Origin of the sequence: Microcystis flos-aquae FACHB-1344 (assembly GCF_014698375.1) — a bacterium.
Taxonomy (GTDB): Bacteria; Cyanobacteriota; Cyanobacteriia; order Cyanobacteriales; family Microcystaceae; genus Microcystis; species Microcystis aeruginosa.
The window spans coordinates 1-57671 of sequence record NZ_JACJSW010000178.1; the positions used below are offsets into that span (position 1 = coordinate 1).

Sequence of the window (57671 nt, forward strand, 5' to 3'; positions counted from 1 at the left end):
AATGGCAGAGTTGGAAAAACAGATTAATCGACTTCCCCATTTGCCAAAGTGGTTTGTGGAAATCCCTTATCAAACCACTTGACTATTGGATCATCTTTTTTATGGAGTTCTCTAAAGGTGTAAAGGTTACTGCCGACCGCGCCAATTAAAATAACCCACACAAAAATCAGCGCGTTGGGATGCTAATAAACTTTTCTGTAAAATTGGCAATAAATGGGACTCAATATTATCAATAATACGCGGCATATTTTTAATCCGTAGGGTGCGCTCTTCGATAGCGTAACGCACCGACAATTGTGGTGGGTGATTTTGGTTATGGTGGTGGGTTACGCGTTGCTAACCCACCCTACTGATTTACTTAATCCAAACAGTTTTAACGTTGACAAATTCGCGGATACCTTCGACACTTAATTCCCGTCCAAAACCAGAACGTTTAATACCCCCAAAGGGCAAGCGAGGATCGGATTTAACCATACCGTTAATAAACACACAACCGGCCTCAATTTCGGTAATTAAACGCTCAATTTCTGCGGGGTTATTCGTCCAAGCACTAGAACCTAAACCAAAGGGACTATCATTAGCTAAAGCGATCGCTTCATCGATATTTTTGACTCGAAATAGTAAAGCCACCGGTCCAAAAAATTCCTCTTTTTCCCCCGGAGAACCGACAGGAATATCGGTTAAAATCGTTGGTAGATAAAAGTTACCTTTTCCCTCTAAACGTTGACCCCCCACAAGGACTTTACCACCCATAGCGACGGTTTTTTCGACTTGATGGGCAATTTCCGAGACGATCGATACCGTGGCCAAAGGACCGATATCAACAGTTTCATCGAGGGGATCACCCACTCTTAAAGCTTGGAATTTGGCCACTAATAACTGTTCAAATTGAGCGGCGACAGTTTCCATAACAATAAACCGTTTAGCGGCGATACAAGTCTGACCATTATTTAACAATCGCGCCGTCACTGCCGTAGCCGCTGCCGCCTCGATATCGGCAGTATCTAAAACGATAAAAGGATCACTACCTCCCAACTCCAAAACCACTTTTTTGATCTGTTTTCCCGCGGCGGCTGCTAAACTCATCCCCGCCGGTTCACTACCGGTTAAAGTGGCGGCTTTTACCCGTTCATCGTTAATTAAATCACTAACGCGATCGGCCCCGATCAAAAGAGTTTGAAAAGCACCTTCGGGAAAACCAGCTTCTAATAAAATTCTTTCCACCGCTAAAGCTGATTGGGGGACATTAGAAGCGTGTTTGAGTAGGCCGACATTTCCCGCCATTAAAGCGGGGGCAGCAAAGCGAAATACTTGCCATAAAGGGAAATTCCAGGGCATAACCGCTAAAATTACCCCTAACGGTTGATAACGGACAAAACTGCGACTAGCATCGGTGGCAATCAACACATCTTCCAGATAACCGGCGGCATTATCGGCATAAAAACGACAAACCAAGGCACATTTGAGGACTTCTGCGATCGCTGATTTGATCGGTTTCCCCATTTCTAAAGTCATGGTTTTAGCCAATGCCACCTGATCCCGTTCCAAAATATCCGCCGCTTGCCGTAACCACTGTCCCCGTTCACTGATGGCGGTCCGGCGATACTGCTGAAAAGTGGCCTCAGCTAGGGCCAATTTCGCCGCCAATTCCTCCGAGGTTAGAGGGGTAAAAGTCTTGAGAATTTCTCCAGTGGCAGGGTTAACTGAAGCGATACCCATATCCCAATTGTCTCCTATCGAGCGCTATATCTCTAGTTTAGTTCTCCGGCTGTCCCGCTGCTGACATAATTCGATCGCTAATTGGATCGCCGCTTGCATACTCTGGGGTCTAGCGATGCCAAGACCGGCGATATCAAAAGCCGTCCCGTGGTCTGGAGAGGTGCGAACAAAAGGCAAACCGATGGTAGTATTAACAGCACAGTCAAAAGCCATTAATTTCACGGGAATTAAGCCCTGATCGTGGTATAATGCCAGATATGCGTCGGCGGGTTGCCCTTGACCGCTAAACCAAGCGCGCCCCGGTTCCACCCAAAGCGTATCGGGGGGGACAAGGCCGATTAATTGGGTTTGCGGGTATTTCTGCGCCATTGACTGCAACCAAGGCTGTAACCAGTCTTTTTCCTCCCTTCCCAGTTTTCCCGCTTCGCCACTGTGGGGATTAAGGCCGGATATGGCGATTTTTGGGCGATAGATGCCGAAATCTAGCTTTAAAGACTCGATCAATAGATCTAGTTTTCGGGTCATCAGATCGGGGTTAAGGGCATCGGGAACTTCTCGTAGGGGGATGTGGGTAGTGGCGAGGAGAGTGCGTAAGTTATAGCCGGTGTGAGGGGATTTAGCGACGAATAGCATCCCATAACGGTTAATTCCCGCCATGGTAGCCAAAACCTCCGTTTGACCGGGGAAATCATAACCAGCCAACTGCCAACAGGATTTAGCGATCGGACCGGTGACAATACCATCAAATTCGCCCTTGAGGGTGCGTTTTATGGCTTCTTGCAGGTAAAGAAAGCTGATTTCACCACTGTGGGCATCCCCACGCCCGCAAACGATTTTTTCTTGATTGTAGGGCAAATCGATCAGAGAAAAGCGATCGAGAAGATGGGGATCGTGATAGGCTTTTTCGAGAAGCGTTCTTGTGCCGATTAGAGTAATCTGACAACCGGACGAGATTGGGGAATCGGCGATCGCTTTTAACACCACTTCAGGGCCGATTCCGGCGGGATCACCGACGGGGATAACTAGACGGGGAATAAAAGAGGCGGATTCCATAAATTTTGGCCGTCAATATTGCTAATTCTCCCGATTAATCTCATCGTTGACAATCATCAGGAGGGAATAAATCAGTAAACAATTTTCAGTTTACTGTAATCTCATGGCGATAGATAGTAACTTTAGGCAAATTAAATTTTTTAACTTTTCTGTTTTCTTATTGCCCAAATTAGCCAGATTGTTGTAAGCTTATGACCCAACTACAACCTGATATATTCGTTAACAATCGTCCCGATACCGATGGAGACGAGGAAGAAGACTACTTCGATTATTTTTATGATGAACCGGGTAGTGAACCGGGGACATTAATTATCGAACCGGATGCCAAACCCTCGCGGATTATTTTAATCGACTACGATGAAGATAACGCCATTCGCAAGGTGGATATTACTCCCAATGCTTGCGCCCCCTATATTGGCACAAATACCGTGTCTTGGATGGATATTCAAGGGTTAGGTAGTGAGACGGTTTTAAAACAGGTGGGAGAAATTTTTAATCTGCATCCTTTGTTATTAGAAGATGTGGTTAATGTGCCGCAGCGACCGAAGTTAGAGGACTATAACAATCAATTGTTAGTGATTTCTCAGATGGTGCGACTGAAAGAAGATGAAAGCGGTTTTGATACGGAACAGGTGAGTTTTGTCTTGGGAAAACGCTATCTTTTAAGTTTTCAAGAGGAGGAATTACAGGACTGTTTTGAGATAGTGAGAGATCGAATTCGCACTTCCCAGGGACGAGTACGGAAATCGGGGGCGGATTATTTAACCTATTTATTATTAGATACGATTATCGATGGTTATTTTCCCGTGGTAGAACACTACGAAGATCGGATTGAAGCGTTGGAAGATGCGATTATTAGTCATCCCGATCGAGATACAATGCAGGAAATCTATGATGTCCGTCGGGAATTATTGGCACTGCGTCGCTTAATTTGGCCGATGCGAAATGTCCTACATTTACTGATGCGTGACCATCATGGTATAGTCAGCGATGAGGTACAAATTTATTTTCGGGATTCCTACGACCACGTCATTCAAATTCTGGAAATTATCGAAGCTTATCGAGAATTAGCGGCGAGTTTGATGGATGTTTATATGTCCACTATGGGCAATAAATTAAACGAAATTATGAAGTTTTTAACCGTAATTTCGACGATTTTTATTCCCTTAACTTTTATCGTTGGTGTCTATGGCATGAACTTCGAGAATATGCCAGAATTAAAAGGAGAATGGAGTTATTTCATGGTCTGGTTAGTCATGTTAGCCGTAGCGGGAGGCTTGATTTTCTACTTCTGGCGCAAAGGTTGGTTTAAACCAATTTATTCCCTGAAAGAGGAAGCAAAAAGTTAGTTAACGAAGGCAGGAGAGAGGAGACTCCGAGACAGGAGACTCCGAGACTATTTTATTTATTCTCCCATCTCCCCACACCCCACACCCCACTTCCCCACACCCGACGACCAACTTTTTCAGCCAACCCTAATTATTCCACCACAAATGCGAGGATTTGGCCTTGGTAACTGCCGAAGCGAATCTGTAAACCGGACTCTAGGGGAACTTCTTGGTTATGTACCTGCTTCCAGTGGCCATCTTGGTAGATAAAAGTACCAAAACGGGAGAAATCTTCGAGAAAGTATTGATAGTCTGAATCATCGGGTTTTTTACGGCAAATGATCCGACAATGGTTTTTACTAACCCATTTTTCAGTAATCTGTAGATCATTTTCCATGTCCCGTCCTATATTCATGCCACCACCACGGATTGACCATTTTCTTTCGGGACGATCGAGATAGTATAAGAAAGCGGCGGGCATGGTTCTGGAGACATTGGGCATAACCGTCGGTGATTGAGTCTCATCAAGGGTTTGCAGCAATTGCCCGTCGAATTCTGGGTGCATATAGAGAATCGGCAAAGTCCAAGCGGGTTGATTGTACTTGTAGAGGGTTAATAATTGCTGCCTGGCGATACGAACGGCCTGATCAATAGGGACTCTCGGACCGGGAAACAACGTGGACATCTGCGCTTCTTTGTCTTTGAACCCGAAGAGGGTGCGGGTAAAAACTTCGATAAAACTCAAGGCCTCGCGATCTGCGATCGCATCTCGCATGGCCAAAACTGCGGGAACGCCGTGGTGAATCAAGACTTCCGCCAGACTGCTGCGGGGGATCATCTCCTGACCTGATTTAGCGGGATAAGCACCCCAACAGGCATTAAAAACCGTTAAAATAACTTGATTTCTCACCAAAGCTTGGGCTAACTCCGTCCCGTTTAGCTGTTCCCCTGGCCGCAGAAATAGGGAACCGCCATTGGGGGCGGCCATTCCGTGACCGGCGTAGAAAAAAGCTTGATATTTACCCGTATCCAAGGCCCTGGTCAGTTCTTCGGCCTCGGGTCGAATTAGGGTATCGACTTTGACTTTCACTCCCAAATAGGAAATCTGAGGGGGGGAACTACTGCCCCCAGGGGAGATGGCCCGGATGAGATTGGCGGCCTCGGATTCCAGTGCCTGATCGGAATTAGTTTCTCCACCCGTATTAATGGCGGTGAGATTGCGGGAACTAGCGGCGGTTTTAATCTGTTTTTCGCCGATAACTAAGAGAATATTGAGACTATTACTCGATTTTATCGGTGGTAGTGGTTCCACATCGCTGGTGGTGCGGCTAAAGAGTATATTCGGATGCAGAGATATAGCCTGTTTACCTGCTTGCTGCATAATTTCCCAGGGCAGCAGAATTAAATAGGGATTGCGACATTCCAAGCGAATTCGCAGGGGCTGATTTTTGCCGAGGGCGATTCCCTGACTTTGGGCGAAACTTTGACTAATTGATGCTTGAAATAACCATTGCCAGAGACTAATACCTAGTTTCTGCATTAATTGACCGCCATAACTGCCGCCTTCTCCCGAAAGAGTCAGTTTAGGTCGAGAATTTGCTTCTAATTGCTCTAACATCGGCAAGGTCGGCATTTTTTGCAGACAGAACATTTCCTGCCATGCCATCCATTCCGTGGTTAGACTCTCGGTCCATTCACAGTCATGATGCACATATCCCCCCGGTAGGGGTGCTTTCGTCACCCAACGGGCGAAATTATTACTCGTGGCTAAACTAGCGATGGCTAAATTTAGACTAGGGATGGCATCATCGGTCATTGTGGTTATTTAGAAGTCTGAAGTCCATAGAATCTTATTCTAGAGGATTTCTGAAAGGTAAGGAAGAGTATTAAGTCACCAACAAACAACAAAGTTCGATAATTTTGGTTTGCAAGGTTGCCAAAGGTTCTGCACCCCGCTTGAGACGATATTCTAATTCGAGAAGTATGGGCAAGGTGGCCAGAAGTTGCTTAGAAGAAAAGGATTGTATCTCTTTGCGAATGAAATACAGTCGCTTGGGATTGGCAATTTCGGCGGCGGCGGCGATATTTTTGTCGTCTTTTTCTCCTTCTTCAATTTTTAATTTCACTATTGCCCAAGTGCGAAATTGACCCCCTAGGGTGGCGGTGATAGCCAAGGGGTTCTCGTTACGATTTAATAATTCATTGACTAATTCGAGGGCCTTGCCTGTCTCCCGTTTTAAAATAGCACTGGCTAACTGTAAGCTGCTTTGATTGCTGGCGTTGACTAAGCTTAAAATGTCCTTTTTGTCAATAGTTCCCGCCGAATTATTTTTAAATAAACGCAGTTTTTCTAACTCCATCCACAGCAAGCGGCTATTATTTCCCACCGCTTCCGCTAAGAGTTCGATCGCATCGGGAGTTAATTTTACTCCCACTTCTTTGGCAATTTCCCTAACTCTTTGGGCAATTTCCTCGACTTTCCAAGGCGGAATTAGTTCAAATTCTTTAACTTCCGCCTGATTTTGGATAAACTTGCTCGATTTTAAGCGGGAGTCGGGTTTTTTGGCACTGGTTAATAACAGATAGGAATTTTCGGGTAAATTGGGCAAAGTGCGCTGTAATTCCTGGAAAATATCCTCGGAACATTGTTGACAAATAACCGTATCAGCTAACCAAACTAAACGATTTCCCATGCCGAAAACTGGAGTCATCGCTTGATTGAGGGCCTCGATAATTGCCTCATTGCGATCGCCGTTGATTTTATCATAATTAAACTGTATCCAATTGGGATCAAGAAGTTTTGCTTGCAGATTTTTCACCGCTTGGTTAATAGCAAATTCATCTTCTCCCCAATAAAATATTGTCGGCATAAGTTTCGATTTTGATAATTTAAGACAACGTTGCTCATCAAGAGGAAGTGTGACGGGATTTGGCCTCATCTCTAGACCCCCAGCTACTGTTCTGCTATCAACTAGCTGTCGGGTTTAAGTCAATCATAGCAAAAGTTAAATTCTTAACTTTAAAAACCCTTGAGCGGATTTGTTAAAAATATCTTACAAAAAAAGCTTTTTGAGCCAAAATATGTTAATTTGTGCAGAACACGCTAATTGATCTAGGGTAGAATCCCATCTATTTTATGTTCAATAACCATCTGAAAAAATCTCTGTCTGTTACAGGTTTTGTCATTCTTTCCTTTTGCGTCCCCACCGCAGCGAATGCCTTTAGCCAGGCATTTGTTTTTGGGGATAGTCTCTCCGATGCTGGGCGATTTTTTATTGCCTCTGGAGGAATTGCCCCCCAGCCTCCCTACGACCAAAGATTTTCTAATGGTATAGTTTGGGTAGAATATCTGCAAACATCCCTAGGACTCACCCCCACTCTACAGACAAATTTTGCTATCGCTGGTGCCACTACCGGCAATGCTAACACAGTAGATCCCGGCTTGCCCGGCATTGAACAACAAGTAGGCGGTTTCTTGTTGACAAATCCAGCCGTGGACTCTGATGCTTTGTATATTGTCTTTGGTGGTGCGAATGATTATCTTGGTAATCAGCCAATCAATGTGAGTGATTCCGTTGACAATATCGGCGATTATATTATTGATCTTTACAATGCTGGTGCTAGAAATTTTCTCATTCCCAATTTACCGGATTTAGGGCAATTACCCGCCACCTTATCAACTCCTAACTCCAGCAATCTTAGTCTAATCACCCAATCTCATAACGGCTTACTGGCCTTCACTTTGAGTAGTTTATCGCAAAATATCCCCAGTATTGAAATTACTTCCCTTGACATTTTTTCCCTGTTTGCCGATGCTCGCAATCGTCCCATTGAGTACGAATTTACTAATGTTGATCAAGCTTGTTTAAGTACCATTCAAGACGGAATTCCCGTGCAACCTATCCAAGTTTGTCCTAATCCGAATGAATACCTTTTTTGGGATAATATTCATCCCACCACCCGCAGTCATCAATTAATCGGTCAATTGGCACTGAAAGCCTTAGGAATTCCCGAACCTAGTAGCACTTGGGGATTATTGGGTTTAGGCTTAATTGCTGCGGGATTGAGTTTAATTAAAAAACGTTAGTTAGGATTAAATAAATTAGGCAGAATCCTCGGAACAATTGTCTTAATTTTACTATTTTATCCTACTGCCAGCGTTTCTCGTCAAGGTGAAGTATAAATAAAACTTTGCCGAAGTAAGGATTTCAGTCGCAAAAACGCAGCTCATCTAGGGGAGAAACGCTTTATTCTGCCAGATTTTTATAGTTTTGTCAGCCCTAACAATAATCAAATATTTCTCATCGGCACTAATTACTAAAGATAGCAGTTTGTCTGTGGGTTGATCAAGGGTTCCTAATTCCTCTTTGCTTGTTAAAGACCAAAACTTAATCATTTGATCCGAAAGCTTGTTTAATCTGATCAGCACAAGCAGCAGAGGATAAACCCAGAATTTCCTAATGTTAACGATGGCTATTCATAAACAGAGGTAAAGAAGATCTGACTCGATAATTTTGAAAATTAATCAAAAAATAGACTCGATCGACCCCAAATAACGCACAATAAAAAAGGAAATGTCAAAGGAGAATCGCAAATGTTGCCCTATATCCTAGCGGTCGTTGTGGGATTGAGTAGTCTCTACCTCCTCACCACCGCTTTTATCGCCCCCGATCGCCACCGTCAAGATGATTTTCTCTGGAGTGCGGTAGGATTATTCTATGCCCTTGTCCTCTGGTTGTGCGCGGGAAGGATTACAGGCGCTATCCTCCTGGGACAAGCTGCCGCAGCCATTTTATTTATTGCTTTCGCTTGGCAAACTCTCAAACTCAGACAAGCACTTTTTTATCCCGACAAACCGGTTAAATTATTTACTATTGTCGGTTGGTTAGGCAATCGTCTGGGGAAAGTTACTCCCTCTCAATCCCCTAAAACTAAAGCTAAAGCTGAGAAAGTAGCGGCAAAAGTTAAAGAAACGGTTAAAGAAACGGTGGACCCCGTTATAGAAAAAGCGGCGGCTATCGGGGAAACTATTACAGAATCAGTGACAGAAATTGAGGAAAAAGCTCAAGAAACGGTGGACCCCGTTATAGAAAAAGCGGCGGCTATCGGGGAAACTATTACAGAATCAGTGACAGAAATTGGGGAAAAAGCCGCAGAAATTATTGATGATGATGAAACTTTCGATGATTTCGATGATTTCGATGATTTTGATTTGGCAACGGAAGAGATCAACCCTTCCGAAAATCCCCCAGAAATTCCCCCGACTGAACCTGTCGCCAATGTTGAAGTCGAAACTATTGCTGTTAGCGAAACGGTGATTATTGAAGTTACCGAGGAAGATTTGCCCCCAGAAGAAACTATCGGAGAAGATACTCCCCCAGAAACTCGATCACAAAGGGAAGAAAATTCCCCCCCAGAGGAAGATTTGCCCCCAGAAAAAACTATCGGAGAAGATACTCCCCTAGAAACTCGATCGCCAAGCGCAGAAAATCCCCCCTCATCGGATTAAAAGTTAAGACTATTGAGCGGGTAGGTTAGGCAATAATTACCCAAGAAATGGTTCTTCGTTACTTGGTATGGTTTGATAGGGGGGCATAAATCGACTAAATCCTTATCTGGCAAGAGACTTAATTGATTAGTTCGTTCTAGATCGAAAACAATTGACAAAAATTGCCAAATGTCTTTCTATATAAATAAGGGTTCCATCCCTTATAACCCCCGTCCATTGCATAACACAAACCGAAGAACCTAAAAATAAAAAAATAAAAAGGCTGTGATAAGCTAAACGGCGCTTAACCTGCATGATCCAATAGCTATAACCCTTTTGGAGTCTATATCGGTGATCCGAAGTAAAAGCCGTTTAGCTTATAACAGTAAAATCACAAAATGGGAACCTAAAAATGACAGTCTTTATCTCGTATCGCAGGGCTGATAGCGACGACATTGTCGGACGGATTTATGACCGACTGGCGGACAGGTTTGGCCGGGAAGCAATTTTTAAGGATGTCGATGCAATCCCACTGGGAACAGATTTCCGACAGGTTATTGACACAGCAGTTGGCAATTGTCAGGTACTATTGGCTGTAATAGGTCGAGACTGGTTGACTGTCACGGAAAGCGACGGCAGCCGCCGCCTTGACAGTCCCAGAGATTATGTCAGACTAGAGATAGAGTCCGCTCTTGAGCGTGGTATCCCTGTCATTCCCCTGCTGGTTAGGGGAGCAACGATGCCGCAAGCAGCAGATTTGCCCCTAGCGATTAGGGATTTAGCCCATCGCAACGGAATTAGTGTTCGTTCTGACCCTGATTTTAAGGGGGATATGGAGCGGTTAATCCGGGCGATCGAGCAGTTGATTCCGAATGCTGAAGTTTTCAACCCATCTCGAAGAGGATCGAACACTGTACCTCTACCAAATTTCAAACAGGATGAGAAAAAGCGTATTCTGAAAGACATTGAAATATATCAGAAGGAATATAATGGTTTGACAGAAGATATAGATAGCGTCGTGGCCAATCTAGAAACGGCAGAAACAAATTTAACCAGAAGAAGGCTTAAAGTTCAGATTAGACTGCTAGAAGAAGAGCGACAACCAGTTGAAGATAAACTGAAACAACTTCAAGCGAAACTAGCTGGTCTTGATTAATTCCTTAGATTTAGTTTTTCTTGTTATTTTAGCCATAACTGACTAGTTATTTTAGACAAAAGGTGATAGTCAATGCCAGAAGAACCCAATCAAAATCCAACATCTGAATCTCAGACATCCCAACCAGCTAAGAGTAATTCTGAACCCAATACTTCAGAAGCAGTCCCTCATGCTGAGACAACAACAAGCCAATCAAATACACCTAATAGTCAGGCTACCGAAAATTCCAGTAACTCGAAAAGTTTTTCTGACTCTCAAACAAAGGAAGATAAGGAAGAACCTACAATCCCGAAATCTCCTCCTAATCGGCTCAAGATAGATAAGAAACAGCGAAAAATCTTGATGATAGGTGCTGGAACAGCCAATCAGATACAATCTCCTATAGGGGATATGAAGCCAGAAGATGCTAAAAACAGAAACATAGGCGATGGGGGATCTTCGGAAGAAAACGAGTTTGATTATATTTCTACAGAATGGCTACAAATTAGGCTAGACATAGTTAAAAAAGAGATTGACACCAAAAATGAAGAAGACAACAATTTAACAGACAGCATAGAATATACTGTAAATGAGTTGATGTCAGCATTGGGTCGAGAAAAATTCACCCTCAAAAGGGTCCAACAAAGATATGAAAAAGAGCGCAAAATCTGTAGAGAACTACGCCAGAATCTTGAAAAGCAATTTCAAAAAATTAAAAAAGAGCTAGAAGATCGGGAGCAGAAAAAGCGGAAGGTAAAAGAAGATTCTGAAAGGACACAATCTATTTCAGCTAATTTCTTATTTAAAAGTGATGATAGCATTATCCATACTATACTATATGTTGCTACTTTCTTTCCCGATCTCAGTCCTAATGAATTTCAATCTGTTGTTTCCTCATTTTTGAGTGGACTAACCACCGAAAGGACTAATCAAAAAAAAGTTATTGAGGAAGATAAAACTCGGATAATTGAGACTTCGGAAGAGCAAAGCTTAGTTGATATTTGGGAGAAAAGTTTTTCTCAACCAGATCAATATCTGGAGAAGTGTTATATCAAAGTTCGTCGTCAAGAAAAATCTTCTCTAGTCATTGACTTTTCTTTGCCGTATTTGAGGAGTGAACTAAAAACTTACTTTCGAGAAGAGCAGCCTTTATATGTAGCCGAAAGATTAAAGAAAGTCCCACAGCTACTGTTTGACAATTCTGAAAATGTGGCAGATAGAGCTATAAACTTGTTGGCTGAAGCTGCTGTTGACTATCCTGATGCTTATGAAGCAGAATGGCTTCTGAGAGTCAGAGAAGCAGTTAAAAATATCAATGATGAACGTCTTTTTAAACGGTTGTCAAAATTAATTTATCAGATGCAGACTTGGTTAGATCCATCTAAGTCAGAACAGATGATAACCACATTCTTTGATCGTCTATTATTGGCGGAACGGCGCTATGCTTTTGGCATTGTTCTCCACTTGATTTTTAGGCATCTCTGCTCCTCTTGGCTATTTAACAGAATTGAGTTATCACAACAGTTACTAGATTGGTTGAAACAAGTCCTAGACAAAAGTGACCAATTAGATGATAATAAGAAACGAGAAAATATAGATAATGTCTATGCTGTATTAGAAACGCTTTTATGGCAAGAAGAAAAAACGTCTAGTTATATTTACGATCTTCTAGAAATTCTTAAGGATTGGCTACCTGAAAAAGGAATTTCCTCCGAAGATTATTCCTCATCTAATCAAGTAGCGCTATTTCTCTTGGCTACTTATTGCGAACAAACATTATTTGTTCTAGAACCTAATGACTATGGCAAATGGCCTTCTCCCTATCCATTATTTACAAGTCTTTCCCAGGACATTTCCCAGGACAGTGAGGACAGTAATTCAGCTTGTAGCCTTAAGTTAAACATTTTAGTCAGTTGGCTTTTCCATTCTGATACTGACACTAACTCTAGTAAAAATCGTGAAAGAAATCTTGCTTTTGGGTCTGTACTCACCATTAAAGCTATAGATTGGATTGGTTTTCTTATAGGCGAATGGTTCGCTATTTTATGTGGACAGAGAAACGACAGTAAGAACAGGTCTGCTTCTGCTGATTCTAGTAAAGATACGCCTAAGCCGTCTGAGGCAGCTGCCGATAATTTAATCCGACAGATAATTCTGCTAAGTGAGCCTTCAGAACAAAAAGGACTAAATGAGTATTGGGCAAATCTTGCAAATGCTTATCTAGATGAAGCTGAAAAGTGTGCTAACTCTGGTGAAGAGTCACTCAAACAAGAATTGGTATTCAGGCGAAAGCTAGTGAAAGATCTAAGAAAGCGTTTTCAAGCCTTACAAAAAGAAACTTTAGCTGTAAAATAAGGAGACTACAATGAACCAGTCACATATCCTAGATAAAGTTATTAAGGAAATCGATAAAGCTGAGGCATCCAGCCAAGCTAAGATCAAAGACTCCAGAAAAAAAATTGTAATTGTTGATAAAACGGCAAAGACAATCATCACCAAAATACCCTTGTTTAGTGGAAAAAACATAATCTATTATTTAGTAGCTAACAATAATGATGCTACAAATATTGCTGAATGCCAAAAAATACTTGTTGAGATAACAGATTTTGCTCAAAATCGAAAACTTGGTATTTGTGCAGCTTATCGTGCTAGTTGCCCTGCTGGTAATGAGGAGAAAGTTGCTCAATCTCTCTGTGGTGATCATTCTCCTGGAAGTGAACTTGACAGGAAAATTCAAGCATGGATCGCTAAACTTACTGATGATCGAGCCGCTGAATTTATCGATGATTATCCGAACACAGTCAACCAGCTACAGAATGATTTAAAGAGAACTGCTCAAGAAGAAGTCGGCTTAAAGATTGATTTCAGACTGTTTCTCGATCAAGATGAACAACAACTTGATGAATTTGGACAAGAAATATTTGTCCGCGTTTCCGATTGGGATGAAGAACTAGAACTTCAGTTTAAAACTAAACTCATTGTTGCCAATCGATTGAAGGCAAAAGCTAATTTAGGCGATGGTTGGGAAATATCACTGATCAAATTGACTAAACAAGAAATTAATAAATATTTGCTTAAAAGTACGACGATCAGCCAATTCTACTATGAATTAAAGGATACGGTAAGAAATGGATTAGTTTCTCATTTAGATGAGATTCTAAATGAGAAAGGTTGGAAGGTAGGATATCTATACCTCGACAGCAAGAAAGTTGCTTTAGGTGCACTTCCCAAAGAGCTAGTAGAAATTCACTGTGCGATTAATTGTACCGTTCAAAAATATAGCAAGCCAGTATCTGTTGAAAATACGCTTCAGATGCTCCCTAAAGATGTCAGGCGCTATATATCAGCCCAATCTCCTAATTTACAAGCTTGGGCTAAGAGCAAACTAGAGAAAATTGTTAAAACTGCGTTGCTTGAGAAAAATTATTCGGATATTTTGGAAAGTTTTGAAAAAGAATCTGAAGAAATTAAAAAAGAAATGCTATCTGAAGCGGATGCAATTGGTTATGCGATTAAGCATATTGTTTCTCTTCCCCAAATGGAGCATACTTATCTCAAAGAAAAAATAGAAATAAAGAATGAGAAAGCAGAATTTTCAACTAATCAATCTGGAATAAAAATAAAATTAACTACTACGGTAACAGCAAAATTTGAGAGTTTTACTAAAATTAAGGACGATCTCAATCAAACAGTTAATCAAATCAAAGAATTAATGCGAGAAACAGTTAATAGTACAACTCGAGAGATTTTGCGTACTGTTGATCCAGAGCGATTTTATATGCGTTTCTATGAACCTGCTCCCGGTGAGAAATCGGTTGAGCAAGAACTAAAAAATGCAGTCAAAAAAGCTTTAGAAGAGCGTTTTGGTGCAATAGTTGGCAGTATAGTTCCTATTCCAGAAGAAACAGAAATCGTTGATTATCTACAAAGATTGATGGGGATGATAGGCTTTTTTGAATGTCAAGTACCTTCCTTGACTGGTGGAGATACTGTTAAATTTCAAGGAGATTTCAAAATTATAAGTGTTGAACAAGGAAGTTGGTACACCTTTCAATCTAGATTTCAGTCTAGGCAGAAGTCGCAGTTACAGTTGCGAGAAGAACTTGATGCTTTGAAAAAGCAACATTCAAAATTAATTGGTATGGGGGATCTAGAAGATAATAGAGAAGAAATTGAAGGAATTAATCAAAGAGTTAACGCCATAGAAAATGAGATTTTTGGACTAGATGATATTAAAAAATCTATTGAAAAAAGTATTAATGCTAAATTAGTAACTGTTGATAGCGAACTTCTCATGTATAGAGATATTCAACACTTATCTACTATGGAACGATACATTAACCAGTGGGCAAAAGAAAGCGTTGTTGAGCAACATGGTCTAGATATTAACATACGTCATCTTACCCGTACTCGTACTAAGCAAGAAGAACATTTGTTTAAAACTCAGCAAGAATTAGAAATAGCTAAAATTAATGAAGCTAAGGAACAACTTGAAGCCAGGAACAAGCAGCGTCAGAAGCTACTTGAAATGTCATCAAGAAGGGAGCAAGCTAAATCTGATGAACTTAACAAACTTTATGAGCGCCGGTTAAAAATTATCGCGGATGCAGATCTAGCAGATCCAGATGAACTAAAATCTTTAGACGAACAAATAGAACATTTGGAGGTAGAAATTCTTAATCCTTCTCTAGAAAAAGTTGAAAGTATTCTGGAATTAATGCAACCGAAAAAAGACAAAGAAAGAGGAATTCTACAATTTGAAGAACAGGTGAGATTGACATCTAGTCAAACTCACCTAGATCTCGATTCTAAAAACAAAACAAATCTGCTCAACAATGATGACAAAAAGACAAGTTAATAACATATAAATTAAAACAATGACTGAAATTCAGGTAATTTTTCAAAGTGGAAATACAGAGCGAACCATTGGGGTTTCACCCAATCAAACTATAGGCGACTTTCGTGAAGCCGCACAGATGCTTTTAGGCTTGCCAGAAAAACCTCCTTGTAAAGTTGTCTTAGAAAGGACAGAAGAAACATTGAGAGATAGCTTAACCTTTGGAGATGTAGAAATCAAACAAAATGATAAGATTATACTGATTTCGCCAACGCCGATAATTCCAACAACTTTAATAACTTCACCCCTCAAATCACAAGATACTCCAGAGACAATCTCTAAAGAAATACCTGATTCCCCAATCTCTCCAGACGACAATACACCTATTCCTGAGCCTCCAACTAAAGACGCTAATTCAGGATTAAAAGATTTGCACAAACCGATAATCACTAGCAGCATTATCCTTGGCATATTTGTCTTAGCTGGTTTAGCATTAAGCAAATATCTACCGAGCTTTTCTACTTTGCAGCCACAATCGACACAAACATCATATCCAACACCAGATGTAACACCAAATTTAACTCAGCCTACTCCAGTTCCTACAACTTTTGCCCCTTCAATTCCTCCTATTTCGCCACCTTCTCCAACTTCATTTCCTCCTCCTCGACAACAACCTAGCACCAGCAATAATACTAATGCCACAATTGTAGGACAACCAGGAAAGAAAAATATTCGCAGGGGGCCTGGTTTAGAATATGCACCAAGACATATTGCCTATCCAGGTGATCGCGTTCAAGTTATCGAATCTGCTAGAAATAGCGATAACTTCACTTGGTATCATATTTATTTTCCCCAATCGGGAGCAGATGGATGGATTGCTGGTAATTTACTTGCTGTTGATGGTCAAACTACTTATCCAAGTCAACCGGAAATCCAACCTCAATCTCAACCTCCACCAAAAGTTTCGTCCAGCGGAACCAATGCTACAGTGAGCGGTACTCCAGGAACTAAAAATATACGTTCTGGCGCTGGAACTGTTTATGGGGTGGTAGGAACTGTCCGTACAGGCGATCGCGTAAAAATTTTGGGTAGTAGCTATGATAGAGGGGGTTATCAGTGGTATAAAGTCTATCATCCTCAGTCCGGTACGACAGGCTGGATTGCTGCTCAATTAATTAGTTCTGACTAGCTCTAGTATGACCATAATTAACTGCACACAATTACTACAACTAATATGAAATCTTTTATTTCAGCTTTTCGATATTTTATTATTCCTATAATTGTTGTAATGGGTGTATCGATTTATTTAGGGTTTAAACAGCCTGCTGAACCGCCAACTACTGCTACAATTTCTACCTCGCCTTCAGTTTCTTCTACTTCTCTAAATTCCCCTGCTCCTATCCCTAAAAATACTCTAACGCCTCCCTTACAGCGACCTTATCCTTTGGCAAATACATCCAAAGCTCTGCCAGTTCCTTCGCCCAAACAGATGGTTACTGGTGCTGATGATATCTATTCAGTATCTTCGCCACCTCCCAAGAATTACACTGTACTTTCACTTCCTAACCAAACTGAAATTCCTTTTCATATAAAATACGAAGAAAATGCTAATGATTTAGTGGAAATTGGTATTTTCTACGAACGTAAAGCATATCTAAATCGAGAAGCGGCAGAGATGTTTAAACAGATGCAATTAGCCGCTCAACAAGAGGGAATTGAGATCGTTCCTGTTTCTGGCTTTCGCTCAGTTGCCGATCAAAAAAAGCTGTTTGAGCGACAAATTCAACGCCAAGGAAGCAAGAAAGCAGCCTCTAAACTGAGTGCGCCTCCAGGTTTCAGCGAACATCATACAGGCTATGCTCTCGATGTTGGTGACGGTAAAAGTCCTAATACTGTCCTCAAATTGACATTCGACTCTACTGAAGCCTATCGCTGGCTAGAAGTTCACGCTGCTCAATATGGCTTTGAACTATCATTTCCGAAAAACAATTTCCAAGGTGTTAGTTATGAACCTTGGCACTGGCGTTTTGTCGGTTCAGCAACAGCTCAAGAAATTTTTAGAGTAGCAAAGACACAAAGACAATGATTATAACTGGACTCTCTCGTTGACAAAAGGTCATTAGATAAAATTCTAGCGCTGAAACCAAAAATGTTGGGTTCTTCGTTACTTGGTATGATTCTATATGGAGGCATAAATCGACTAAATCCTGATCTGGCAAGAGATTTAATTGATTAGTGCGCTCCAGATTGCAAACAATTGACAAAAATCGCAGTAATGTCTGTTTCTATAAGGGTTTCATCCCTTATAACCCTGTCCGTTGCATAAGACAAACCGAAGAGATCAAGAAATTAACTAATTAATTTAACCTTCACCCCCCACCCAGTCAAACCAAGTTTAAAATGTGAATGGTTTTATTTTCCTAGTACAGGGGGATAGAGCTTCTCGTTTTTCGGGACGATTCCCGAGATAATCTTCTAACCAAAGACAACCTCGATCGAGCAATTTTTGTAAATAATTATATTCTGTTTCTAAGGGCCATCGATGCTTTTGACCATCCCTAGCAATAATCACAATCTCTTGACTATCAGGACTAAAAGTGATCCCATAGACGATATCTTCTTCTATTTTAAACTCGGAGCGCAAATTTCCGTCCCTGTCCCAGCGTCTAGCTGTACCATCCCTTGAAATAGCGGCGATTTTTTCACCATCGGGACTAAAACTAACTCCATAAACGGGAAAAGAATCAGTTTTAATCTCCTTTAAAAGATTGCCCTGTAAATCCCAAATTTTAATCTTTCCTCGAGCAGCAGTAGCAATTTTTTGATGATCGGGAGAAAACACCAAATCATAGATAATATTATCATCGGCTGTCCAGGAATTAATTAATTGAGGCCGATAATTACTTAAATGCCAGTATTGAACTTTTCCCTCGCTTGTTCCCGTGATTATTGCTGTTCCCTCTCCATTAAAAGCAAGACTATAAATCGGTGCTTGACTAGCAGTAAATTCTTGAAGCATTGTTCCTTTTTTGCTCCAGATTTGTACTTTTCCATTTCTTCCTGTAATCGCTATCTGATTATCATCAGGATGAAAAGCTATACTATAGATTGAACGCATTTTTGTGGCAAATTCTCTAATTTTTTTCCCCTGGGAATCGAGTAAAGTAATCTGACCATCTTTATTAGCAATAGCGATAATACTGCCCTGGGAATTAATGCTAACACTGGTATTATCGGCCCTAGCTTGATTTAAATTGTTCAGTTGCCAAATTTTAGCCGTTTCATCACTCGATCCAGTTACCACCTGTTTTCCATCTTGACTAAATACAGCAGTAAAAACTGATTCTTGATGTCCTCTGAGAGTAGTTATTTCTTCCCCTTGCATTCCCCAAATTTTAGCACTACCGTCACTAGATGCAGTAATTATAAACTTGCCATCAGGACTAAAATTAACACTGTTGACAAAATCTTGATGTCCCTGGAAAGTAGCTATTAAATTTCCCTGTAAATCCCAAATTTTAGCAGTTTTATCGGCCGCTGCTCCAGCAATTTTTTGACCGTCGGGACTAAAATTAACACTATAAAAAGCCTCAATATTTTCTTGACCTAAACTCAAGATAATTTTACCTGATAAATCCCAGATTTTAATCGTACCATCCCGGGAAGCGGTGGCAATTTTTTGACCATCGGGACTAAAACTAGCTGCATCTATCGATCTTTTATGTCCCTTAAATACCTGTAAAGTTTCACCTGATAAATTCCATAATCTAGCGGTTTTATCCCTGGAAGTGGTGACAATTTTTTGACCATCGGGACTAAAACTAACACTATAAACTGATTCTTGATGGTCAGGATAGGTGACTAAATTTTGCCCTTGCAAGTTCCAAATTTTGGCGGTTTTATCTTCGGAAGCAGTGGCGATTTTTTGACCATCGGGACTAAAACTAACACTATAAACTGCTCCTTGATGACCTGTCAAAGTTTGAATATTCTCACCTTTTTGATTCCAAATTTTTACCGTTCCATCTTGAGAAGCAGTGGCGATTTTTTGACGATCAGGACTAATACTAACACTATAAATAGTTCCTCGGTGTCCTTGCAGTTGGTTTTTTTCTTGAATGCGATCTAAAATTTGTTGCAGGGTAATAATTGGACTGGTAGCAGGATATTTACTCAAGGTTTGCCCATCAGTAACGATATTTTTTAAACTATTTACTGCTTGCATGGCCGCCATTAAAGATTCTAGTTGTTCAAATTGAAATTGTTGCCAATAACTATCACCCTGGCGCTGTAATTGAATACCTAGTTGAGCGGTTTCTACTTGCTGCCACGCTTGTTTTACCTGGACAAAAGCTAAGAGAGAACCCAAAAGAGAAGCAATTAAAATTACCGAGCCAATTTGAATTCTTTTGGTAGCTTTTTGGTGAGCAATTGCTAGAATTTTATTAGCTTGCCTCTGGGTTTCTAGGCTAATTTCTGCCTCTCTTTTATCGAGATTTTGACTGGCAGTTAAAAACTGATAATCAAGATTACTTAAGCTTTTTCCCTGAGACCAATCGAGAGCATTATTTAAAGCTTTTCCGCGTAAAAGCCGCGATTCATCGGTATAATTAGACTGTTGCCAAGCGGCGATTGCTTCTGAGTAGGGACGCAATTGCTCTAATTGTTTTTCCAGCCAATTGAGATTAAATATTTCTCGATAAATAGCATTATAAACTACTAATTGATTATCCTTTTTTACCACTAACCCCGATAACCTTAATTCCCCTTGTTCTGGACTATCATCGCACAGGATTGCCCCTTTTTCTAAAATTTGTTGATAGATGCCTAACAAACGACCGGCTTTGTCTTGATTTCTTAACAAGCGATCGGCAATAGTTCGCAGATGAACTGGTTCATCTTGAGATTCCCAATGATTAATAATTCTCTCTTTGATCAGCGTCTCAATATCTAAATTACTTTCCAGCAATAGCTGACAGATTTTCTGGGTTAAAAATGGCTGTCCTCCCGTCCAAAAAATAACTTTTTCTAAGCAGTCGGGTTGATAATTACTTTGACTGGATAATCCCGCAGCTAGAGGAGCAATTTCTGCAAGATTAAATCCCGTTAATTCGATCGCTTGGCCGATATTAAAAGATGTTTGGGTCTTTTCGCGAATTAAATCTGCGGGGGTAGCAACACCGAATAAAGCGAAAGTAATTCTTTCATACTGGGCATTTTCCGCTCTTTGGTTATAACAATAACGAATCAGGGAAAAAAAGTCATCTAGAGAAAACTGTAAACTGAGAATTTTATCGATCTCGTCGATAAAAATATATATTTTCTCTCCCCGACAATAAACTAATAAAATTTCCTCGATAAATTGTCCCAAACGCTGCACGGGAGGTAAATCCTCTCGCTCGCGCAACCAGGATTTAAGATTAATTTTTCCCGTCAGATTAAATCCTAAAAACAAACGGGTAATCACCCCGTTATACCATTGGGATAAATTATCATTACTACCAAGACTGGTTATATCTACGGACGCGCAATCCATGCCCAATTGCTGTAAAATATGAGTCACTCGTACCCTTAAACTGGATTTACCCATCTGACGACAGTTAAAAACGTAGCAAAATTGACCATTTTTCAACGCCGTTAACAGTTCTCGATCGGCATTTCTCTCGATATAGGTAGGATGGTTATAGGCAAGACTACCCCCGACACGATATTGATAATTCATGATTCTTAAACAAAATTATCCCAATGTCACCAACGGAAATAAAATAAACAATGGGAGCATCTCACCTTTGTAACCCCTAAATCAGGTTTTTATGTCAAGCTATTTTGAAAGCCTTGCTAGAAAACAGTTTTAGGGATAAGTATAATTACTCACTTGCATAAATGAGATGCTCCCATAGACAATTGTGATGGAGATATCTATAATGCAAGGATAATCGCTATTGACAACCTATCCCCAAGGCAATTATGAAGAAAACTTTTTTCACCTCCATCGCCGTTAGTGCCACCCTCGTCAGTGGTATTGTTTTAGGTACTCTTGATGCTGGCAGTGCCTCCGCTTGTGCTTTCGCTAAAGCTAAAGGCATTTTTGGCAGCAATACCACCTTCCCTGTGGATGCTAACAAACTTATTTTAGGGGTTGCCGCCGCTACAGGAGCAATCACCGTAGCCGGTGTTTTAAGTTACCGTCGTTTTCACTCCGGGCAGCCTCCTGAAGATGCCGCCGCTAAGCTGCCGTCGGTATTTCCTATCCCCATTCCCTCCGTCGCTTTAAACGCGGCAGTGGAGGCGGAAGAAGCGGCAGAAACCAGCAAAATCTCCTAAAAATCTGCTATATTTCCTCAAAAAAGGTGTTGGCCTCCCCGCAGCTTTCCCGCTAGGCAACACCTTTTTCTGCCTAATTGTGTCCCAGTTATCAGAATTTTCAGCGATTTTTAAGTTATGTTAAAAGGTGCAACCCTACCACCAGAGGTAAAGATGGGCAACTCTACCACATTTTCTGACACCCCACTTCACAAAGATCATCACACTTGGGAGCATTTAAAACAAGCCATCGCCGCTAGTTCCGGTTTTCGGCGTTGGCAGCAAGAACAACTAGAATCAGGTAAAAATAGAGACGATGCTGATGCTCGCATTTGTTCCTATCTACGGGAAACTTTAGAAACTTTAGCCTACTAGATTGATGCTCCCCAGCTATGACGGCATGGGGACCTTTTTGTCCGTTTAAGCTAATTTGCGGGCTTTATTTTCTGCGCGCCTCGTAACCCAACAACCAGACAAAAGCGACAATTAAAGGCAGGAAATAATAAATAGCTCGATAGGCGATTAAAGAGCCTAAAAGCTCGGCATTAGATACATATTCGGGGCGTAATCTCAGCATGATAAACTCAAAAACCCCTATTCCCCCCGGCACATTGCTTAATACCCCTGCCGTCATGGCAAATACATAGAGACCGAAAAATCCTAAAAACGAAGTATTGTAGCTGCCCGGGAGAAGAAGATAGAGAACTCTAGCGGCTAATATCCAATCAATAAAAGTCAACAAAATCAAAGCTAGGGAAAGAGTCCAAGAGGGTAAATAGATGTTTTCTTTGCCGATTTTTATTGGTTTTTTATAGGTGAGAGTCAAGAAAAAATATCCCGTAACCAAGAATAAAAAAATTACTCCTAAAGGTTTAGTAGTTAAAAAAGGTAATTTTAAAAGTTGAGGAATCCGTTGGGGATCGAGGAGGAAACTTATACCACCAATGCCTAACATTCCTAACCAAAAGCTTAAATGGGTAAAAGTGATAACTTTGGCAATATCCACCACCCCCACCCCCGCAGGAGTATAGAAACGATAACGGATTGCTGTCCCAGAAAATAAGGTCAAACCAATGGTATTACCAAGAGCATAACTGATAAAAGCAGTGCGGATAATAGTGCCTAAAGCTAAGGGATGCTTGATATAATAAAAACCTAGGCGATCATAACCCGTCATCGACAAATAACCCAAAGCCATCCAAAAAATAGCTTCTAGCTTACGACTTGTGGTAATATGATCCAAACTAGCCAAGAGTTGGGCAAAAGTGTAGTGTTTAAATTCTTGACTAATTGCCCAGACCGCTAGAATAAATAAACTCAAGGACAGGATAATCGGAGCAAAACGCCGGATTTTTTTATACATCTTACTTTTTACGAATTACTTTTGACTCATTAAAATTTATGAAAAAATCAAAGTTAGATTTAGCTAAACGTTTAAATCGATCCCGAAAAAGGAAATATGATAAATTCCTGACTTCCTCCTTATATTTAACAATTATTCTGGGTTTATTTTATCTACTCTACCTCAATCTTCCTTGGTCTTTTCATCTTTTTGTGCATTGGGTGACTAAAGGGGGTGATTTAGACAAAATTCCTGCCAAATTTTATGCAGAACTTAATCAATTGTGTTTGAGGGCAGATAGTAGGGGGGAAGTAAGAACGAGAAACTATACAGAACATACAGAAATTGCCGAATCTCTTGGTACATTTAGATGTACTTTAGTTAATGGTGGTCAAGAATGGTTAATAGAAGATTATAAATCTTTTAGTTCTGCCGATGAAGCGATTTTAGGCACTCAGTTAGCGGTTTTTATCGCCGAGATTTTGGGAACAGATTATAGTTATAACATTCGCGCTTATATTCCCAATACTAAGTATCAAATAGCTCCCAAAACCAAATCCTAGACTAGGGATGGGTTTCTCACCCATCCTTAGAAAAAAATTAGTTTTCCGATACGGGTTTTGGTCGGGAAGGCCGAGGGATAGGGGATTGTCCGGGGGTAAAAGGTCGTTTTTCTCCTTCCCCCGAGGGATGACGATTTTTATCAAAAGGCTTTTTAAAACCTCCCTTACCCATCGGTTTTTTCTTGCTGGCAAAACCGAGGTCTAAACCTTCCAAAATGGTTAAGGCATCTCCTTTCAGTTGTACCTGAAAATCCCAAAAACGACTGATCGGTTTACCAGGTAAAGTGCCGCGCAATTTTAGTTTAAAAAACTTGGGTTTGTCCGCTTCAGTTTTGGGCATTTGTCGGATTTTGACCACTACCGCTTGATTTTCCCGTTCGGTAAAGATGACTTCGCCTCGAATCGAGAAATAACCCGGGGTAGAAGCGAGGAGAGGCTCTATCTCCTGATCATCCTCCTTTTTCAGGGTTTCTGGTTCCCAAACACCGACAATCTGAACATGAAGGGCATCATTTTCCTGACGGGTGCGCGGATAAACCACCCAAAGATGGGGTTTTTCCAGATCGAGATGATTTTTAACCAAACTGATCACCCGACCGAGAATCACAGAATCGATCAGAGTACCATCGGCAGTTAAAATATTGCCTTTAGTTAATTGTTCCTCCGATCGCTGATAATGGCCATAGACGAGACCGATCGCCCGATACTGCCGCAGATGACTGGGAGGGGGGATCGGTTGTTGACGTTTGACTTCTGCGGGGGTGGCTGACTCTACGGCTAAATCAGCCTCAGTATGGGGGGACTCAAGGGGGACTTCCTGAAGTGGAACTTCAGGAGTCGGGGGGGTTTTCGGTGATTCGGTAAACCGATTCCCAGGACGATTCATATCACACTCCTAGCGGCGGAGACACATAATAAATTAGTAATCAAGCAAGTCAAAAGCGCAATCTGGGGGGTTACAATAACCCTCTAGGGCGACTCTACTGGCATCTAATATATTAAGAACCATGATCTTTTGACTGTCAACCTTGTCAAAACCCTTTTGAGTCTTGACCGTTTGCCCATTGTACTTAATAAAGAGCGGCCAATTCGATCGATCCCCTCATCAAATCTCCAGATTTCCAGAACATTTTCCTCTCTGTCCCCTCGCACCCCAGTCTATGAAAGCCTCTCTCTCTCACCGTCGTTGGCTGTCCATCGGTCTCGTCCTCATGTTATTTGCCTTGTTGTCCTTCTCGATCATGCCGCTATTGACTTCTATTCTCAAAAGTCAGCACTCCTCGGGCCAGAGTCATCTGTCCGCAGTCAAACAAGAGGAATTAGCCAGTCAAGCACTGGGTTATCAGATGGTTTTGGAGCGCGAACCCGATAATCAGACGGCTTTGCGGGGATTATTAGATACTCGCTTACAGCAGGGCGATTTAAGGCAAGCGATCGAACCTTTAGAAAAATTAGCGCAACTTAACCCCCAACAATCCGATTATCTGCTACTTTTGGCGGAAGCGAAACAGCAAATAGAGGACTATGCAGGAGCCACAGCCAGTTATCGCGCTCTTTTAGCCTCCCATCCCCAAGAGCTGCGGGCCTTGACCGGATTAACTAATTTATTTCTTAGCCAAAACCGCCCGATCGAGGCGATTAGTCTGGTCAAAGACACGCTCGATCGCGCTTTAAAAGCTGCTGCCGATCCCAATAATCCTGCTAGTTTAATCGATATCGTTTCCGTTCAGTTACTTTTAGGCAAAATCTATTTCGAGCAGCAAAATTATCCGGAAGCTTTAAACGCCTATAAACAAGCTCAACAGATGGATGTTAACGATTTCCGACCGATTTTGGCAGCGGCGATCGTACTAAAAGAACAGGGCAAAAATCAAGAGGCTCAACCCCTCTTTCAAGATGCTCTCAGTCGCGCTCCTTTTGCTTACAGACAGGAGATTCAGACCCTAGCCGACGAAAATAACAAAATTGAAGCCACAGCCCCTAATCAGTGATCAGCTTTTTCTCCCTTCTCCCCTTGAGACTTGACACTGGGGACAAAAATGAGCCGAGCGCCCACTTAATTTAATTCTGGCAATAGTTGCACCGCAAAGGCGACAATTTTCGCCATTACGACCGTAAACCCAGGCCATCGCCCCATAATTGCCATTAACTCCCGTAACGTGGAGAAAATCGCTAAAACTGGTTCCGCCTTCAGCGATTGCAGTTTCCAATACAGAAATAATGTTTTTTGTCAATAAGTCTATTTGCTCAATTTTCAAGAGATTAGCGGCAGTTTGGGGATGGATGCCACTTTTAAAAAGAACTTCATCTGCGTAGATATTGCCAATTCCTGCGACTACATTTTGATCGAGGAGAAAAGTTTTAATCGGACGACGACTTTTTTGACAGTGACTATAGAGGTAATCGGGGGTAAAATTGCGATCAAAGGGTTCTAGTCCCAGTTTTTTGAGACCGGTAATCACAGTTTCTGGGGTTTTATCGGCGGCAATCCACCAAATTTTCCCGAAAGTGCGGGTATCAACAAAACGCAATTCTTGCTGATTGGCAAAAAAGAAGCGTAAGCGCGTATGAATCGGCAGGGGAGTGGTATCTTCTACCCAGAGCAATTGTCCGGTCATACGCAGATGAACCCCGATACTGCTACCATTATCTAAATTGGCGAGGAGATATTTGCCTCGGCGCTGCCAATTGCTAATCGTGGTCTGAGCAATTCCTTGCAGAAAAGTTGCCTCGCAATTAGGGTAGGCTAGGGTACGCTGTAATAATACTTCCCCACCGATAATTTTTTGGCCCTGGGTAACTTGATTTAACCCGCGACGCACCGTTTCTACTTCTGGCAATTCTGGCATATAAGTAATTGGGGTTTACTGAAAAAGTTTGTTGGTGGAGTTAGGAGTCAGGAGTCAGGAGTCAGTAGATAAACAGAACTTTTGATCGAGAAACGACACTAAATTAACGTCGATTCTAAGCTAAGAGGTATTTTAACCGCCTATCCTTAGATTAGCTGAATCTCCCCCCCCCTTGCCCCCCCCGACGTCGGGGGGGGTTGCCTATTGCAAGAGTGCCTCTTGCCTGATCTTAACCAGCAATTTAAATGTGCGGAGCGGACAGCTTACTTTAACTTTAGCCTTTCAATGGTATCAATTATTTCCCGTTCAAAACTGACTTGAGCGCGATTAGTTTTACCACCAATATAAAAGCGATCACCCGATTGTAAAGCCCAAATTTGGGAATGGGAAAAGTAACTCATTACCACTCCCATCATCAATAAACCAAAACCTAAATAGACGATCGGGACTCCCGGATCTGCCTTAATTTGTAAACCTGTACTTCCCACTAATTCGACTATTTTTAGATTAACTCCATTGATAGGAATCGTCATTCCTTCTCGTACAGCAGAGGTTAAATCTCCCTTAGCATCGTAGACAACTACCGTACCTTGTAAATCTCTGGTTAAAAGAGAAACTCCCTCACTAAGATCGGTTGTAGTCGGAATCCAAGTTCCCCAGATTTGTCCATTACCTTTGGTGTCTAAACTAGCCATCGGTAGCTGTAGGATCGGACTATTATTCACCTGTACTTTTACCCCAGCAATCCCCCAACTGGTTTGATAAAAAGTCACCCCTTTATGGTGCAAAGGTTGGTTAACTTGAATAGTTTTGCGATCGATCTCCTGTCCTTGATTATCGATCACCGACAAATCAGAATAAAATTGTTCTATATCACCTTTAGGACTATAATCAATCCAAAAACGATTAACTTTAATCCCCCAATCCTTAGGGAGAGAATTTTTAGATAAGGGTCCAGCTTCAATAATATTTTTAACCTGAAAACTATCGCCACTAGCTACCATTTCTTGAGCGAAAAACCCAGTTAACGCTCCCCAGATCGCTCCTGCTAAAATAATTAACATGGCTGCATGAACGATAATCGGACCGATTTTACCAATCAGACCTTTACGAGCATAAAGACTGTTATTTTCTAGAAAAACTTTGTAGCCTTTTTTTTCTAACAAGGGGGTGAGGGATTCTAGGGAACCAGTTTCTAATTCAGCACTTAAAGCCAGTTTTTGAAATTGGCGAGATTGTTGATAAAATTGCCATTTTCTGGCCGCTTTTAAAGCGGGAAATTGTCGTCGGAAGGTGCAAGCGGTTAAACTGGAACCGAAGAGAATTAATAATGATAGATACCACCAGGTACTATAAACATGATTTAATCCCATTATTAATAAAACTTTCCAAGTCAGAAACCCAAATAAAGCGGGTTTTTCAGGATAATTAGCTTGGTAGAAAGATAGAGATTGACCCTGTTCGATTACTGTCCCAGAAATGCTAAAAATAGCGATTAAAAGTAAGAGGATAATTGCCAATCGTAGATCGGCAATAGTCTGGATAAATTTCCGTCCCCATTGAGGCGGTCTATTCTTTAAATTTGAGGAAGTTTCCGATATAGTCATAGTTAAAAGTTTTGCAATTCTAGCCAATTATCTATCATAACTCTCCACCATCACAGCAGACGGGATAATAAAGAAAAAACTCCAAAACCGATTAATAAAACCCCACTGACAGGATTAATCCACCCGGACCATTGACGCAGGGAAAGAAAGCTTTTCAGCGAGGCAGTAAAAGAACCGACGATAATTAAGGGTAAAACATAGCCGGCAGTGTAGGATAACAATAATCCCCCTCCTAAGCTTAAATCTCCCGTATTTGCCACCCATGCCAATAGAGTCGCTAGAACAGGTGTACTGCAAGGAGAGGCGATTAAACCAAATGTTAAACCGAGAAGATAGGACCGCAAAATCGGGGGAAAATCGCCGGTAATCCAATCGGTAGCGCCAAGGGAGGGGAAGCGCAGGGGTAATAATTCCAAGAGGTTTAACCCCATCAAAATAGCGATCGCACTGACGATAATTGGTAAACCGATCCCCACCTGTCCATAGACTTTTCCTAAAGTAGCGGCAATTAGTCCCAATCCCGCTAAGGTGGTGGCTAATCCCAGGGAAAACCATGTGGACTGCCAAAAAGCCGCTAAACGACCTTTATTTTCGTAACCCCCGATATAAGCGACGGTAATCGGCAACATCGACAGCATACAGGGGGTAAGACTGGTGAGTAAACCGGCTAGAAAAATCACAGCAATACTGACAAAACTAAGGTGAGTTAGTTGGGAAGTCACTAAGCGATCAGCGTATTGTTCAAGGTGATAGAGTTGAGTCTGTAATTGGTCTAACATATTGGGGAATTTTTCAGGCTAAATTTGGCTCATTTCTAGGATATTACCATCGGGATCACTGACAAATAAGGCCTTTCTACCCGAGGCACTCATTTGAATTGTATAACCTTGACTTTCTAGATAGTTACCCATGGCCGCCACGTCATCAATAGCGAAGGCAATATGAGGATTGCGTCCCCATTTTTCGGGATTGGGACGGTAGTTTTGGTAATTGCTATCGACAATTAAATGAATTTGATAATCTCCCACTTGATACCAAACCCCATCGTATTGAAAAGGGCGATCGATTCTAGTTAATCCTAGGACATTTTCGTAAAAGTTAACGGCTTTTTCTAGATCGGTGACTAAAATCCCCGTGTGTAAGGATCGCATGATGTTCATAGTTAATATCTGACTCGCGGATCGAGCCAACTATAGGTTAAATCGGCAATTAAGTTAAAGATAACAATTAAAATCCCATAGATAAAGGTAATCGCCATCACTACGGGGGTATCACTGCGGGAAATAGAATCGATTAATAAAGCACCGATACCCGGCACACGAAACACTTGTTCTGTGACTAAAGCTCCAGTAAAAATTGAGGGAATATCAAGAGCAATCAGGGTGACAACGGGAATTAAAGCATTGCGAACTATATGCTTAGTGAGGACAGAAAAATTAGTTAGTCCCTTGGCTAAGGCAGTTTTAACGTACTCTTGGTGAATTTCTTCGGTTACGGAAGAACGCACAAAACGCATCAACATCGCCCCTTGATATAAGCTTAATACAGTTACGGGCATAATTGACTGTTTAACCTGCTCGATCAAACTATTAAAATCGCTAATTTCTAGGGTACTGTTATAAAAAGATGGTAGCCAGTTTAACTGCACACTAAAGATAATAATTAATAATAATCCCGTCACAAAGGTGGGTAAAGAAAAGCCAAGCATCGAAAAAGTAGAGATGATTTTGTCTAACCAAGAATAGCGCTTGACTGCTGAAATTACGCCCAAAGGAAAAGCGATTAAAACCCCGAAAATATAGGCAATACCGACAATCCAGAGAGTTGTGGGTAAACGCTGCCAAATGAGGGTAAAAACCGGGCTGCGACTGGTGAAAGAATAGCCCATATCTCCTTGAAGAAATGCTAACAACCACTTGACGTAACGCACGGGAAGGGGTTGATCTAATCCGAGACTTTTGCGAATATTTTCTCGCACCGCTTCCGTAATAGCTGGATTAGCTGCAAATTCCCCCATAGGATCCCCCGGCGCTAGGGCCAAAATGCCAAAAACCACCATACTAATAGCTAAAAGAGTGGGAATCGAAAATAATAATCTTCTCAGAAAATATTTGAGCATTTATTTACTACGCTTCCAGTCCTTGATGTTCCAAGTATTTCTATCCCAGGGAGTTAATTCAAACCCCGACAAACTATTGCTAATTGCCACCACATCGGCACGATGAACTAGGGGAATAATCACAAAATCATTAATTAACATATCATTCATTTTAATCGCTATTTCTCGCCGTTTTTCTGGGTTTAATTCTTGACTAAAAGCTTGCCATAATTTATCGTATTCAGGATTGCAATAACGAGCATAATTATCCCCAGACCAACCATCAGCTTTTTGGGGAATTTCGCTACAGGTAAAGGTTTTAAAATAGGCTTTCGGATCGGGACTATTATTACCTGTAGTGTACATTTGTAGGTCAGCATAAAACTTTTCTACCGTGTCATCGTTAGCAGGATCGCTAGAAAAGAAAATACTGGCATCAACAGTTTTTAATTCTACTCCTACCCCGATCGCTTGTAAACTTTGTTTGATAATTTCTTGGGTTTTCTGACGGAGAGGATTGACAGTAGTTTGAAAAACTAATTTCATTTCTACCCCATTTTTATCCCTAGTGCCATCACCATTACTATCTTTCCATCCCGCATCATCTAGTAATTTCTTAGCCTTTTCTAGATTAAATTCATAGCGAGTATTGGGAGAATTATATTCCGATGGCATCACAATAAAATTAGGAGTTGTTTTCCCAGTAATACCATAAAGCTGCGTGGCAATAGTATCTCTATCAACGGCTAAAGATAAAGCTTCTCTTACTTTTACATCACTCAAAAAAGGATGGGGAAACTTAATACTAGACCTCTCACCTTCGGCAGTAACTTGATTAGGATCGCTCAGATTAAATAAAACTCGTTCAATCAAAGAACCGAAACTAGATATTAACTGACCCCGACCCGCTTTTTCTAAATCACTTAAAACCTTGGCCTCTACTTGCAAATTATAGGCATAATCCGCCTCCTGTGTCTGTAAAACCGCTCTTGCCGCCGAAGTTGCATCACCGCCGCCTTTTAATTCTATTCTTTGAAAACCCAATTTATCCGCTTCTCGAAAGAAAGAATTTCGTTCATAAACCGCCGTATCTCCCGGTTTAAATTCTACCACTTTATAGGGGCCAGTTCCCACCGGTAATAAATTAGCAGGGGCTTGACGTGCCGTTTCATTGCTATATTTTTCATAGAGATGAGCAGGTAAAATCATCCCTTCTGTTCCCACAAAAACTAATGACCAAGCGGGATTAACTTGCTTAAAAGTTATTTTAACCGTATGGGTATCGATCGCTTCCACACTTTTAACTATTTCATAATTGCCAGCGCTAGTAGAACCAGTTTTCGGATTGGTAATAAAATTATAGGTAGCGATGACATCTTTGGCAGTAAAAGGAGTACCATCTGACCATTTAATATCTTTTTTTAGCTTCCATGTCACGGATTTACCATCCCGGGCAACTCCCCCATTTTCAATAGTAGGAATTTCTGCCGCTAAAAAAGGAACTAATTCCCCTTTTTCATCGAAACTAGCCAAAGGTTCTAAGGTAATGCGACTCGCTTCTGAGTCTTTAAATCCCGTGGAGAGATGGGGATTTAAAATCGTCGGTGCTTGCCAATATAAAAGTTTTAAAGTTTCTGAATTATTATTGGTCGTTGCTGGGGGATTATTAGCTGTTTGTTGACGACAAGCACTAAAAAGCAGCGTACAACTAAGGGATAAAATTAACAGGGGCAAGAAAAGCGATCGCTTAAACATTTTTAGTGACAATCAATAATTCAACAGGGTGACTTAGGTGATTTCCTACCCCACCAATAACAAGTTATCAGACATTGAGTCTTGATCTCGATCGATTAATTGATTATTTGCCTTTATCCATTCCTAGTCAAGTTAAATCGATCATGCTATGGTAGCGATGCTGTACTAGACAATAAAATTCTAGGCACGGCGACGAAAATGCTTATGACCTTATTTCATCAGGGCGCGACAGCAGAGGAAATCGTTAATCGTTACCCATCACTAAATCTAGCTGACGTTTACGCCACGATCGCTTTTTACCTCAATCACCAATCGGAAGTAGAATCCTACTTGCAACAGCGACAACAGCAAGCACAGAAGATTCCGGTAATCAATCAAGGGAGATTTGACCCCCAGGGATTGCGAGATCGCCTTCTTGCCCGTAAAGCAGCGCAGCAAGAATGATTAAGCTTCTGGTTGATGAGAACTTTGATAATACTTAACTGGCGCGTTACGGCGGATTACTAATTTTGTTTTTTCATTCCAAGCTTATCACCGCCTAACGCACCCTACAAAATTGCTGACCATTTCCGTTAGCTTGCTAGATTTTCTGCACGGACAGAGCTTCGAGGTCGTCCATAAATTTGTTCAAAGATTATACTGTGAGCATAATTTATTAATATTGAGCCAATCCGTTAATTATAAAAATGATGATTCTCGCAAATGTCATTTGGCCGTCTTTGTATCTGGTTGAACGTATAAACACATGGTGGATAGTTGGAATTAGTCTCCTGATTGAGTTCCTCTGCTTAATATGGCTGACCCAAGAAAAAATATGGAAAGTAGGATTGATGACTCTTGTGATGAACCTCGTTTCTACAGTTGTAGGTATTGTCGGCATCCCTTTGTCTGGTATTGTCTGGGAGTTAATTGCAACTATCACAATCCATCCCCTGTTTCACTGGGGTACATTCAATCCAGTTACTTGGATAGTGAGTTGTATTCTGGCTGCGCTGTTGAATGCAGTTGTTGAGGTTATGAGTCTAATTTGGATTTTTAAGTTTAGGTGGACAGCAAAAATTTTTTGGTGTCTAGTAATTGCTAATGGAATTACTGTTTCAATTGCTTACTGGACTATACTACTTACTCCACCAGGTCTAATGTGAATAAGATAATACAAAACTTTTCTCAGGATTTATTGGCACTTAATGTTAGCGATCTCAAGCTAACACTCCACGGCAGCGGACGGATAGAAGCCGCTTGTGGGGATGCCGAGGTTATCTGCCGCCGCTGCGTTTTGCCGTTAGCCGTAGAGTGCGTTCCCTAAGGGACTTGCGTAAAAATAAGATGCCAGCTAGTCCAGTAGGGTGCGTTAGACGGCGACAATCTCTGCTCTTACTTAGGACTAGCAATCCGTCGTAACGCACCACCCACGAGATATATTAAAAATAGCCTCGTAGGTTGGGTTGAGCGAAACAATACTGAGGCGAAAATAGCTTAATTCGCTTGAAAAAGCGAAACCCAACCACCCCAAAGGTTACTCTTTGTTGGGTTTCCTTGCGTCAACCCAACCTACAATAATTGCTTACCCGGATTGGTACTTCATGAACTGGCAGGGCAACGTAAAGGAACCTGGACGGTGAGAGTATCTGGAAACTGGCGGATCACTTTCACCTTTGACGGTGTTGATGCTTGTGATGTCGATCTTGAGGACTACCACTGTTGACATCCTCGCCGCCCTAAAAGTGCGGCGATTCCTAAACCTCACGATTTAAGTTTCTGCTTCCACCACCGTCGCATACCACAGTTAAAAAACCATGTACTGTCTTACACAGAGTCCACAGACTTTCGCCCCATTTCAGAAGCCCGATTCCGTGTGTCCCACGGTACGTTGACCGCCTATAGCTTCTTGTACTTGTTGCGCGCGACTTTTTACCCGGCCAAGCTTTTCTGGTCGGAACCCCCTAAGCCGAGTTTTCAAGGTGCTGCGCCGTCCACTTGGTTTTCGAGACTGGCCTTTTAATTCTAACGTAAAGCCAACCTAGAACGGCGGGGTTTCAGACCCAAAATTTCCGATGAAAATGCATAATCCACCACATCCTGGCGAAGTTCTTAAAGAACTTTGTCTCGAACCTTTGAATCTGACTGTGACTGAGGCTGCTGAAGCATTGGGTGTAAGTCGAAAAACCCTATCTGCCATCTTAAATGGTAGGGCAGGTATTAGCCCCGAAATGGCAATTCGCTTAGGGAAAGCTTTCGATACATCTCCTGAAAGTTGGCTCAATCAGCAAATGCAATACGATCTATGGCAAGCAGAGCAGACAATTGGCAATATCAAAGTCAAACGGCTATCAGTGCGATCGGCGATTGCGTAGGGTGCGTTAATTAAATGTAACGCACCACCCACGAGATATATTAAAAATAGTTAGCCGTAGGGTGCGTTCCCTAATGTGGCTCCTACTGCCCCACCAATAGATTTTTGGGGAACGCACCATGCTAGAGGATTATAAAAATATTTGCCGTCGCACTCCAGCCCATCGTGGCTGAGTTCAACCGTTATCGAGAAAAATAATTAAATCCCGTCAAATTCCCCTAAAACTTTCACCTCTGGTTCTAACCAGAGGGACCAGCGATCGAACACTTGTTCCTGCACATGACGAATTAAACGCAGAATATCCGAGGCTTTTGCTGAACCAATATTCAGGATAAAATTAGCGTGTAATTCTGATACTTGCGCTCCACCAATTTGATAACCTTTTAATCCCATTTCCTCAATTAAAGCCCCGGCAAATTGTGGTTTAGGATTGCGGAAAACACTACCACAACTAGGACGATCATAGGGTTGGGTACTTTTGCGATGGAGTAAATTATGGGTAGTAATTGCCATGATTTCCTCGCGATTATCGGTAGCTTCTAACTGAAATGTAGCTTCGATAACTAAACGTTGATCCCCTTGCAGAGAAGAACTGCGATAACTATAATTTAAATCTTCTTTGCTTAAAGTTTCTAACTGACCATCGGGATTTAATACCAGCGCCCGCACTAATCGATCCGCCACACAGGAGGTATGTGCGCCCGCATTCATCACCACAGCACCCCCCACCGTACCGGGGATACCCACCGCCCATTCTAGGCCCTTCCAGCCCCGTTTTGCCGCTCTCCAAGCTATTTTTGGCAGGGGTTCCCCCGCCGCTGCTGTAATCGTAGCAGTTTCGGCATCAAAACAACTCGATCGCAGATGGCGAGTATTGAGGACAAGTCCGGGTAAACCTCGATCGCTGATTAGTAAATTTGAACCAGCCCCCAAAACAGTCAAGGGTAAATCTTGTGATTGCCACCAAGCGAACACTTCTCTTAATTCCTCTAGATTAACTGGTTCGGCATACCATTGCGCTCTTCCCCCCACCCGATAGGAAGTGAAATCAGCTAGAGAAACAGAGGTTTTAATCATAGGGTTTTAGGGGGTTGGAAGTTATAAATTATGAATTATAAATTATGAATTGGGGGTTGGGGAGCAGAACGTAGGTTGGGCTTCGGCTGTGAGCTTTTGCCGAACGGTTGAAGCATGAAACCCAACGATCATGTTACTTATTTAGGGTCTGCTGAAAAAGTACGGGCGAAGCATTCGGATAGAAAATCTGCGGTTTCACCGATAGGTTATTGCCCGAATGCTTCGCCCCTACAGGACGCGGGCCGATGAAGACGCAAGGTTTTGAACGACGATTCTCTCAAAATCTTACACCTGTTTCGCTCATAAAGCCACAAAACCCCTACCTTGCCTACATTTCACATTTATTCAGCAAACCCTATTTAATACTGCTCACTTAAAAACTCAAATCTGATAACTGATAACTGATAACTGATAACTGATAACTGACTCCTATACTCTAACTGCTAATTGTTCGCGGTAAAGAGAGAGCATTTCGGGGATAACTTGATTGAGATTGCCAGCGCCGAGGAACATGGCTAGATCCCCTGGTTGGAGAATTTCTAGCAGGAATTGACCTAAAGAACTCAATTCAGGGTGATAGTAGGCATTTTTATGGTGTTTTCTCACCTGTTCGACCACTTGCTGCCCCGTGACGTGATTGATATTCACTTCCCCGGCACTATAAATATCCGTTAAGACTACCACATCGGCGGAACTAAAAGCGGCTCCAAATTCCTCTAAAAAGGTAGTGGTGCGACTGTAGCGATGGGGTTGGAAAATAGCGATCGAACGTTGGTACTGTTTGCCTTCTACCTTCAATTTTGCCGCCGCTAAAGTGGCTAACAATTCGCTAGGATGGTGGGCATAATCATCGATAAAAGTAATGCCGTTTGCTTCTCCCTTGTGTTCAAAACGGCGTTTTGCCCCGGCAAAAGTAGCGATCGCATCGGCAATAACAGCAAATTCTAAACCGAGATAACGTCCGATGGCCACCACTGCCAAAGCATTACTAATATTATGTTGCCCGGGGATTTTCACTTCCATTTGTCCCAGATAACTGCCTTTTTCCCAGACGGAAGCTTTCATCATTCCCTGTTCATAGATAATCTCGCTGACGGTGTAATCCGCACCTTTTTCGGGATCGAGACTATAACTAATCGTCGGACGGAAATGCTCGGCGATCGTGTCACAATCTAAACAAGCGACTAAAATCTGGCACTGATGGGCGAATTCATGGAAAGTATCGATAACTTCGCTTAAATTATGGTAATGATCCGGGTGATCTAGCTCAATATTAGTGATTACGCCGATTTTCGGTGCGTGCTTGGTTAGGGAACCATCGGACTCATCGGCCTCTGCCACTAAAAAACGACCTTGACCGAGACGAGCGTTACCCTCCCAAGAGTCCACCTCACCACCGACAATGATCGTGGGGTCTAATCCCGCTTCTAACAAAACGTAACCGATTAGGCTGCTAGTGGTGGTTTTTCCGTGGGTGCCGGCGACGGCGATACTGTCGTAATCAGCGATTAAAGCCGCTAAAACGTCGCTACGGTGAAAAATTGGGTATCCTAAGTCTCTGGCCGCTTGATATTCCTTGTTATGGTCATTAATCGCCGTGGAGCAGATTACTTGCGGAACTGTTTGGCTAATGTTTTGAGGGCCCGGAGAATGAAATAAAGCTAAATTATTTGCCTCTTGACGGTGGAAAATGTGCGCTCCCGCTCCCTGTAGCCGTTGGGTGATATGAGTAGGACGTAAATCCGAGCCAGACACAGGTAAATTGCGCTTGGCTAAGATATAAGCGAGGGCTGACATCCCAATACCGCCAATACCGATAAAATGGAAAGGTTGGCCGTTAAAATTAACTTTTTTCACTGTTTTCACTCCTCAGACCCACGATTATATAAGTTTTAAACTCGATCGGTAGTAAAGTCAACTTCATGATAGGGGCATTTGAGCAGAATTCCCAAATGTTGCCCAGTTGCCTTGCAAAATCCTTGACGCAGAATTAAAATTTTTGCTCCCAATTCCTTTTTTTTAGGCTGTGGGAAGTGGGGTGTGGGTGTGGGTGTGGGGTGTGGGGTGTGGGGAGAATCAATAAAAATAATCTCGGAGTCTCGGAGTCTCGGAGTCTCGGAGTCTCCTATCTCCTGTCTCCTGTCTCCTGAATGGTGAGCTAATAAATTATTTCCGATCGGGATCGCAAAGTTCAACCTTTAAGGTATGATTGGGAACATTAATTATTTTTTTATGTATTGCACTAAAACGTAGAGGGCAAGCAGCAGTGATTAGAGTAGCGATCAATGGTTTCGGACGGATTGGACGTAATTTCCTAAGATGTTGGTTAGGACGGACTGATAGTGGCTTGGAGGTAGTGGGGATCAATGATACATCCGATCCCCGAAGTAACGCTCACCTGCTCAAATATGACTCGATGTTAGGCAAACTTAACGCTAATATCGATGCCGATGATAATTCTTTAATTGTTAACGGTAAAACCATTAAATGTTATTCCGATCGCAATCCCCTCAATCTGCCCTGGGCAGAATGGGGTGTAGATCTAGTGATCGAAGCTACTGGTGTTTTCGTCGATGAAGAGGGCGCTTCTAAGCATATTGTCGCAGGAGCTAAAAAAGTCCTCATTACCGCACCGGGTAAAGGTTCGGGTGTGGGAACCTATGTCGTCGGTGTCAACGCTCACGAATACGAACACGATAAATACAATGTCATCAGCAATGCCAGTTGTACCACCAACTGTCTTGCTCCTGTCGTCAAAGTGATTCACGAAAACTTCGGCATCATCAAAGGGACGATGACCACCACCCACAGTTACACTGGTGATCAACGCATTCTTGATGCTAGTCACCGGGATCTCCGTCGCGCTCGCGCCGCTGCCGTTAACATCGTTCCCACCTCCACCGGTGCTGCCAAAGCTGTAGCCTTAGTTATCCCCGAAATGAAAGGGAAACTTAACGGTATCGCCCTGCGTGTACCCACTCCTAACGTTTCTGTAGTGGATTTAGTCGCACAAGTGGAAAAAAGCACGATCGCGGAACAGGTAAACGAAGTCCTCAAAGAAGCTGCGGAAAATTCTTTGAAAGGAATTCTCGAATATAATGATTTACCCCTCGTTTCCTCTGATTATCGCGGTGTTGATGCCTCCTCGATCATTGATGCTAGTCTCACCATGGTGATGGGTGGCGATATGGTAAAAGTTATCGCTTGGTACGATAACGAATGGGGTTACTCCCAACGGGTGGTTGATCTCGCTGAAGTCGTCGCCAGCAAGTGGAAAGGCTAAATCAGTGATCAGTAAACAGTAATCAGTGAACAGTGGGCGTTAATTAGGAGTCAGGAGTGGTTAGTGATAACTGATAACTGACTAACTGATAACTGTTAACTGTTAACTGATAAGTGACAAATTCTCACTGAAAAAGCGCCGATAGATTCCCTCTGTCACCAATTGAGCGGTGATTAGGTTAGCTAGGGCAATCATAAACAGGATCAGTATCTGGTAGGAAGCGGCGTTTAAAGGTTCACTTCCTGCCAATACCTGTCCGGTGAACATTCCGGGTAAACTGACTAAACCCACCACCATCATCTGATTGAGGGTGGGGATTAAACTAGCTCGAATCGCCGCTTTTTGATAATCTGCGATCGCCTGTTGAGGGGTTGCCCCCAAACAAAGATGGGTTTCGATTTCTAAACGGTGACTTTTAATCGCACTGCTTAATCTTTCCCCGGCTAAAGAGGCACTATTCATGGCATTGCCTAACACCATCCCCGTCAAGGGAATTAAGTATTGGGGTGAGTACCATTGTTCTGGTTGAATAATTAAAGCGATCGCATAACCTAAAGTTAGACAGCTACTAATCAATAAAGAGCCGAAAACTAGCGGTAATAAGCCTTTATCCCGGCTATCGATGCGATTTTTAGCAACAATAGTCGCAATAGTCATCATCACTGCCAAAATCCCCAGCACTGCTAGAGGATTATCAAGGGAAAAAATAACGGCGATAACGTAGCCTACCACTAATAATTGCAGGATCGATCGACCGGTCGCTAATAATAATTGTCCCTCTAGAGCTAAATTTGACCAACGGGAGAGGAGTAAACAAATACCCATCATCCCCAAAGCCCAACCCAAATCCACCAGATTTAGTTCTACTAATCCATCCATAAAAATAAAAGAAACAAATTACAACGATAGTTCATCTATAAATAGCAAGTTTATAATTATTTTTGACTAATTATCAAAAAAATCGGCTCTAAAACCTCGCCTTAAGGCGAAAAGTTTTTGTAAAGGGAATTTATGCCCCGTTACAAAAACTGCCTCCTGCCTCCTGCCTTCGTTATTCCTTCTTTTCGCCGACAAATCCCGATTAGTCTCTAATTTGAGTGAAAGCGCGTGAGTACAATTCCCCCCGTCGATTTATCCCGTCAATACCAAGTCATCAGCGAAGAAGCTAACCATGCCGTTTTAGAAATCCTCCGTTCTGGGCGCTATATTGGTGGTGAAGCTGTGAGCGAATTAGAACGACAATTTGCTCTCTATCATGGTGTTAGCGATTGTGTCGCCTGTAATTCGGGAACCGATGCCCTTTATCTGGCACTGCGCTCCCTCGGTATTCAAGCGGGGGATGAAGTAATTACTTCTACTTTTTCGTTTATTGCCACCGCCGAAGCGATTAATTTAGTCGGGGCAGTGCCGGTTTTTGTCGATATCGATATCAATACTTTTAACCTCGATGTGGCACTGTTGGAAAAAGCGCTTACTCCCCAGACTAAAGCGATTATCCCAGTACACCTTTTTGGGCAATCTGTCAATATGTCTGAGGTGGTAAATTTCGCTCGTTCTCATAATTTATTGGTGATTGAGGATTGCGCTCAAGCAACGGGAGCAGAATGGCATGGGCAGAAAGTGGGGAGTATCGGCGATATTGGCTGTTTTAGCTTCTTTCCCACCAAAAATTTAGGCGGTTGTGGCGATGGTGGCGCAATTACCACCAATAACCCCGAGTTAGCGGCACAAATTCGCATGATTAAAGAACACGGCAGCAAGGTGCGTTATCTCCATGAGGTAATTGGGGTGAATAGCCGCTTAGATGCCATTCAAGCGGTTATTTTGCAAATTAAGCTGAAATATCTCGATTTTTGGAATAATCAACGGATCGAGATTGCCCAACGTTATCGGGAATTACTGCAACCTTTGCCTAATATCACTTTACCTGCCGCTTTAGCCGGAGGTAAGCACGTTTGGAATCAGTACACAATCCTAACGGAAAATCGTGACCAAATTCGGGCGGCTTTGCAGGAAAAAGATGTCCTATCCATGGTTTATTATCCGATTCCCCTACATTTACAGCCGGTTTATCAGTATTTGGGCTATAAAAAAGGCGATTTACCCGTGGCTGAATTGGCCAGTGAAAAAGTGTTATCTTTACCTATGTTCCCCGATTTAAGCTGCGAGGAACAACAACAGGTAGCCTATGCGCTGAAAGATTGTTTGCATAGTTCCTAAGTTATCAGTGGGAATTAGGAATTAGGAATTATAAATTATGAAGTGGGGAGAAAAAAGCTGCCCCCTGCCGACCGCCTCCTCTCCTAATTCCTGACTCCTGACTCCTAACCCCACCAACAGACTTATTCAGCCAACCCTAATTAAGCGGTTAAATCGATTAACTTTTGTTTTAAAGTTTCCAATCCTAGCCGACGAATAGCCGAGATAAAAACAGCTTGGGGATATTTTTCCTTAGCTATTTCCAAATCGTCGCTTTTTACCTGATCCAACTTATTAAACACCATTAACATTGGACCAGTTTGAATCGGCATCTCCGAGAGGATTTTTAATACCGAGGCAATCTGACTTTCCCAAGCTGGATGGGACAGATCCACCAGATGGAGTAAGGCGTCTGCTTCCGTTACTTCCTCTAAAGTTGCCCGAAAAGCATCCACCAGCGAGGGGGGTAATTCGTGGATAAAACCCACCGTATCGGTTAGTAAAAGGGTGTGAGAGACTTGGGTGAGGGGATCGGTAATAGTTAAGCGTCGGGTGGTGGGATCGAGGGTAGCAAACAGTTGATCGGCGGTATAAACTTCGGCAGCGGTGAGCGCATTAATTAAAGTAGATTTTCCCGCATTGGTGTAACCGACGATCGCCACACTGGCTACATCTTGTTTTTGCCGTTGTTTGCGTAAACGGGAACGATGAGCTTGCAGTTGATCCACCTCATCCTGGAGACGGGATAAACGACGTTGAATAGTTCGGCGTTCTGTTTCTAATTTTGTCTCCCCCGGTCCGCGAGTGCCAATTCCTCCCCCTAATCTCGACATAGCTAATCCGCGCCCAGTGAGACGGGGTAAAGTGTATTCTAATTGGGCTAATTCTACCTGTAGTTTACCCGCTTGGGATTGGGCCCGTTGGGCGAAAATATCCAAGATCACCTCGGTGCGATCGACCACTCTCACCCCGATTTGATTCTCTAGATTGCGAATTTGGGCGGGAGAAAGGTCGCGATTGAATACAACTAAATTAGCCCCCGAAGTTTGCACCTGTAGGGCGATTTCTGCCACTTTTCCCGAACCGATCACTGTTTGAGGATGGGGATGATCCCGTTTTTGTCGGGTGACTTGCAAAACTTTGCCCCCGGCGGTATCAACTAAACGTTCTAATTCGCTTAAACCGTCCTCAAACTGGCGATCGCTCATACCGTCGGTGATTAAACCAACCAATAGCACCCGATCTTCGGCTGTATCAACGGTTATAGCGGTAAATTCTCGCTGAAACTCCGCCTCTAGTCCTTCCACTAACTCTAAAAAGTCCTGTTTGCTTAAATCCTCTAGATTTAAGGGAGGGGAGACAGACCAGTATATATTACTATTGACATTTGTTTGACTTTGTGGTATAAGATGCGCCAGATAGACTTGCTCCACATAACCGGTCGCCCCACCACCGCGACGGATCATGCCTGTACCGGTTAGGGTTAAGATCACCAGTGCGTCTAATCTTTGCACAGCCATGGCGGTTAAACTGGATTCTTTTGGCGGTTCCTGCTTGAGTTCCGTGGCGATACAACGAATTCCGCAAAGACGTTCGGAACCGTAGCGGGGTAGTTCCAAGAGAGAAAATTGGGTTTGTCGGGGGGTTCCCACTCCCACACGAATTACCTGGCCGCGACGGTTGATATAGGTGCAGAGGGGTTGATGGATATCGGTACTGATAGCCGCCAGTCTTTGGGCGAATTCTGGGGTGGTGAGAGTATCAATAGGCAAGCTTTCATGGTACAGCCTTTGTAGCTGTTTCATCTGACTGGCTTTCAGTCCCTGGGTATTGCCGAAGATGGTATCGATAGGCTTTCCTCGCAATTAGGATTTTATCTATTATTGTAGCGATTATGAGACTCGCTGCTCCTTGAGGGCGTTTCTCATCAAGATGAAGTGTAACCTAATTTGCTGCTGATTCAGAAGTAGCGATGATGGCTTAACGCTTTACTTTCTTGGCCATTGTAGTCATGGATAAAATACCAAAGGGACACCCAAGGGGATTCTCCATTTTTTTAGAGAACGATAGACTCTCTCTCACTAACCGGAAAACCCGTTGTCGAAAAGTATTATTTAGGGTCTGCTGAAAAAGTTTGTTGGTGGGGGCAGGGTGTGGCCCCCACCAACCCCGCCCCCCCTGCCCCCCCGACCCCCCCGATGTCGGGGGGGCAGGGGGGGTGTAGGGTTTTACCGATTTTGAGGTAGTCAGTTACCTAATTTTCAGGGAAAAAGTCCCGGAATTTTACCTCTGATCACTCCCAGTCCGGTACTTTTTGATTGACAAAAAGTCTAAAAGTCTTACCCAACAAGGTTTTTAGATTTATTCAGCACACCCTAGATAAAAACCAATAACTTCTCCAGTGTTTGTATCAATAGCCAATCAAATATATACCTTGACTTTTTGAGAGAATACGAAGGTTCATATCCCATCACCTTCCACCCTTATCTGACGGGGAACAGCCGCCAATTTATTATTGTTGACATAATTTTGTAACCATAGAAAACCCTACTTGACTATCTTGAGACGGATGATTCATTAGTGGGACTTAGGCGTTTTCGGTCATCAAAAAAGGCTCAAACCATTACGGGACAAAGGGTTAACCTCGATTTATGATTTTCCTTGATCTATCTGGGTTTCAGCGATTTTGGGCTTCTCGAAGTAAATCCCAAGCGGGGATTGGAGTTGAGGCTTTTCTCGATTTGTTTTTTGTCTAAGTCCCATTAGGGGTATTTCTAGACCATTTCTCTACTGTGAGAAGATACCTGGCGATCGCCGCTCTGGAATTAGCCAAGCAAATGCTGATCCTAAATCTGGTTATTAAAAACTGATTATTTATTCTCCCCTACCCCCCCCTTGCCCTAGGGCTGTTTCATTCTCCGAATCTAATTCTTTTTTTGCTACCTTTAATCCCTTATAAGGTAAGCAAAGCACGACGTTTTTAAAAATTTTCAGCTATGTATTTCCGAGAAATCGACTAAAAACGTTGCCAGATAAGGATTTGAGAGAATGACATTTCAGAGAATGAAACGACCCTACTCCAACGGGGGGTTTGGGTAGGGTTGATTCATGAATCAACCCTACCTAGCGGGGGGGTTGCCTTTTGCATGAGTGCATGAGTGCCTGTCCTTATAAGTAGCCTATGCTCAACGGATTTAGTATGACAGCCTTTTTCTGATCAAGACGAAGTGTAACCTAATTTGCTATGGACGACCGACACCTCGCACCCCACACCCTGCCCCCAGAAAAAATTTTTTCGGCAAACCCTATTTATCCGGTATTGACCTTGAATAGCCATCGTTGCCCCTTGTTTCCTGTCGAGCGGCGAATGATTAATAATTTCTTTGTAAATTGCAAAACAGATAAAAAATTTCTATGAAAAAACTGGCAAAAATTGGCAAGACCAAAAATGCTGATCAGCTTGGAACAACTGAGATAGAGCATCGTCAATCTGGACATTCAAAATGTCACCAACTTGCCGTGATCCCGATGCTAATAGTCAGAGGGAGACTTGCATAATTTCAAAATCTAAGTTAATCTCTCCTAAAAGTCACCTTTAGGTATTTTGACTAAAAAGAAAGTTGCCTAACTTCTACTCTAGCCTCAAGGCTAATGCTGAAAGCTAGAATCATCGGCTTAATCGACTGGCTCTAGCTAACTCTTTACACCACAGGAGGTCTGTTTGAAAGAGACTTTTATCCCCAACCCCATGACATCCGCTACCCCAGAACAGAATTGCACTGCTGAGTCTAACCGAGTCCGTTACTCAGTTGCTCTACTGGGATTAGCACTCTCTCTGGGAGTACCTAGCATTCTCAACTCCACCTCAGAATCAGCCCAGGCCGCCAATTCTGTACCCTTAGAATGGGAAGTGATCGACCTGTCCCAAAAAGCCAAGGATGCGGGTAAAAAACTAAAAGAACCGCAAATAATCCAATCCCAAGCACTTGCTACCGTCAAATTCATCGCCACATCAGTGGTTGAGCATCAGGTAAAACCGGGAGAATCCCTGTGGAGTTTAGCCGACACCTATCAAACCACCCCTACAGCGATCGCTAACCGCAATCATCTCCCCCCCCAATCCGATCTGATTATCGGACAAACCTTAAAAATTCCCACTCCTGAGCAGTTGCCCCCGGCAGCCCCGGCAGCAACTCCTGAGCAGTTGGATAGTTCCTCTGCTAGTCTGCGTCAAACCCGTCAACGTCTCCAAGAAAGTTTGGCCGCCCTACGGACCGAGGAAATCCCCCATCAGTCCGATTCCGGGGAAACAGTAATCGTCACCGAAACTACCGCTCTCGTTCCCGATAATTCGCCAACCACTGTCGAGATTCCCGTTATTGCTCCCCAAGAATCGCCCCGACCAACCAGCCAGGTGATCCCGATTCCCGTTCCCACCCCTGAAAGCGATCGCCCGATAGCCACAATTCCCGTTAATCCTCCCTTAACCAGCAGACCGGAAATTCCCAGCGTTGCCCTACGAAATCCGGCTCCTGTGACTGAAATTCCCGCCGTTCCCAATCCTCGGGTCATAGTTCCCCCAGAAAACCAAGTTTATCGGGTTCGGCCAGGGGATACCTTAAACACGATTGCTCGCGCTCTCGGCATCACCCCCGCCGAATTAGCCAGGGAAAACGGCATTGACAACCCCAACCGGATTAAAGTTAATCAAACCCTAGTGATTCCCGACCGCTCTGCCAACGCTAGAGTTAATCAAAATCTTACTTCCTTGGTCGGCGATCGCCAGAGATTGTCCTTTAACCCCAGCAATCGACAAAATTTGCCCGCCGCAACCGCCACCACGGAGACGGAAGAATTCCCCGAAAATATCACCGGCAGCTATCGGGAAAGATTGCGCCAAGAGGTGGCTAATCTGCGGGAAACTAACCTTTCGGAAACCCAGAAAAGTATCGCTATTCCCGTCGATAATCCCGCAGAAACTGTCGATGCTCGGCAAATAACCCCTAATCCCCAATGGGATGCCCTTCGTTCTCGTTCTAACCAAAGCACCCCCCCACAGATTATCGGTTCGGCTCCTACCAATGTGGAAGAATATAATGATCGCCTACGAATTCCCGTCGGCGAAACCGTAGAACCTTCCCTTCCTCCCCTCGCTAATCCCGATGAGTATTTACCTAATCCCACCCCCATTTTTACCGGCTTTATCTGGCCCACTAGAGGTGTGTTAACCTCCGGTTTCGGTTGGCGCTGGGGCAGACCTCATCGCGGCATCGATATCGCCGGCCCAGTGGGTACACCCGTTGTGGCGGCGGCTGCCGGTGAAGTAATCGCCTCCGGTTGGAATTCTGGCGGTTATGGCAATCTGGTGAAACTGCGTCACCCCGATGGTAGCACCACTCTCTATGCCCATAACAGCCGTCTGCTGGTGCGTCGCGGCCAAACTGTTCAGCAAGGCGAGCCAATCGCCCAGATGGGTAGCACCGGTTTTAGCACCGGCCCCCACCTACATTTCGAGGTTCACCCCTCCGGCCAGGGCGCAGTCAATCCCATGGCTTTCCTGCCAGGCAGACGTTAAAGATGCCCAGAGAGGGAAGATTTTTTCTTCCCTTTTTCGCTCTTGTGCAATTGGGTGATTGTGTGTTATGATTGATAACTGTGTAAACAACGGCTTAGTAGCTCAGTTGGTCAGAGCAGGGGACTCATAAGCCCAAGGTCGGCAGTTCAAATCTGCCCTGAGCCATTTTCGGAAAACCTAAGTGTAGAATTTTAGAAATACAAAATTTTGCTTTTTATCTCGTTCCTAGGTAGAACCTGGGAACGCTCCCTTCGGGTTCTACCTGATCACTGTTCCCCACCAAAGCCCTTTTTTGATTCCTGAAAATTCGCACCCATAAGTATGGGAAAGGACTTGACTTTGGCGGCGGTTTGCGTTATGCTTTTCTTATAATGGGAATCTGTGCAAATTTTGAGGACTGCATATATTACCATTATGAATAAAATCTTTTAAAAATATTATCTCAAAATCTCCCCACAAAAGCAAGCAAAATTTTGCCAATAATTGTTAAGTTTTGTTAAAAAGAAAGGGAGAGAGCGGCCTTTATTTTTTCCCTTGCAGTAAGCCAAAACGAATTAAACCCGACTCGTAACCGCGCCGCATTAACCCTAAAGATAAAGCTCCTTGGATAGTAGTGTAACCGCTTGCTAACAAACCAGCGATCGCATCTGTGCTGAGGGCCGAGTCAATCACCACATCCCAAAAAGCGGCCACCGATAGAGACCAATCATCGGTTTTTAGGTCTCGAAAGCCAATGTCACGGGCAATATCGGCGTATTCTGGCAAAGAAATCACATAGGGGAGACAATAAACCCGATAAATCTCGTTTAATAGTTTAATCTCCCCTTCCGTTAAATTACCGGCGAGGGAAGTGGTGGGACGATGACACCAAGTGGCCATCAAAAAAGTGCCCCCGGGCTGCAAAACCCGATAACATTCCCGCAGAAATTGCCTTTTATCGGGCATATGTTCGCCACTTTCCAATGACCAGACCAGATCAAAATTATCGTCAGGAAAAGGGGTTTTTAGGGCATCAGCCACACAAAAACTGACTTGTCCTTCTAAATTGAACTCTTGCGCTCTTTGGCTGGCTCTAGCGGCTTGTACTGGGGATAGGGTAATCCCCACCGCTTGGCTGTGAAATTTTTCGGACAGATAAAGACTACTGCCACCAATGCCACAACCTAGATCGAGAATCTGATTAGCACTGGTGACATCACCCCAAGTTAATAATTCTTCTATTAAATCAATTTGTGCCTGACGGCGATCGAGTTTAATCTTGCCGCCCCGACCGTAGTAACCATGGTGCATATGTTCGCCCCAAATCCTTTCCCATAGTCCACTAGAGGAGTCGTAAAAATCGGCTATTCGTTGCTCAAGTTCCATGGTGATTTCCTAGTTAAGAGAGGCACTCTTGCCAGAGATTAGCCAGATATGTTATACCAAATCCTGTTTAAAAAGTACAGCAAAGTGGGAAGTGGCAAGTGGGTTTTCAAAGTTCGATGTGTTTTACTTTATCTTAATATCATTCGATCTTGTTCGACTTTATCTTAATATCATAGGTTCCGATTTTTGCAAGAGGTCTTATGATTAAGGCAGGATTAAAACTACTGGCTGTTTTGATGTTTAGTATTTTTAGCTTCAATGGGGTGGTCTTGGCCGAGGAAGCACCCAAGCTATCTGGTTATCAGGCAGATTTAAGCCAAACATCTGTTTCTGGCCTTTCATCAGGGGCTTTCATGACGGCTCAATTCCATGTGGCCTACTCAGATAGGCTGGTGGGAGCAGGTATAATTGCTGGCGGTCCTTTTTTTTGTGTAGGTTCTTACGAGACGGATCCAGAGCAATTTTTCGAGCAAGCGACATCAACTTGCATGAATCCTCTGACTGAGTCAGTAGGACCGGATGGGAAAAGATTATTTAAAAAAGCGCAAGAACTGGCCAGTGCCAACAAAATTGCCGATCTCAACAACTTAAAAGATGATCGGGTCTATCTATTCAGTGGTTCAAGTGATCGCGTAGTTAAAACTGTCGTCGTTGACAAGGTAAAAGATTTTTATCAAGCTGCCGGCTTGCCCTCAGAGAATATTAAATACGACAAGAATATTAATGCCGGTCATGGCATAATTGTCGAGGAGTCTAGGGTGTCATGTTCAGATACTAAGTCACCCTTTATAAACGACTGCGATTTCATGCAATCCCATCGGATTTTAGAGCATATTTATGGCAAGTTGAATCCACCAGTTGAATCTAATAGATTAAGTGGCCAGATTATTCGGTTTGACCAGAGCGAGTTTATTGACGGTAAAAAGACGAGTATGAGTCGGGAGGCTTATGTTTATGTACCTGAAGCCTGTAAAAAAGAAAGCTGCAAAGTTCATGTAGCTATTCATGGTTGCAAACAGGGGGCAACGGAAATTGATGATACTTACTACACTAAAACCGGTTACAATGAAATAGCTGATACCAACAGGATAATTGTCTTATATCCCCAGGTTGAACCGTCAGCATTAATCCCTTACAATCCCCAGGGATGCTGGGATTTTTGGGGATATTCTAGTGCAGATGCAGATAATCCTGTCTTTTATACTAGAGAGTCTCCCCAGATGAGGGCAATTGTCGCTATGTTAGAACGGTTGGCCGAACCGCGCCCTCAATAATTCAATCTTTTTGCTGGCACAGACAGAGAAATACATTAAGCAGTTTACGAGGAAACTACCATGCAAAACGAGCTAGTTAAACAGTGGATTGACTCGAACAAATTGGCAATAGAGTCCTTCAAGAATATTACGGCCACTAATGTGAACGCGATGGATGCCATGTTAACAAGTTTTGTTAACCCCAGCGCCTTCGCCGAACTAAGCAAGGGTTATCTAAGCTTGACCAAAGAATTGGGGGAAGTTTATACTGATAGTATTAATGAACTATTTCAAAGCCAACTGAAGCTGGTGAATTTACAGGCAACCTCTGAGTCTTTTAAGGACTTGGGTGAAATTTATGTCAGTTCGATGACCAATATCGGACTAAAGCAAGCAGAATTGATGAGCCTGTATCTAGAAACTACAGCCAAGTATCTAGAGATATTAAAGGGTGCTCAAAAAGTAGATGATCTATTCAATGTCCAAACCAGTATTTTTAGCGAACTTCAAGAAAAGTTGAAGGGGAATATGCTCGAAACAATGGGAGTTCTTAACTCTATCAATACTGCTCTGGATAATTGGACTCAAAAAAGCCTTGACGCATTCGCATCTGATGAGACTATCAATGGCTAGGTGGGGTGAAGACAATCAAACCCGACAGCAACCCCGAAGATCGTGTCAGAATAGATCAGTGTAGTCACTGATGATCTTTGAGAAAAATATTTATATGTTAGGACGGGACAGCTACGATTTAATCATTGTCGGGGGCGGTATAGTCGGGACCACCCTAGCGGTGGCCTTAAAAAATACAGGATTAAATATCGCTATGATCGAGGAACGTCCCCTAGAGGTGGCCGCCTGCCGTCGTCAAGCTTATGCCCTCTCGCTGATGTCCAGCAGGATTTTTACAGGCTTGGGTATCTGGGATAAAATCTCGCCCAGTATCGGTAAATTTCGTCATATTCGCCTTTCCGATGCCGATTTTCCGATTTTTGTCCCCTTTGTGGTCGATGAGCTAAAAACCGATTATTTGGGCTATGTGGGCGAACATCAAGTAATTTTAACCGCCCTGCACAAGGCCAGCCAAGATTGCGATCGCATTGACTGGTTATCCCCTGCTAAAGTGTTAGAAGTGGAGTACGGAGCAGAAACAGCCACTGTCACCCTGGCAGAAGCCGGTCAAACCCGAAAAATCACCACAAAATTAGTTATCGGGGCCGATGGGGCCAAATCCGCTATCCGGCAAGGGGCGCAAATTAAAACCAAAGGTTGGAAATATTGGCAATCCTGTGTCGCTTTCACCATTAAACATCAACTCGATCGCAACGATACCGCCTTTGAAAGATTTTGGCCCACCGGTCCGATGGGCATTTTACCGCTCCAGGGTAATCGCTGTCAGATCGTTTGGACAAATCCCCATGAAGAAGCGAAAAAACTGCAAGAAATGCCCGAAGCGGAATTTATCAAGAAATTAGAAGCATATACGGGGGGATTACTGGGAAAAATAGCATTAGTTAGCCCCCGCGCTCTCTTTCCCGTACAGTTAATGCAGAGTGATACTTATGTGAAACCCCGACTGGCTTTAATTGGTGATGCCGCTCACTGTTGTCATCCCGTCGGTGGTCAAGGTTTAAATTTAGGCATTCGCGACGCTGCCGCTTTAGCGCAGGTATTAAAGGAAGCAGCGGAAAAGCAAGAGGATATAGGAGCGCTTTCTACCCTAAAATCCTACGAAAAATGGCGTAGATCGGAGAATTTAGCGATTTTAGGCTTCACAGATTTTCTTGATCGTCTGTTCTCCAATAACTGGCCGCCCATCGTTCTCATCCGTCGTCTCGGATTGGCAATGATGCGCGGTTTTCCCCCGTTAAAATTGTTTGCCCTGCAATTAATGACGGGATTAAAAGGACGTATTCCCCAATTAGCTAGATAGCTGGCCACTAATTCCGGGGATGGGGGAGAAAGGAAGAAAAAAAAAGCTTGCAAAATGCTGCGATTATCGCTATGATGGTTAAGGTTCAATATCGGGGCGTAGCGCAGCTTGGTAGCGCACTACTTTGGGGTAGTAGGGGTCGTGGGTTCGAATCCCGCCGCTCCGATTGCAGAAAAACAGAGAGTTAGGTAGGGATGCAACCAATCCCTACCTTGTCCTGTTTACTGGGAATTCTCTTAATTTATCAGCGTTCCTGATCAAGTTAGTTCACCATTAAGATCACTGCTCTAGTCGAAAATGTCTCATCAAATATCAGCTTACGGTTCCTGGAAATCGCCGATTACCTCCGATCTAATTGTGGCAGCATCGATTAGTCTTGGCGGTGTAACTCTAGATGGAGAAGATATTTATTGGTTAGAAGGCAGACCACAGGAAAAGGGGCGAAATGTTTTAGTTAAATTAAACCCCGACGGCACAACTACAGACATCACTCCAGGGCCTTTTAATGTGCGAACTCGTGTCCATGAATACGGGGGAGGTTCCTATCTAATTGTTGCGGGAATTATCTATTTTTGTAATTTTGCTGATCAAAGAATTTATCGCCAAACTGCTGGTAGTTTACCCCAACCTCTGACCCCAGAAAATTCCTGTCGTTATGCGGATTTAATTCTCGATAAATTTGGCAATCGTTTAATCTGTGTTTGTGAAGATCATAGCAAAAAAGATCGAGAACCAGTTAATAGTATTGTTAGCATCGATGTGGATACGGGAAAAATAAAAACTTTAGTATCTGGCGATGATTTTTATACCTCTCCTAGCTTAAGTGCCGATGGTTCTCGATTAGCTTGGATTAGTTGGAATCATCCTAATATGCCCTGGGATAGTTCTTTTCTTTGGGTGGCCGATATTAATAATCTTTATTTGAGTAATATTCGGGTCATTGCTGGTGGTGAAAATGAGTCGGTGTGTGAACCGCGCTGGTCCGCCGATCAACATTTATATTTTACCAGTGATCGCAATAATTTCTGGAACTTTTATTGCTTTAACCACGATGAACAAATCGAACCAGTTCTCGAACCGATAGAGGCTGAATTTGCCTATCCTCATTGGGTTTTTGGTTTATCTAACTACGGTTTCGCCGGGGAATCAAAGATTATTTGTAGCTATACAAAAGATGGTCGTTGGTATTTAGGAAGTATCGATACTGTTAATCGAGAATTCCCAGAAATTATCACTGCTGATACTAACATTTCTTCCCTACAAGTTAGCGATAACAAAATAGTTTTTATTGGCGGTTCTTTCAAGGAAGTAACGGCGGTTGTCTCAATGGATTTAGCCACAGGAACGAGAGAAATTCTCAAATCTTCCAGTAATTTAACTATTTCTAGCGATTATTTCTCGATTCCGGAAATGCTCGCTTTTCCCACCAGTCAGGGACTAACGGCCTATGCTTGGTATTATCCCCCTAAAAATCCCGATTATACCGCCCCCAATGGCGAATTACCGCCCCTTTTAGTCAAAAGTCACGGTGGACCGACGGCCGCGGCGACCTCTAGTTTAAGTCTGCGGGTGCAATACTGGACCAGTCGCGGCTTTGGCTATCTAGATGTCAATTATGGCGGTAGTACGGGTTATGGTCGTCAATATCGTCAGCGTTTGCTGGGAAATTGGGGAATTGTCGATGTGGAAGACTGCATCAACGGGGCAAAATATTTGGTTAATCAGGGATTAGTCGATGGGGAAAGATTGGCAATTTCCGGAGGCAGCGCCGGTGGTTATACAACTTTAGCGGCCTTAACTTTTCATGATACTTTTAAAGCAGGAGCTAGTTATTACGGAGTTAGTGATTTAGAGGTTTTAGCCAACGATACCCATAAATTCGAGTCGAGATATTTAGATAAATTGGTGGGACTTTATCCTCAAGAAAAGGAAATTTACTATCAGCGATCGCCTATTCATTTTACCGCTCAGTTATCCTGTCCGGTGATCTTTTTCCAAGGTTTAGAAGACCGAGTGGTTCCACCCAATCAAGCGGAAATGATGGTAGAAGCTTTAAAAGCGAAAGGTTTACCCGTTGCTTACGTTCCCTTTGCGGGAGAACAACACGGATTTCGTCAAGCTGAATCGATAAAACGAGCATTAGATGCAGAATTTTATTTCTATTCCCGTCTCTTTGGTTTTACTCCTGCTGATAATTTAGAACCCGTAGAAATTAAGTAGTCGTGCCAAATTAATTTCCTAGGTTCGAGAGGCGCTGAGGCCAATTCAAGTCTGAATTGCATCACTGTCTGAGGCAAGAAGCTGCTATACCTATCCCTAACTCATAGTTATAAACAGCCGCCAAAAGGTTAACTCTTAAACTATATCTTCGACGACGATTCCGATATTTACAGGATAAGATTTTCAAGATTTTGAGTTTCCTATTTAGGGCTTGCTGAATAATGGTAAAACCCTAAATAAACTAAAATCATGGCCTCTGCCTTTCCCACAACAGAAACAGATAATTTTCTCTGTATTTTTATCAGCTACTAATTGGGATTTTAAAGTATGATAACCTCTTTTACCCCCCAAAAAATCTTTCTGTTTCTTTTGAGGGCGTTCACATAGTAAGTAACTAAATTAATTTTTGCAACCAAAGTTAACCAAAGTTGACCACTTAAGAAAAAAATCCATAAAATTCCCCAAATCATTATCCAGTCTAACTTCCAGACCATCCACACTCTCGCAAAAATCCTTAATCCTTAACTTGGGAAAAATCCCCAACTTTACTATCTTAAGCCCAAACTTTGTCAAAATATCCTGACAATCTCCCCCCACTCCGACCCCCAAACTTGGTGTTGCTAATTTGAGATATGAATCTTCTCTTGTGGGATTTTTAAAACCTAGACCCAAACTAAATTTTGGATACGATGCACAGTTGGCATTCATACCTTGATTCAGCAACGTCTCTGTGGGCAAAAATTGCTATTAACTACCCGGAGGGGGAATTACAGGAATTTCGATCCCGTCCGGTGCTAAGGGGGGAGGTGTGGGGGTTAGTTCTGGCTGGTCAGCAGGTTCAGGTGTACTAACTAAGGGAATATTTTCCACCACGGGAAGACGGGGAGTGATTGGTTGGGAAAACATCGCTTGAATTGCCGCTTTTCTGGTTTCTTGAGGTTCCAAAGCTTGCTGCCAGAGACTTTCATAAAAGAAGAAAATCACCCCTAAACCCCGTTGACGAGCAGCCAATACCTTTTCTTCAATCAAGGGTAGGGCAATCGGTCGATTGCGTAAACCGGTTAAAACCCCCACACCGGTGGGTATCGTTTGCTGGGTTTCCTGAATTTCGGGACGCTCTATTTGTTTGAGAAAACTGGGCAGATCGGGACGATAAACCTGTACGATCAACTCATCGACTAATCCTTGCCGCACCCAACCGAGCCAATCCTGTAAATGACCATTATAGGCGAATTCGTAGGGATTAGGGGCGATCGAAAGCAGTATATTCGGTTTAACTGCCTCAATTGATTCTTTGAGATTAGCCAGAAAAGCAGTGATTTGATCGGCCCGCCATTTTGTCCATTCGGGATCCCGGGGGTTAGCTGGGGGCGTTTTTTCGGTTTCCTGTTGATAAAGGGCGATAGTATAGGGATCATAGCCGAATTCGTTGGGTAAACTCAGATGATCGTCGAATTGGATGCCGTTAATATCGTATTGTCCCACCACTTCCAAGACTAATTCCCGCAGAAAATTCTGCACCTCGGGACGGAAAGGATTCAACCACACCACCTCACCGGCTGCCCCCACCCAAGTGGTCCCTCCGTCGCGTTTTTGGGTTAACCAGTCCTGATGTTTTAAGGCTAATTCCGAAGTGGGAGGGGCCATAAATCCGAATTCAAACCAAGGAATGACCAATAATCCCCTTCCACGGGTTTGTTCCACCAATTCTGCCAAGATATCTTGTCCCTGCGCTCCCGTAGGCACAAAAGGCTGTATTCCTTCCCGTTTGGCGATCGCACTAGGATAGAGAGCATAACCGGAATTCCAGACCACGGGATAGATAGCATTAAAATTAAGATTAACTAATTGCTCGATCGCCTGTTGTCGTTTATCCCTGTCCATCAGCATGGCTGTGTCGTTGGTGGTGATCCAAACACCGCGGATATCAGGATCTCGACTTTGAGAGAAAGCAGCGGAAAAATAGCCTAATAGTAGGACTATGAGAAAAGATGCTAAGAATAGTAGTATAGGGAGCTTTTTAAGAATTTGCCGCCAAGCGCTGGTCGGAATTAGAAAAGTCATTTCTTTAAGGTGAAGATTAACGGTTTTAACTGGTTATAATACCAGCTTTGCTCAAATATTTCAGGCTAGATTGACCCAAAATATATATTTACCTATTTCTTCCTTCGCCACAATTGACCTTGAGGATAGAAATAATCAAGACGAATATCGAATTGATCTAGGGCCAGTAATAACCGATTGGAAGGACGAAAAAGAAATAAGTTGACCCGGGGAATTTCTAGGACTTCTTTTAACTTATCGGTATCGGGGTTAGTGGTAGTCAGGAAGTATTGTACATCAGCATTAAGACGATAATTAAGGGAAAGCAAATCACCTAAGTTAGTCCAGTCATTACCTTCGTCGCTGATAACAATGGCCTTAGGTACAGCATTGATTTTTCTGGCAACTTCGCCATTCCAATAACTAGGAACTTTTGCCCAACTGGTTTCGGAAAGAGCATTATTGAAGTTCGATATTATACTAGCAGTTAACAAAAAAGTCAAGATAATTTTACCGAAAATTTTGTCTTGATTAAGCAATTGTGACAAGAAAAAAGCCACAGTTATATAGATAGTAGGAAAAGTCGCAATTAGATAGCGGGTAACAGTTGATCTAGTGGTGGTCAAAATTAGATCGGGAATGACTAAAGCTAGGAAAGGTACTAGGGTTGAGGTAATCAGAAAAGTAAAAGCTATGGGGTTATTGTAGCGATAAACTCGCTCAAAAGCATAGATAGTTAAGATTAAAAAAAACAGTCTATATATATAGGTGAAGATGTTATTAAAACCAAAATCGCTATCGCTAAATGGAGAAGTAAAAGTTAAGAGCCATAATTTACCGAACAATCCCCAATCGAGATAGTTAACGGCAGCCCAACTGGTGGAGTTAAAGGCCCTTTGAGAGTTAGTTAAAAAAACCTGTAACCAGGGTATATAGAAAATTATCATTGTTAACCCAGATAACAGGAAAAATATCAAGTTATTTTTTCGCTCTGGTTTGATAACAAGATACCAAAGTATAAAGGATGCTTGAGCAAATAAGTTAAGAATAAAAAAGAGATGGGTGTAGAGTCCGAGAGTATTAGCGACGGTGTATAAAGACCAATTAACAAGAGTTCTTTTTTTGAGGCATTTTAACAGCAGCAATTGACTAATTATCGTTAACAAAACTAAAAGACTATACTGACGAGACATTTGAGCAAATATTATATCAACTGGAGAGAGTGCCAATAAAATTACTGCTAAAATTCCCGTTAACTTTGCTGTAAATAATTCTAGAGATAGATAGTAAATAAATGGCAGAGAGAGCAGACTAAAAACAATTGCTAAACTGCGGGAAGAAGCGGGAGAAAAACCGAATATTTTTTCCCAATAGCGAGAGATAATAAAGTATAAAGGTGGGTGCTGAGGGTCTTCTTTAGCGAGAGATTTAATCGTATTAAAAACATGACTTTCGGGTTTCAGTTGTTGAAATTTTCCTAATTCTGTGGTAGATAAAAGACGGTTTTGAAAGATAGTATCAGCGATTTCCTTTGCTTGATAACCAGTGGTTCTAATGGTGGTGTAGGATTCATCATGCCAATAGATTTTTTTATCGATATTCGCAAAACGAAAAACCACACCGAGAGTTAGGATAATTGCCAAAAGTATTAAGAGCCAATTGGGAGTTTTATAATTAATAGTTGCTTTCATTTTAATAATTAGAGCGACTTTGTTTAAGATTAAGAAACTTGGTAAATTCTGGTTGAAAAAGTAGCTTAATTGTGCCAGTAGGACCATTACGATGCTTAGTAATAATTACTTCAGCCACACCTCGATCGGGACTATCGGGGTTATAATATTCATCTCGGTATAACATCATAATTAAATCCGCATCCTGTTCGATACTATTATGAACGATGATATTATTGGCAATAAAATTATGCAATTTATCTACTGTTAAATCATACACTTCTGTCTCTCCATCCGCTTGAATTGCCATAACTTCATCCCAATTAAACCTTAGGTCTGAATTACTCAGAGAGCGAGGTAAAGCGATATAATTACCGATATTTAATTCATCTAATCTTTGCCAACCGTGGACAGTCAAAAATTTATGATTGGCTGTAGCTCTAATCGTGCGACCTAAACGAGTTGTTAATCGAAAAACTGGCTTAAATCCTGTGGAAAATACCTTAGTTACCAGTGCTTTTTCTAATTTCATTGTTTCCTCATTAAGAGCAAAAACCGTAAAATTAGAGCAATTCACTAACTGACAAATTGGCACTTTAGCACGAGGATCGGCTAACTCAACT

Annotated in this window: 48 protein-coding genes, 2 tRNA genes and 1 pseudogene (1 of these 51 running past the window's edge); 26 read left to right on the forward strand and 25 right to left on the reverse strand. The window is 42.6% G+C overall.

Translation table 11 applies throughout. The annotated features are described in order from the left end of the window. Positions 1 to 126: 126 nt before the first annotated feature. From H6G48_RS25840 to pdxA, 3 genes are all read right to left on the reverse strand, one after another. The gene (locus H6G48_RS25840) at positions 127 to 288 is read right to left on the reverse strand and encodes a phospholipase D-like domain-containing protein (protein WP_206755676.1); all 162 of its coding nucleotides are present in this window, start codon (positions 286 to 288) and stop codon (positions 127 to 129) included. A gap of 66 nt (positions 289 to 354) precedes the next feature. Beyond that, positions 355 to 1719, reverse strand: a complete 1365-nt coding sequence (locus H6G48_RS16960) for an NAD-dependent succinate-semialdehyde dehydrogenase (protein ID WP_079208020.1) — start codon at positions 1717 to 1719, stop codon at positions 355 to 357. A 24-nt stretch (positions 1720 to 1743) separates the two neighbouring features. Continuing rightward, positions 1744 to 2772, reverse strand: coding sequence for a 4-hydroxythreonine-4-phosphate dehydrogenase PdxA (pdxA, locus tag H6G48_RS16965; protein ID WP_190722605.1), 1029 nt, complete (start codon positions 2770 to 2772; stop codon positions 1744 to 1746). 191 nt (positions 2773 to 2963) lie between these two features. Here pdxA and corA point away from each other — a divergent pair, with 191 nt between their 5' ends. Beyond that, complete coding sequence (corA, locus tag H6G48_RS16970; RefSeq protein ID WP_079208025.1) at positions 2964 to 4121, forward strand: magnesium/cobalt transporter CorA; 1158 nt, start codon at positions 2964 to 2966, stop codon at positions 4119 to 4121. A 130-nt stretch (positions 4122 to 4251) separates the two neighbouring features. Here the strand turns inward: corA and H6G48_RS16975 are convergent, their stop codons facing one another. Beyond that, a complete protein-coding gene (locus tag H6G48_RS16975) occupies positions 4252 to 5916 on the reverse strand; it encodes a CHAT domain-containing protein (RefSeq protein ID WP_190722606.1) in 1665 nt (554 codons plus the stop codon). Positions 5917 to 5986: 70 nt separating this feature from the next. Further along, complete coding sequence (gene holA / locus H6G48_RS16980) at positions 5987 to 6970, reverse strand: DNA polymerase III subunit delta (protein WP_190722607.1); 984 nt, start codon at positions 6968 to 6970, stop codon at positions 5987 to 5989. Between the two features lie 266 nt (positions 6971 to 7236). Here holA and H6G48_RS16985 point away from each other — a divergent pair, with 266 nt between their 5' ends. Further along, a complete protein-coding gene (locus H6G48_RS16985) occupies positions 7237 to 8187 on the forward strand; it encodes an SGNH/GDSL hydrolase family protein (RefSeq protein WP_190722644.1) in 951 nt (316 codons plus the stop codon). A 144-nt stretch (positions 8188 to 8331) separates the two neighbouring features. Here the strand turns inward: H6G48_RS16985 and H6G48_RS16990 are convergent, their stop codons facing one another. Then, entirely contained in the window at positions 8332 to 8496 is a 165-nt protein-coding gene (locus H6G48_RS16990; RefSeq protein WP_199328835.1) for a hypothetical protein, read from the reverse strand. Positions 8497 to 8694: 198 nt separating this feature from the next. On the opposite strand from H6G48_RS16990, the gene H6G48_RS16995 reads away from it, so the two are divergent. The 6 genes from H6G48_RS16995 (at position 8695) to H6G48_RS17020 (ending at position 17646) form a co-directional block, all read left to right on the forward strand. Continuing rightward, complete coding sequence (locus tag H6G48_RS16995) at positions 8695 to 9609, forward strand: Ycf66 family protein (RefSeq protein ID WP_190722609.1); 915 nt, start codon at positions 8695 to 8697, stop codon at positions 9607 to 9609. 391 nt (positions 9610 to 10000) lie between these two features. After that, complete coding sequence (locus tag H6G48_RS17000; protein WP_190722610.1) at positions 10001 to 10744, forward strand: toll/interleukin-1 receptor domain-containing protein; 744 nt, start codon at positions 10001 to 10003, stop codon at positions 10742 to 10744. Between the two features lie 72 nt (positions 10745 to 10816). Then, complete coding sequence (locus H6G48_RS17005; RefSeq protein WP_190722611.1) at positions 10817 to 13078, forward strand: hypothetical protein; 2262 nt, start codon at positions 10817 to 10819, stop codon at positions 13076 to 13078. Positions 13079 to 13088: 10 nt separating this feature from the next. Continuing rightward, positions 13089 to 15581 carry a coiled-coil domain-containing protein gene (locus tag H6G48_RS17010; RefSeq protein WP_190722612.1) on the forward strand — a complete coding sequence of 831 codons (2493 nt, stop codon included), beginning with the start codon at positions 13089 to 13091 and terminating at the stop codon, positions 15579 to 15581. 19 nt (positions 15582 to 15600) lie between these two features. Beyond that, the gene (locus tag H6G48_RS17015; protein ID WP_190722613.1) at positions 15601 to 16749 is read left to right on the forward strand and encodes an SH3 domain-containing protein; all 1149 of its coding nucleotides are present in this window, start codon (positions 15601 to 15603) and stop codon (positions 16747 to 16749) included. 45 nt (positions 16750 to 16794) lie between these two features. Then, the gene (locus H6G48_RS17020) at positions 16795 to 17646 is read left to right on the forward strand and encodes a M15 family metallopeptidase (protein ID WP_190722614.1); all 852 of its coding nucleotides are present in this window, start codon (positions 16795 to 16797) and stop codon (positions 17644 to 17646) included. A gap of 309 nt (positions 17647 to 17955) precedes the next feature. On the opposite strand, the gene H6G48_RS17025 is transcribed toward H6G48_RS17020, so the two are convergent. Then, positions 17956 to 21282 carry an AAA-like domain-containing protein gene (locus tag H6G48_RS17025; RefSeq protein ID WP_190722615.1) on the reverse strand — a complete coding sequence of 1109 codons (3327 nt, stop codon included), beginning with the start codon at positions 21280 to 21282 and terminating at the stop codon, positions 17956 to 17958. A 245-nt stretch (positions 21283 to 21527) separates the two neighbouring features. On the opposite strand from H6G48_RS17025, the gene H6G48_RS17030 reads away from it, so the two are divergent. Together H6G48_RS17030 and H6G48_RS17035 are read left to right on the forward strand one after the other, a co-directional pair. Beyond that, positions 21528 to 21884 carry a hypothetical protein gene (locus H6G48_RS17030; RefSeq protein WP_190722616.1) on the forward strand — a complete coding sequence of 119 codons (357 nt, stop codon included), beginning with the start codon at positions 21528 to 21530 and terminating at the stop codon, positions 21882 to 21884. 117 nt (positions 21885 to 22001) lie between these two features. Beyond that, complete coding sequence (locus tag H6G48_RS17035; protein ID WP_002738997.1) at positions 22002 to 22238, forward strand: hypothetical protein; 237 nt, start codon at positions 22002 to 22004, stop codon at positions 22236 to 22238. A gap of 64 nt (positions 22239 to 22302) precedes the next feature. On the opposite strand, the gene H6G48_RS17040 is transcribed toward H6G48_RS17035, so the two are convergent. After that, complete coding sequence (locus H6G48_RS17040) at positions 22303 to 23226, reverse strand: lysylphosphatidylglycerol synthase domain-containing protein (RefSeq protein ID WP_190722617.1); 924 nt, start codon at positions 23224 to 23226, stop codon at positions 22303 to 22305. A 38-nt stretch (positions 23227 to 23264) separates the two neighbouring features. Here H6G48_RS17040 and H6G48_RS17045 point away from each other — a divergent pair, with 38 nt between their 5' ends. After that, positions 23265 to 23768, forward strand: coding sequence for a hypothetical protein (locus H6G48_RS17045; RefSeq protein ID WP_190722618.1), 504 nt, complete (start codon positions 23265 to 23267; stop codon positions 23766 to 23768). A gap of 37 nt (positions 23769 to 23805) precedes the next feature. Here H6G48_RS17045 and H6G48_RS17050 read toward each other — a convergent pair whose 3' ends face one another. Continuing rightward, a complete protein-coding gene (locus H6G48_RS17050; RefSeq protein WP_190722619.1) occupies positions 23806 to 24654 on the reverse strand; it encodes a hypothetical protein in 849 nt (282 codons plus the stop codon). A 274-nt stretch (positions 24655 to 24928) separates the two neighbouring features. Here H6G48_RS17050 and H6G48_RS17055 point away from each other — a divergent pair, with 274 nt between their 5' ends. Then, positions 24929 to 25759 (forward strand): tetratricopeptide repeat protein, encoded by an 831-nt coding sequence (locus tag H6G48_RS17055; protein ID WP_190722620.1) that lies wholly within the window; start codon positions 24929 to 24931, stop codon positions 25757 to 25759. Here H6G48_RS17055 and H6G48_RS17060 read toward each other — a convergent pair whose 3' ends face one another. The 6 genes from H6G48_RS17060 to H6G48_RS17085 all read right to left on the reverse strand — a co-directional run bounded on the left by H6G48_RS17060 (position 25760) and on the right by H6G48_RS17085 (position 32077). Further along, positions 25760 to 26617 (reverse strand): DNA-formamidopyrimidine glycosylase, encoded by an 858-nt coding sequence (locus H6G48_RS17060; protein WP_190722621.1) that lies wholly within the window; start codon positions 26615 to 26617, stop codon positions 25760 to 25762. Positions 26618 to 26880: 263 nt separating this feature from the next. Then, positions 26881 to 28224, reverse strand: coding sequence for a cytochrome c biogenesis protein (locus tag H6G48_RS17065; RefSeq protein WP_190722622.1), 1344 nt, complete (start codon positions 28222 to 28224; stop codon positions 26881 to 26883). Between the two features lie 50 nt (positions 28225 to 28274). Beyond that, complete coding sequence (locus H6G48_RS17070; RefSeq protein ID WP_002757062.1) at positions 28275 to 29003, reverse strand: cytochrome c biogenesis protein CcdA; 729 nt, start codon at positions 29001 to 29003, stop codon at positions 28275 to 28277. Between the two features lie 18 nt (positions 29004 to 29021). Beyond that, positions 29022 to 29384, reverse strand: coding sequence for a VOC family protein (locus H6G48_RS17075; RefSeq protein WP_190722623.1), 363 nt, complete (start codon positions 29382 to 29384; stop codon positions 29022 to 29024). 2 nt (positions 29385 to 29386) lie between these two features. Next, entirely contained in the window at positions 29387 to 30343 is a 957-nt protein-coding gene (locus tag H6G48_RS17080) for an ABC transporter permease (protein ID WP_110579854.1), read from the reverse strand. Further along, positions 30344 to 32077, reverse strand: coding sequence for a peptide ABC transporter substrate-binding protein (locus H6G48_RS17085; RefSeq protein WP_190722624.1), 1734 nt, complete (start codon positions 32075 to 32077; stop codon positions 30344 to 30346). A gap of 204 nt (positions 32078 to 32281) precedes the next feature. Here H6G48_RS17085 and H6G48_RS17090 point away from each other — a divergent pair, with 204 nt between their 5' ends. The 4 genes from H6G48_RS17090 to H6G48_RS17110 all read left to right on the forward strand — a co-directional run bounded on the left by H6G48_RS17090 (position 32282) and on the right by H6G48_RS17110 (position 34431). Beyond that, complete coding sequence (locus H6G48_RS17090) at positions 32282 to 32521, forward strand: DUF433 domain-containing protein (RefSeq protein ID WP_242034675.1); 240 nt, start codon at positions 32282 to 32284, stop codon at positions 32519 to 32521. 242 nt (positions 32522 to 32763) lie between these two features. After that, on the forward strand, positions 32764 to 33222 hold the full coding sequence (locus H6G48_RS17095; RefSeq protein WP_190722626.1) for a hypothetical protein: 459 nt from the start codon (positions 32764 to 32766) through the stop codon (positions 33220 to 33222). After that, positions 33219 to 33383, forward strand: a complete 165-nt coding sequence (locus H6G48_RS17100) for a hypothetical protein (RefSeq protein ID WP_190722627.1) — start codon at positions 33219 to 33221, stop codon at positions 33381 to 33383. The genes H6G48_RS17095 and H6G48_RS17100 overlap by 4 nt, the downstream gene beginning before the upstream one ends. Before the next feature lie 748 nt (positions 33384 to 34131). Beyond that, a complete protein-coding gene (locus H6G48_RS17110) occupies positions 34132 to 34431 on the forward strand; it encodes a HigA family addiction module antitoxin (RefSeq protein ID WP_046662171.1) in 300 nt (99 codons plus the stop codon). A gap of 197 nt (positions 34432 to 34628) precedes the next feature. Here the strand turns inward: H6G48_RS17110 and murB are convergent, their stop codons facing one another. Together murB and murC are read right to left on the reverse strand one after the other, a co-directional pair. After that, complete coding sequence (murB, locus tag H6G48_RS17115; RefSeq protein WP_190722629.1) at positions 34629 to 35507, reverse strand: UDP-N-acetylmuramate dehydrogenase; 879 nt, start codon at positions 35505 to 35507, stop codon at positions 34629 to 34631. Positions 35508 to 35936: 429 nt separating this feature from the next. Then, positions 35937 to 37364 (reverse strand): UDP-N-acetylmuramate--L-alanine ligase, encoded by a 1428-nt coding sequence (gene murC, locus H6G48_RS17120; RefSeq protein WP_190722630.1) that lies wholly within the window; start codon positions 37362 to 37364, stop codon positions 35937 to 35939. A 409-nt stretch (positions 37365 to 37773) separates the two neighbouring features. On the opposite strand from murC, the gene H6G48_RS17125 reads away from it, so the two are divergent. Beyond that, on the forward strand, positions 37774 to 38790 hold the full coding sequence (locus H6G48_RS17125; RefSeq protein ID WP_158202112.1) for a type I glyceraldehyde-3-phosphate dehydrogenase: 1017 nt from the start codon (positions 37774 to 37776) through the stop codon (positions 38788 to 38790). A gap of 102 nt (positions 38791 to 38892) precedes the next feature. Here H6G48_RS17125 and H6G48_RS17130 read toward each other — a convergent pair whose 3' ends face one another. After that, complete coding sequence (locus H6G48_RS17130) at positions 38893 to 39669, reverse strand: ABC transporter permease (protein WP_190722631.1); 777 nt, start codon at positions 39667 to 39669, stop codon at positions 38893 to 38895. A gap of 228 nt (positions 39670 to 39897) precedes the next feature. Here H6G48_RS17130 and H6G48_RS17135 point away from each other — a divergent pair, with 228 nt between their 5' ends. After that, on the forward strand, positions 39898 to 41010 hold the full coding sequence (locus tag H6G48_RS17135) for an aminotransferase class I/II-fold pyridoxal phosphate-dependent enzyme (protein ID WP_190722632.1): 1113 nt from the start codon (positions 39898 to 39900) through the stop codon (positions 41008 to 41010). A gap of 140 nt (positions 41011 to 41150) precedes the next feature. On the opposite strand, the gene hflX is transcribed toward H6G48_RS17135, so the two are convergent. Beyond that, entirely contained in the window at positions 41151 to 42854 is a 1704-nt protein-coding gene (gene hflX, locus H6G48_RS17140; protein ID WP_190722633.1) for a GTPase HflX, read from the reverse strand. A 1549-nt stretch (positions 42855 to 44403) separates the two neighbouring features. Here hflX and H6G48_RS17145 point away from each other — a divergent pair. The 3 genes from H6G48_RS17145 (at position 44404) to H6G48_RS17155 (ending at position 46729) form a co-directional block, all read left to right on the forward strand. Continuing rightward, positions 44404 to 44547, forward strand: a complete 144-nt coding sequence (locus H6G48_RS17145; RefSeq protein WP_155119813.1) for a hypothetical protein — start codon at positions 44404 to 44406, stop codon at positions 44545 to 44547. Between the two features lie 190 nt (positions 44548 to 44737). Continuing rightward, positions 44738 to 46564: a peptidoglycan DD-metalloendopeptidase family protein gene (locus H6G48_RS17150; protein ID WP_190722634.1), complete on the forward strand. Its 1827-nt coding sequence runs from the start codon at positions 44738 to 44740 to the stop codon at positions 46562 to 46564. 91 nt (positions 46565 to 46655) lie between these two features. After that, positions 46656 to 46729: transfer RNA gene (locus tag H6G48_RS17155), tRNA-Met, on the forward strand. Positions 46730 to 47086: 357 nt separating this feature from the next. Here H6G48_RS17155 and H6G48_RS17160 read toward each other — a convergent pair. Then, entirely contained in the window at positions 47087 to 47929 is an 843-nt protein-coding gene (locus H6G48_RS17160; RefSeq protein WP_190722635.1) for a methyltransferase domain-containing protein, read from the reverse strand. Positions 47930 to 48129: 200 nt separating this feature from the next. Between H6G48_RS17160 and H6G48_RS17165 the strand changes: the two genes are divergently transcribed. The 5 genes from H6G48_RS17165 to H6G48_RS17185 all read left to right on the forward strand — a co-directional run bounded on the left by H6G48_RS17165 (position 48130) and on the right by H6G48_RS17185 (position 53335). Beyond that, complete coding sequence (locus tag H6G48_RS17165; RefSeq protein WP_190722636.1) at positions 48130 to 49203, forward strand: extracellular catalytic domain type 2 short-chain-length polyhydroxyalkanoate depolymerase; 1074 nt, start codon at positions 48130 to 48132, stop codon at positions 49201 to 49203. Between the two features lie 60 nt (positions 49204 to 49263). Continuing rightward, positions 49264 to 49815, forward strand: a complete 552-nt coding sequence (locus H6G48_RS17170; RefSeq protein ID WP_190359639.1) for a phasin family protein — start codon at positions 49264 to 49266, stop codon at positions 49813 to 49815. Between the two features lie 94 nt (positions 49816 to 49909). Then, positions 49910 to 51115, forward strand: coding sequence for an FAD-dependent hydroxylase (locus H6G48_RS17175; RefSeq protein ID WP_190722645.1), 1206 nt, complete (start codon positions 49910 to 49912; stop codon positions 51113 to 51115). Between the two features lie 92 nt (positions 51116 to 51207). Further along, positions 51208 to 51281: transfer RNA gene (locus H6G48_RS17180), tRNA-Pro, on the forward strand. A gap of 131 nt (positions 51282 to 51412) precedes the next feature. Then, positions 51413 to 53335 carry a S9 family peptidase gene (locus tag H6G48_RS17185; protein WP_190722637.1) on the forward strand — a complete coding sequence of 641 codons (1923 nt, stop codon included), beginning with the start codon at positions 51413 to 51415 and terminating at the stop codon, positions 53333 to 53335. A 61-nt stretch (positions 53336 to 53396) separates the two neighbouring features. Here H6G48_RS17185 and H6G48_RS17190 read toward each other — a convergent pair. From H6G48_RS17190 to dnaB, 5 genes and pseudogenes are all read right to left on the reverse strand, one after another. Continuing rightward, positions 53397 to 53716: pseudogene (locus tag H6G48_RS17190) on the reverse strand (IS5/IS1182 family transposase); the annotation flags it as partial. A gap of 18 nt (positions 53717 to 53734) precedes the next feature. Next, entirely contained in the window at positions 53735 to 54043 is a 309-nt protein-coding gene (locus H6G48_RS17195; RefSeq protein WP_190722646.1) for a hypothetical protein, read from the reverse strand. Between the two features lie 39 nt (positions 54044 to 54082). After that, positions 54083 to 55399 carry a family 10 glycosylhydrolase gene (locus H6G48_RS17200; protein ID WP_190722638.1) on the reverse strand — a complete coding sequence of 439 codons (1317 nt, stop codon included), beginning with the start codon at positions 55397 to 55399 and terminating at the stop codon, positions 54083 to 54085. 92 nt (positions 55400 to 55491) lie between these two features. Beyond that, the gene (locus tag H6G48_RS17205) at positions 55492 to 57069 is read right to left on the reverse strand and encodes a glycosyltransferase family 39 protein (RefSeq protein ID WP_190722639.1); all 1578 of its coding nucleotides are present in this window, start codon (positions 57067 to 57069) and stop codon (positions 55492 to 55494) included. A gap of 1 nt (position 57070) precedes the next feature. Continuing rightward, positions 57071 to 57671, reverse strand: the final stretch of a protein-coding gene (gene dnaB, locus H6G48_RS17210; RefSeq protein ID WP_190722640.1) for a replicative DNA helicase. Its footprint extends 1157 nt past the window's final position; 601 of the gene's 1758 nt are visible here — the last part of the coding sequence; the start codon falls outside the window, past its right edge; it ends in the stop codon at positions 57071 to 57073.

What these genes read in the sequence shown, in the direction of transcription:
- H6G48_RS16960 (WP_079208020.1), bottom strand. Translation starts at nt 1,719, where the DNA reads ATGGGTATCGCTTCAGTTAACCCTGCCACTGGAGAAATTCTCAAGACT.
- pdxA (WP_190722605.1), bottom strand. Translation starts at nt 2,772, where the DNA reads ATGGAATCCGCCTCTTTTATTCCCCGTCTAGTTATCCCCGTCGGTGAT.
- corA (WP_079208025.1), top strand. Translation starts at nt 2,964, where the DNA reads ATGACCCAACTACAACCTGATATATTCGTTAACAATCGTCCCGATACC.
- H6G48_RS16975 (WP_190722606.1), bottom strand. Translation starts at nt 5,916, where the DNA reads ATGACCGATGATGCCATCCCTAGTCTAAATTTAGCCATCGCTAGTTTA.
- holA (WP_190722607.1), bottom strand. Translation starts at nt 6,970, where the DNA reads ATGCCGACAATATTTTATTGGGGAGAAGATGAATTTGCTATTAACCAA.
- H6G48_RS16985 (WP_190722644.1), top strand. Translation starts at nt 7,237, where the DNA reads ATGTTCAATAACCATCTGAAAAAATCTCTGTCTGTTACAGGTTTTGTC.
- H6G48_RS16990 (WP_199328835.1), bottom strand. Translation starts at nt 8,496, where the DNA reads ATGATTAAGTTTTGGTCTTTAACAAGCAAAGAGGAATTAGGAACCCTT.
- H6G48_RS16995 (WP_190722609.1), top strand. Translation starts at nt 8,695, where the DNA reads ATGTTGCCCTATATCCTAGCGGTCGTTGTGGGATTGAGTAGTCTCTAC.
- H6G48_RS17000 (WP_190722610.1), top strand. Translation starts at nt 10,001, where the DNA reads ATGACAGTCTTTATCTCGTATCGCAGGGCTGATAGCGACGACATTGTC.
- H6G48_RS17005 (WP_190722611.1), top strand. Translation starts at nt 10,817, where the DNA reads ATGCCAGAAGAACCCAATCAAAATCCAACATCTGAATCTCAGACATCC.
- H6G48_RS17010 (WP_190722612.1), top strand. Translation starts at nt 13,089, where the DNA reads ATGAACCAGTCACATATCCTAGATAAAGTTATTAAGGAAATCGATAAA.
- H6G48_RS17015 (WP_190722613.1), top strand. Translation starts at nt 15,601, where the DNA reads ATGACTGAAATTCAGGTAATTTTTCAAAGTGGAAATACAGAGCGAACC.
- H6G48_RS17020 (WP_190722614.1), top strand. Translation starts at nt 16,795, where the DNA reads ATGAAATCTTTTATTTCAGCTTTTCGATATTTTATTATTCCTATAATT.
- H6G48_RS17025 (WP_190722615.1), bottom strand. Translation starts at nt 21,282, where the DNA reads ATGAATTATCAATATCGTGTCGGGGGTAGTCTTGCCTATAACCATCCT.
- H6G48_RS17030 (WP_190722616.1), top strand. Translation starts at nt 21,528, where the DNA reads ATGAAGAAAACTTTTTTCACCTCCATCGCCGTTAGTGCCACCCTCGTC.
- H6G48_RS17035 (WP_002738997.1), top strand. Translation starts at nt 22,002, where the DNA reads ATGTTAAAAGGTGCAACCCTACCACCAGAGGTAAAGATGGGCAACTCT.
- H6G48_RS17040 (WP_190722617.1), bottom strand. Translation starts at nt 23,226, where the DNA reads ATGTATAAAAAAATCCGGCGTTTTGCTCCGATTATCCTGTCCTTGAGT.
- H6G48_RS17045 (WP_190722618.1), top strand. Translation starts at nt 23,265, where the DNA reads ATGAAAAAATCAAAGTTAGATTTAGCTAAACGTTTAAATCGATCCCGA.
- H6G48_RS17050 (WP_190722619.1), bottom strand. Translation starts at nt 24,654, where the DNA reads ATGAATCGTCCTGGGAATCGGTTTACCGAATCACCGAAAACCCCCCCG.
- H6G48_RS17055 (WP_190722620.1), top strand. Translation starts at nt 24,929, where the DNA reads ATGAAAGCCTCTCTCTCTCACCGTCGTTGGCTGTCCATCGGTCTCGTC.
- H6G48_RS17060 (WP_190722621.1), bottom strand. Translation starts at nt 26,617, where the DNA reads ATGCCAGAATTGCCAGAAGTAGAAACGGTGCGTCGCGGGTTAAATCAA.
- H6G48_RS17065 (WP_190722622.1), bottom strand. Translation starts at nt 28,224, where the DNA reads ATGACTATATCGGAAACTTCCTCAAATTTAAAGAATAGACCGCCTCAA.
- H6G48_RS17070 (WP_002757062.1), bottom strand. Translation starts at nt 29,003, where the DNA reads ATGTTAGACCAATTACAGACTCAACTCTATCACCTTGAACAATACGCT.
- H6G48_RS17075 (WP_190722623.1), bottom strand. Translation starts at nt 29,384, where the DNA reads ATGAACATCATGCGATCCTTACACACGGGGATTTTAGTCACCGATCTA.
- H6G48_RS17080 (WP_110579854.1), bottom strand. Translation starts at nt 30,343, where the DNA reads ATGCTCAAATATTTTCTGAGAAGATTATTATTTTCGATTCCCACTCTT.
- H6G48_RS17085 (WP_190722624.1), bottom strand. Translation starts at nt 32,077, where the DNA reads ATGTTTAAGCGATCGCTTTTCTTGCCCCTGTTAATTTTATCCCTTAGT.
- H6G48_RS17090 (WP_242034675.1), top strand. Translation starts at nt 32,282, where the DNA reads ATGACCTTATTTCATCAGGGCGCGACAGCAGAGGAAATCGTTAATCGT.
- H6G48_RS17095 (WP_190722626.1), top strand. Translation starts at nt 32,764, where the DNA reads ATGATGATTCTCGCAAATGTCATTTGGCCGTCTTTGTATCTGGTTGAA.
- H6G48_RS17110 (WP_046662171.1), top strand. Translation starts at nt 34,132, where the DNA reads ATGAAAATGCATAATCCACCACATCCTGGCGAAGTTCTTAAAGAACTT.
- murB (WP_190722629.1), bottom strand. Translation starts at nt 35,507, where the DNA reads ATGATTAAAACCTCTGTTTCTCTAGCTGATTTCACTTCCTATCGGGTG.
- H6G48_RS17130 (WP_190722631.1), bottom strand. Translation starts at nt 39,669, where the DNA reads ATGGATGGATTAGTAGAACTAAATCTGGTGGATTTGGGTTGGGCTTTG.
- H6G48_RS17145 (WP_155119813.1), top strand. Translation starts at nt 44,404, where the DNA reads ATGAAAAAACTGGCAAAAATTGGCAAGACCAAAAATGCTGATCAGCTT.
- H6G48_RS17150 (WP_190722634.1), top strand. Translation starts at nt 44,738, where the DNA reads ATGACATCCGCTACCCCAGAACAGAATTGCACTGCTGAGTCTAACCGA.
- H6G48_RS17160 (WP_190722635.1), bottom strand. Translation starts at nt 47,929, where the DNA reads ATGGAACTTGAGCAACGAATAGCCGATTTTTACGACTCCTCTAGTGGA.
- H6G48_RS17165 (WP_190722636.1), top strand. Translation starts at nt 48,130, where the DNA reads ATGATTAAGGCAGGATTAAAACTACTGGCTGTTTTGATGTTTAGTATT.
- H6G48_RS17170 (WP_190359639.1), top strand. Translation starts at nt 49,264, where the DNA reads ATGCAAAACGAGCTAGTTAAACAGTGGATTGACTCGAACAAATTGGCA.
- H6G48_RS17175 (WP_190722645.1), top strand. Translation starts at nt 49,910, where the DNA reads ATGTTAGGACGGGACAGCTACGATTTAATCATTGTCGGGGGCGGTATA.
- H6G48_RS17185 (WP_190722637.1), top strand. Translation starts at nt 51,413, where the DNA reads ATGTCTCATCAAATATCAGCTTACGGTTCCTGGAAATCGCCGATTACC.
- H6G48_RS17195 (WP_190722646.1), bottom strand. Translation starts at nt 54,043, where the DNA reads ATGAATGCCAACTGTGCATCGTATCCAAAATTTAGTTTGGGTCTAGGT.
- H6G48_RS17200 (WP_190722638.1), bottom strand. Translation starts at nt 55,399, where the DNA reads ATGACTTTTCTAATTCCGACCAGCGCTTGGCGGCAAATTCTTAAAAAG.
- H6G48_RS17205 (WP_190722639.1), bottom strand. Translation starts at nt 57,069, where the DNA reads ATGAAAGCAACTATTAATTATAAAACTCCCAATTGGCTCTTAATACTT.